Raw genomic sequence first — 57,671 nt, forward strand, 5'->3', positions numbered from 1 at the left:
GCGGCCACCCACCGATCACCCGACTCGCCTGCTGACAACGTGCCGGGTCACGACAGCTAGCGTTCCGGCGTCACGCCGGCAGGACGATCCGGCCCAGTTCGGCCGGGGCGGCGAGGAGGTCGTGGCGCGGCAGGACGCGCACCGTGTAGCCGAGGACGCCGGCGTGGGGCAGGGCGACGACGACCTCGAAGCGGTGCGAGCCCTCGTGGCCCGGGCCGATCGGGGTCATCTCCTGCACGACGGGCTCCGAGAGCTCGTCGGCGTCGTCGGCGCGCCCGACCACCGCCTGCACCAGCACCTCCTCGGGCGCCAGGCCCCCGAGCACGACCTCGGCCCGCACGGTCATCGGCGCGCCGAGCACCGGGGTGTCCGCGCCGCCCGAGGCGTCGACCTCCGCGACGGCCACCGACGACCAGGCGGCGTCGAGGCGGGCGCGGTAGGTAGCGAGCTCCTTGGCGCCGGCGAAGCCGTTCTCGAGCACGCGCGCCGCCGACCGGGCCGCCGGGGCGTACCACTGCTCGACGTAGTCGGTCACCATGCGCGTGGCCTGCACCTTCGGCGACAGCGTCGCGAGCGTGTGCCGCACGAGCGAGGTCCAGCGGTCGGGCACGCCGTCGGCGCCGCGGTCGTAGAACAGGGGCGCGACCGTGGTGCCGAGCAGCTCGTAGAGCGCGTTCGCCTCGATGTCGTCGCGGCGCTCGGGGTCGTCGACGCCGTCGGCGGTCGGGATCGCCCAGCCGTTGCGGCCGTCGTAGAGCTCGTCCCACCAGCCGTCGCGCACCGACAGGTTGAGCCCGCCGTTGAGCGCCGACTTCATGCCCGACGTCCCGCAGGCCTCCAGCGGGCGCAGCGGGTTGTTCAGCCAGACGTCGCAGCCCCAGTAGAGGTAGCGCGCCATCGACATGTCGTAGTCGGGCAGGAACGCGATGCGGTGGCGGACCGCGGGGTCGTCGGCGAAGCGCACCATCTCCTGGATGAGGCCCTTGCCGGCCTCGTCGGCGGGGTGGGACTTGCCGGCGATCACCAGCTGCACCGGGCGCTCCGGGTCGAGCAGGATCGAGCGCAGCCGCTCCTGGTCGCGCAGCATCAGCGTCAGGCGCTTGTAGGTCGGCACGCGACGGGCGAAGCCGATGGTCAGCACGTCGGGGTCGAACACGCGCTCGGTCCAGGCGAGCTCCGGCGCCGAGGCGCCGCGCTGCAGCCACGACGCCCGCACCCGCCGGCGGACCTCCTCGACGAGCCGGCGGCGCAGGGTCCCGCGCATCTCCCAGAGCAGGGAGTCGGACACCCCGAACAGCTCCGGGCTCCCCGCGGCCTCGGCGCCGGCGGTGAGCCCGCCGATCTCGCGGGCGGTCCAGGTCGGACCGTGGACGCCGTTGGTCACCGAGCCGATCGGCACCTCCGGGGCGTCGAACCCGCCCCACAGGCTCTGGAACATCCCGCGCGAGACCTCGCCGTGCAGCTGCGAGACGCCGTTGGAGCGCTGGGCGAGCCGCAGGCCCATGTGGGCCATGTTGAACATGTCGGCCCCGTGCTCGCCCTCCCGCCCCTCACGGCCCAGCGCGAGCACCCGGGCGGGCTCGATGCCGGGCAGCATGTCGGCCGTGAAGTAGTGCTCGACGAGGCCCACCGGGAAGCGGTCGATGCCCGCGGGCACCGGGGTGTGGGTGGTGAACACGGTGCCGGCGCGCACGGTGGCGAGCGCCTGGTCGAAGTCGAGCCCGGCGTCGTCGACGAGCTCGCGGATGCGCTCGAGGCCCAGGAAGCCGGCGTGGCCCTCGTTGGTGTGGAACACCTCGGGCGCCGGGTGCCCGGTCGAGCGGCAGAACGCCCGGACCGCGCGCACCCCGCCGATCCCCACGAGGATCTCCTGGCGGATGCGGTGCTCGGCGTCGCCGCCGTAGAGGCGGTCGGTGACCTGGCGCAGGTCGGGGTCGTTGTCCTCGATGTCGGCGTCGAGCAGCAGCAGCGGCACCCGCCCGACCGAGGCCACCCACACCCGCGCCCGGAGCGTGCGGCCCCCGGGCATCGCGACGCCGACGAGCACCGGAGCGCCCGACGCATCGGGCCCATCCCCCGTCGCTCCGCTCGCCTCGGTGAGCAGGTGCAGCGGCAGGCCCTGCGGGTCCAGCGCCGGGTAGTGCTCCTGCTGCCAGCCGTCGAGCGAGAGCGACTGCCGGAAGTATCCGGATCGATACAGAAGGCCGACGGCGACCAGGGGGACCCCGAGATCGCTCGCGGCCTTGAGGTGGTCGCCGGCGAGGATGCCGAGCCCGCCCGAGTAGTTCGGCAGCACCTCGCTGACGCCGAACTCCATCGAGAAGTAGCCGATCGCCGCCGGGTTGCCGTCGGCGCGCGACTGGTACCAGCGCGGCTCGGCGAGGTAGCTGCGGAGATCCTCGGCGCGCTCCTGCACGCGGCCGACGAACGCGGCGTCCTCGGCGAGCTCGGCCAGCCGCTGCGGGCGCACCTCGCCGAGCAGCCGGACGGGGTCGCCCCCGGTGGAACGCCAGGCCGTCTCGTCGACCGTGGCGAACAGATCCTGGGTGGGCCCGTGCCACGTCCAGCGCAGGTTCGTGGCCAGCTCCTGCAGGGGCGCGAGAGCGGCCGGGAGCTGGGCGCGGACGGAGAAGCGACGCAGAGCCTTCACGTGCCGGGAGCCTACGGCTCGACCCCCGACGCGCCGTGCGGCGCCCACCTCCCCTGCATCGATCCCATGACTACGCTGCGTCGCGTGAGCGCGCTGGGGAGATGGTGGCGGTCCGGACGACGGTCGAAGGAGGCCGCGAGGGAGGCGGAAGGTCCCCTCGAGCAGCCGACGGAGCCGCCGCGCGACACGACCGGCGGGCAGCCCGCGGTCGGTTCCGACGGGGCCAGCGCGCCGCCGTTCGAGGAGAGCTACGGCGGGTACGACGGGCGCCGCGACCCCCACCGGCAGGTGCCCCCCGGCGAGGTCGTCACGGGACCGTCCTCCGGGTCGTGGCGCCGGCGGCGGCAGGGCTGGGGGTCGGCCGACGACGTCGAGGTCGGTCCCCCGCCGCCCCCGGACGCCCGCCCCCACGGACCGACGACCGGGCCCTTCCCCGTGCCCGGCCGCGCCACCGGCCCGGCGTCCGGTCCCTTCCCCGCCCCCGGTCCGTTCCCCGCCTCCGGTCCGTTCCCCGCGTCCGGGCCGGTCGCCCCCACCGGCCCGTACGCCTCGCCCGACCCGGCCCACCACCCGGCGTCCGGCCCCTTCCCCGCCGACACCCCCTCGCACGGGTTCCGCGCCGTCGGCTCCGACGCGCCCGACCTCGACGGGCGGCGCCGGCAGCCGGCACCGAGCCTGCCGCCGTGGCGCCGGCCCGCCACCCCGCCGTGGGGCATCGCCACCGGCCGCCCCTCGGCCTCCCCCTCGCCGACCTCCCGTCCTCCGTCCGCATCGACTCCGCCCGTTGCGGGTAGCGGACCGGACATGACTTCGTCGTCGGACCGCGGAACCGAGCAGACCTCCGGGCCCGCGGCCTCCCCGACCTCGCCGGACGAGGCGTCGGCGCCGTCGGCCTCACCGGTGCCGCCGGCGGCCGACGAGGCGTCGACGCCGCCGGCCCCGTCCTCCTCGGCGGCGTCATCCCCGGAGCCCTTCTCCCGGGCCGAGGACCTCGACGCCACCCCGGCCTCCGACCCGTCGTGGTTCACGCCGCGGACGCCGTACGCGCCGTTCGCCGAGGACGCGGCCGAGGACACGGCGGGTGCGGACGGCAGCACCTCTCCCGCCGACGAGCCGGCTGACGAGCCCGCCGACCGGGCGGACGACCGGGCGGACGACCCGGTCACCACCGCGATCCCACCCACCCGCGCTCCGAGTACCACGGGCGCTGCCGCCGGCGACACGCCGCCGGCGGACGCCGACCGTGCCGCCACCGACGGTGGCGCGACCGACCGTGGCGCGACCGACCGTGGCGCGACCGACCGTGGTGCGACCGACCGTGGCGACAGCTGGCGGGCCGCCGCCGCGGGCGCGGCCGGGCTCGGCCTCGCCGGCGCGGCGGCCGGCGCCGCCGGTGTGTTCGGCCGCTCGGGCGACGACGCCGGCACCTCGACCTCGGCTCACGACGCGTCGAGCAGCACCCCGACCAGCACCCCGACCAGCACCCCGACCAGCACCCCGCGCTCGAGCACCCCGTGGGCGCCGCCGCCCGCGCGCCCGTCGTCGTCCTCGACGCCGCCCACGCCCCCGGCGCCCTCGACCTCCGGCGCCGACGCCCCCGATCGGTCCACCCCGCGACCCGTGTCCTCGGGACACGGGTCGAGCGCGCCGACCGGCACCCCGGCCATCGACGACGATCCGCTCGGCATCGGCCCGCTGCCCGCCGACGAGGACACCCACGTCCACCGCAGCCTCGCCCCCGACGCCCCGCGCGACGAGATCCCCAGCACCACCGGCTCGTCCGATGACCTGACCACCGTCACCGCCGTCGGCGGCGCCGTGGCCGCCGCCGGTGCCGCCGGAGCCCTCGGCGCCGCCGCGAGCACCAGCGAGGACACCCGCGCCGGCGACGCCCCGGGCGACGTGACGGACCCCGACCCGACCGGTGCGGACGTCCCGGCCGAGGAGCCGGCGGGCGCGCCGTCGATCGACCCGGTCGCGGAGGCACCCGACACCACCGCGACGGCGCCGGCCACGGAGTCCGAGCCGCAGCCCGAGCCGCACCCCGAGCCGCAGCCCGAGCTAGCCGTCCCCGGCCCCCAGGCCACGACGCCCGGCATCCCCGCCGACGCCGTCGACCGTCACGCGCTCGCGCAGGGCCGGATCGGGATCGACGAGGTGACCCCGGAGGTCTCCGGCGGGCGGTTCCCGTCGAAGGCGGTGGTCGGCGAGGTCGTGCCCGTCGCCGCCACGGTCTGGCGCGAGGGCCACGACGCGGTGGCCGCGACGGTCGTGTGGCAGCGCTGCTCCGCGGCGAGCCACGGCCAGCACCCCGACGCGGAGATCCCCTGCGGGGACGAGGCGCCGCGCAGCACGCGGATGACGCCGACCGGCCCGCTGACCGACCGCTTCGCCGGCCAGGTCGTGCCCGACGCCGAGGGCCTGTGGAGCTTCCGGGTCGACGCCTGGAGCGACCCGTGGGCGACGTGGCGGCACGCCGTGGACGTCAAGACCCGCGCCGGTCAGGGCGCCGCGGAGCTCGCCAACGACCTCGAGTCGGGCGCGCGGCTGCTCGAGCGGGGCGCCGAGGGCATCCAGCAGCGCCTGCGCGACGCCCCGCGCCTCGCCGACGACGACCCGGTCGGCGAGCGCACGGGCGGGATCGCGATGCCGCCGGCGCTGGAGCTCGCGCACACGCTGACGCGGGCCGCGGAGATCCTGCGCGACACCGGCAAGGACCTCCCCGGGCGCCTCGGTCTCGCCCTGTCGGAGCCGGTGCACCGGACGATGACCGAGCACCCGGTCCGCGAGCTCGTCACCCAGGGCGAGACCCACCACGTCCAGGTCGAGCGCTCGCTCGCCCTGGCCGGCTCCTGGTACGAGTTCTTCCCGCGTTCGACCGGCGGGTGGGACGCCGACGGCCGCCCGGTACACGGCACCTTCGCCACCGCGACCCGCGAGCTCGACCGCGCCGCCGCGATGGGCTTCGACGTCGCGTACCTGCCGCCGATCCACCCCGTGGGCACGGTCAACCGCAAGGGGCCGAACAACACCCTGACCCCGGAGTTCGACGACGTCGGCTCCCCGTGGGCGATCGGGTCGGCCGCGGGCGGGCACGACGCGATCGACCCGAACCTCGGCACGATCGAGGACTTCGACGCCTTCGTCGCGCACGCGCACGACCTGGGCCTCGAGGTGGCCCTCGACCTCGCGCTGCAGTGCGCGCCGGACCACCCGTGGGCCACCGAGCACCCGGAGTGGTTCACGATCCAGCCCGACGGGACGATCGCGTACGCGGAGAACCCGCCGAAGAAGTACCAGGACATCTACCCGGTCAACTTCGACAACGACCCCGACGGCATCTACGCCGAGGTCCTGCGGATCGTCCTGTACTGGATGGAGCACGGGGTCCGCGTCTTCCGGGTCGACAACCCGCACACCAAGCCGCCGGACTTCTGGAACTGGCTCATCGCCGAGGTGCACCGCCGCGACCCGGGAGTGGTGTTCCTCGCCGAGGCGTTCACCCGCCCGGCCCGGCTCTTCGGGCTGGCGAAGGCCGGGTTCAGCCAGTCCTACACGTACTTCACGTGGCGCACCGGGCGCGACGAGCTGCGCGAGTTCTTCGAGATGCACCGCGACCGGCTCGACGAATGCCGGCCGAACTGCTTCGTCAACACCCCGGACATCCTCCACGAGTCGCTGCAGGTCGGCGGCCCGGGCATGTTCGCGCTGCGGGCGGCGCTGGCGGCCACCCTCTCGCCGAGCTGGGGCGTCTACTCGGGCTTCGAGCTCTTCGAGCACCAGCCGGTCCGGCCCGGCAGCGAGGAGTACCTGGACTCCGAGAAGTACCAGCTGCGTCCCCGCGACTTCGCCGGCGCGCTGGCCGAGGGCCGCAGCCTCGAGCCGTGGATCACGCGGCTCAACCAGCTGCGCCGCGACCACCCGGCCCTGCGCCAGCTGCGGACGCTGCGGTTCCACGAGACCGACAACGACGCGCTGCTCGCCTACTCGAAGACCGACCCGCAGACCGGCGACACCGTGCTCTGCGTCGTCACGCTCAACCCGTTCGGGGTCGAGGAGGGCAACGTCCACCTCGACATGCCGGCGCTGGGCCTGGAGTGGCACGACCGCTTCGGGGCGTTCGACGAGGTCAGCGGGCAGACCTTCGAGTGGGGCGAGACGAACTACGTGCGCATCGAGCCGTGGCGCGACGTCTGCCACATCATCTCGGTGCTGCGGCGGTAGGCGACCGATCGTGACCCTGTGCGCCTCCTGAGAGTCGGGCGCATCGGGCACGATCGGGGGCTCTCGGGCGTTGGACCGTCCGAGAGCCCTGGGAGGTCACCGTGAGAATCCTCGTCGCCCTGGCGGTCTACCTGGCCGTCGAGATCACCGTGCTGGTGCTGGTCGGCCAGGCGATCGGGTTCTGGGGCCTGCTCGGGGTGCTGGTGCTCTCGGCCGTCGTCGGCGCCTGGGCGATCCGCCGCGAGGGTCGCCGATCGATGTCGACGCTGGTCGACGCGGCGCGCACCGGCCGTCCCGCCGAGGCCGAGGTCGCCGACGGCATGTACGTCGCCCTCGCCGGTGTCCTGCTGGTCGTTCCCGGCCTGCTGTCCACGCTCGCCGCGCTCGTCCTGCTCGTCCCGCCGGTGCGCGGGGCCCTCGCGCGCCGCGCCGCCGACCGGGCCGTGCGCGCCGGCAGCGCGCGCGTCGGCCCGTCGGTCACCGTCGTCGGGGCGGGCGGGCCCGGCCCCTGGGGCGCGCGCCCGGAGCCGGCCGGACCCGGGCGCCTGGGCACCGGCTCGTTCCGCGGCACGGTCATCGAGGGCGAGGTCCTCGACGACGGCCGGGACCGTCGCGACGCCACCTGACCGATGCCCTCCCGGCGCACAGCGCTCCGCCCCCCGACCACTAGCGTGACGCCTGATGAACGAGGGAGTCAGCGCGAGCATCACCGCCGCGCCGCGCGATGAGGGCCACGTCCGCGACGTCACCGAGGACCACGGGGCCTCGGCCGTCGAGGAACCCAGCGCCGACGACTTCCGACATGCGCGCACGCTCCCGGTCGACGACGAGTGGTACAAGCGCGCCGTCTTCTACGAGGTGCTGGTCCGCGCGTTCGCCGACTCCAACCGCGACGGGTTCGGCGACCTCTCCGGGCTCACCGACAAGCTCGACTACCTCGCGTGGCTCGGCGTCGACTGCGTGTGGCTCCCGCCGTTCTACGACTCCCCGCTGCGCGACGGCGGCTACGACATCCGCGACTACCGCAAGGTGCTGCCCGAGTTCGGGACGGTCGCCGACTTCGTCGAACTCCTCGACCAGGCGCACGCCCGCGGGATCCGCGTGATCACCGACCTGGTCATGAACCACACCTCGGACCAGCACCACTGGTTCCAGGAGTCGCGCCGTGACCCCGAGGGGCCCTACGGCGACTTCTACGTCTGGTCCGACGACGACACCCGCTACTCCGACGCGCGGATCATCTTCGTCGACACCGAGTCGTCCAACTGGACCTACGACTCGGTGCGCGGGCAGTTCTACTGGCACCGCTTCTTCTCCCACCAGCCGGACCTCAACTTCGACAACCCGGCCGTGTGCGAGGCGATGATCGACGCGCTGCGGTTCTGGCTCGACCTCGGGATCGACGGTTTCCGCCTGGACGCGGTGCCCTACCTCTACGAGCGCGACGGCACGAACGGCGAGAACCTCCCCGAGACCCACGCGTTCCTCAAGCGCTGCCGCAAGGTCGTCGACGACGAGTACCCAGGCCGCGTGCTGCTCGCCGAGGCCAACCAGTGGCCCGCCGACGTCGTCGAGTACTTCGGCGACGCCGAGGTCGGCGGCGACGAGTGCCACATGGCGTTCCACTTCCCGTTGATGCCGCGCATCTTCATGGCGGTGCGGCGCGAGTCGCGGTTCCCGATCTCGGAGATCCTCGCGCAGACGCCGGAGATCCCGCACAACGCGCAGTGGGGCATCTTCCTGCGCAACCACGACGAGCTGACGCTCGAGATGGTCACCGACGACGAGCGCGACTACATGTACGCGGAGTACGCCAAGGACCCGCGCATGAAGGCCAACATCGGCATCCGCCGGCGGCTGGCCCCGCTGCTCGAGAACGACCGCAACCAGCTCGAGCTGTTCACCGCCCTGCTGCTCTCGCTGCCCGGCAGCCCCGTCCTCTACTACGGCGACGAGATCGGGATGGGCGACAACATCTGGCTGGGCGACCGCGACGGCGTGCGCAGCCCGATGCAGTGGACGCCCGACCGCAACGCCGGCTTCTCCACCTGCGATCCGGGCCGGCTCAACCTGCCGATCATCATGGACCCGGTCTACGGCTACCAGGCGGTGAACGTCGAGGCGCAGTCGAACTCGACGGCGAGCCTGCTGCACTGGAACCGCCGGATGATCGACATCCGCAAGCAGCACCCCGCCTTCGGGCTCGGGAACTTCCACGAGCTCGGCGGGTCGAACCCCAGCGTGCTCGCCTACGTGCGCGAGCACGTGGACGCCGGCGGCCACCGCGACCTCGTGCTCTGCGTGAACAACATGTCGCGCTTCCCCCAGCCGGTGGAGCTCGACCTCATCGCGTGGAGGGACTGCGTGCCCACGGAGCTCACGGGGGGTGTGCCGTTCCCGGCGATCGGGGAACTGCCGTACCTGTTGACCCTGCCAGGACACGGCTTCTACTGGTTCGCCATCCACGAGGCCGAGGAGCGCTGATGCCCGCCACGAGCTCGCCCGATGACCCCCTCGCCGGTCTGCACGACGCCCTGCTCGCCTGGCTGCCGTCGCAGCGGTGGTTCCCGGCCAAAGGACGCGAGATCGCGGGCCTGCGGACGGTGGGCCACGCCGTGGTCTCCGCCCCCGGCGAGTCGCCGACGGTCGAGCACGCGGTGATCGGCGTGTCGTTCGCCGACGCCTCGGGCGGCAGTGCCGAGGAGCGCTACCAGCTCGTGCTGGGCGTCCAGGCGAGCCCGCCCGCGGACGTCGAGTACGCCGTGATCGGGCGCCGGGACGGGGACGTCGTCTACGACGGCCTCGCCGACGGGCGGATCAGCCGCCTGTTCCTGTCGCTGATCACCGAGAACGCGACGCGCGGACCGCTGCGGTTCGTCGCCGAGCCCGACACCGAGGCGCCGATCGTGGGGCCCGGGCGGCCGCTGATCGGCGAGCAGTCCAACAGCTCGGTGATCTACGGCGAGCGCGCCATCATGAAGCTCTTCCGGCGCGCGACCGCCGGGCTCAACCCCGACCTCGAGCTGCACCGGGCGCTGCGCCGCCAGGGCAGCCGCGAGGTGGCCCCGCTGCTCGGCGCGATCGAGGGCGAGCTGGACGGCGAGCCCATGACGGTCGCCATGCTGCAGGGCTACGCGTCGAACTCCGCCGACGGCTGGTCGATGGCCGCCGCCAGCGTGCGCGACCTGCTGGCCGAGGCCGACCTGCGCGCCGACGAGGTCGGCGGCGACTTCGCGGGCGAGGCCCACCGCATCGGCAAGACCGTCGCGGCCGTGCACCTCGAGCTGGCCGCCGCGCTGGGCACCCAGCCCCTCGACGCCCGCGGGGCGTCGGAGATCGAGGCGTGGATGCTCGAGCGCCTCGACCGCGCCGCGGCCGCCGTGCCCGGTGTCGCCGAGCAGCGCGACGCCATCGCGGACGTCCTGCGCGGGGTGACCGCCGCCGAGCCGTCGACCCTGCAGCGCATCCACGGCGACCTGCACCTGGGCCAGGAGCTGCGCACGCCCACCGGCTGGCTCGTCATCGACTTCGAGGGCGAGCCGTCGAAGCCCCTCGCCGACCGGGTCCGCCCCGACTCCCCGATGCGCGACGTCGCCGCGATGCTGCGCTCCTTCGACTACGCGGCGTTCCACCAGCTCTCCGAGTGGGAACAGTCCGCGGACGACCCCGATCCGCAGCTCGAGCGCCGGGCACAGGAGTGGGCCGACCGCAACCGGTCGGCGTTCTGCGACGGCTACGCGGAGGTCTCCGGGACCGACCCCCGGGACGTCCCCGAGCTGCTGCGGGCCTACGAGCTGGACAAGGCGGTGTACGAGGTGCTGTACGAGACCCGTAACCGGCCGGGATGGGTGTCCATCCCGTTGCGGTCGATGCGTCGGCTGCTCACGCCCGCCGGGCGGGGCGAGCGATGACCCGCGCCCGCCCGCTGACCCCCACCCCCTCCGACCTCGACGTCCACCTGCTCATGGAGGGCTCGCACCGCGACCCGCACGGGGTGCTCGGCCCGCACCGCGACCCCGAGTCGCCCGGCACGGTGATCGTGCGCGCGCTGCGCCCCGGCGCGGACGCCGTCGACGTCGTCGTCGACGAGGGCCCGACCGCCGGGCGCTACCCGCTCGCCGAGGTCCACGCGGCCGGTGTCTTCGCCGCCGGCGTGCCCGGCCCGCTGCCCCGCTACCGGCTCGCGACGCGGCGCACCGACGAGGCCACCGGCGAGACCGTCGAGACGATCGCCGACGACCCGTACCGCTTCTCGCCGGTGCTGGGCCCGGTCGACCTGCACCTCATCGGCGAGGGCCGCCACGAGCGGCTGTGGGACGCCCTCGGCGCCCACTTCCGCCGCTGGCCGACGCCGGCCGGGCCGGTCGAGGGCACCTCGTTCGCGGTGTGGGCGCCCCACGCCCGCGGCGTGCGGGTGTGCGGCGACTGGGACGGTTGGGACGGCACGACGACGCCGATGCGCGCGCTCGGCTCCGGGGTCTGGGAGCTGTTCGTCCCGGGCATCGGCGACGGCGCCCGCTACGGGTTCCGCATCCTGTCCCCCGACGGGCACTGGCTCGACAAGGCCGACCCGATGGCCTTCGCCGCCGACCTGCCGCCGACGCCGGCCTCGGTCGTGACCACCTCGACCCACGAGTGGACCGACCAGGACTGGATGACCCAGCGGGCCGCGTCGACCCCGCACAGCGAGCCGATGAGCGTCTACGAGCTGCACCTGGGCTCCTGGCGCCAGGGGCTGGGCTACCGCGAGCTGGCCGACCAGCTCGCCGACTACCTCACCGACACCGGCTTCACCCACGTCGAGCTGCTGCCGGTGGCCGAGCACCCGTTCGGCGGCTCGTGGGGCTACCAGGTCAGCTCGTACTACGCGCCGACCTCGCGCTTCGGCTCCCCCGACGACTTCCGCTACTTCGTCGACCGCCTGCACCGCGCGGGCATCGGCGTCATCGTCGACTGGGTGCCCGCGCACTTCCCCAAGGACGAGTGGGCGCTGGCCCGGTTCGACGGCACGCCCTGCTACGAGCACGGCGACCCGCGCCGCGGCGAGCAGCTCGACTGGGGCACGCTCGTGTTCGACTTCGGGCGCTCGCAGGTGCGCAACTTCCTCGTCGCCAACGCGCTGTACTGGCTCGACGAGTTCCACATCGACGGCCTGCGCGTCGACGCCGTGGCCTCGATGCTCTACCTCGACTACTCGCGGCCCGACGGCGGCTGGACCCCCAACCGCTACGGCGGCCGCGAGAACCTCGAGGCGGTGTCGTTCCTCCAGGAGGTCAACGCCACCGTCTACAAGAGCCACCCGAGCGTCGTCACGATCGCCGAGGAGTCGACGGCGTGGCCCGGCGTCACCCGGCCCACCCACCTGGGCGGCCTCGGTTTCGGCTTCAAGTGGAACATGGGCTGGATGCACGACACGCTCGACTACATCGGGCGCGACCCCGTGCACCGCAGCTTCCACCACAACCAGATGACGTTCTCGATGACGTACGCGTACAGCGAGAACTACGTGCTGCCGCTGTCGCACGACGAGGTCGTGCACGGCAAGGGCTCGCTGTGGACGCGCCAGCCCGGTGACGACGACCGCAAGGCCGCGGGCGTGCGGGCGCTGTTCGGCTACATGTGGGCGCACCCGGGCAAGCAGCTGGTCTTCATGGGCGGCGAGTTCGGCCAGGTGCGCGAGTGGTCCGAGGAGCGCTCGCTGGACTGGGAGCTGCTCGACGACCCGCGCCACGGCGGGCTGCGCCGGCTGGTCGGCGACCTCAACGCCGCCTACCGGTCGCTGCGCCCGATGTACGAGCTCGACACCGACCCGGCCGGCTTCTCGTGGATCGACGCCAACGACGCGTCGGGCAACGTGCTGTCGTTCGTGCGCCACGACCGCGACGGCAACGCGGTGGCGTGCGTCGTCAACTTCTCCGGGTCCGACCACCCGAACTACCGGGTCGGGCTGCCGCGGACGGGACGGTGGCGCGAGGTCATCAACACCGACGCCGAGATCTACGGCGGGCGCGGGGTCGGCAACTACGGGGCGGTGATCGCGTCGTCGACGAGCTGGCACGGGCGCCCCGCCTCGGCCGAGGTGACGCTGCCGGCGAACGGCGTCCTCTGGCTCGCGCCGGGGTGACGGGCCGAGTTGCCCCGAACCCCACTCACGGCACACGCGCCCCGGGCATGATGGCCCGCGTGCGGGGGTCGCTGCGGGCGCTGGTCGTGACGTGCGCGGTGCTGGCCGTGCTGGCCGGCTCGGCGTGCGCGTTCCCCGTCGACGGCCGCGCGGTCGCGGGTCCGGAGGTCAGCGCGGGCGTCGACCCGTCCTTCATCGGCGGCACGAACGGCGGCGAGGAGGACCGCCTCGCCGCGGCGACCCTGCGCGACCTCGAGGGCTACTGGGGCCGGGAGCTCCCGGCGCTCTCCGGCGGCGAACCGTTCCGCCCGCTCGCGGGCTACTTCTCGGTCGACCCGAGCGGCCGGGCCGGGGCACCGGCCGTGCCGTGCCTGCAGAACCCGCAGGAGATCCAGGGCACGGCGTTCTACTGCCCGCGCTCGGACATCATCGCCTGGGACCGCGGCGAGCTCCTGCCGCAGCTGCGCCGCGACTTCGGTGACTCGGCGGTCGTCGTCGTGCTCTCCCACGAGTTCGGGCACGCCGTGCAGGGCCGCCTCGACCGCACGGGCGCGCTCGCGGGCGCCCCGACGATCCTGCTCGAGGCCCAGGCCGACTGCTACGCCGGCGTGTTCCTGCGCCAGGTGCGCGACGGTGGGCTGCCCGACCTGCGCACCGGCGCGGCGGGCATCGACGGGGCGATGGGCGCGCTGATCGGGTTCCGCGACCCCGTGGGCACCTCGCCGCGCAATGCCCAGGCGCACGGCAACGCGTTCGACCGGGTGTCGTCGTTCCAGGACGGCTTCGACGGCGACCCGGCGGTGTGTGCGGCGATCGGGCGCGACCGGGTGTTCACCCAGCAGTCGTTCCGGTCGCCGGACGACGAGAGCTCCGGGGGCAACCTCGGGCTCCAGCCGCTGATCGAGGCGATGGTGCCCGACCTCGACCGCTGGTTCGGCGGCCAGGTCCGCGCCCGCGGCGGGCAGTGGACCACCCCGGCCACCGAGCGCGACCAGGCGGAGTGCCCGGACGCCGACGGGCCGGTCCAGGGCCCGGTGGCGTGGTGCGACACGCCGTCCGCGGTGCACATCGACACCGCGGGCACCCTGCCCGCCGACCACGCCCGCATCGGCGACTACGCCACCGGCACCCTGCTGGCCTCGCGCTTCGGCACGGCGGCGCTCGCCGCGCTGGGCCGCCCGACCACGGGCGCCGAGGGCGGGCGCGCCGCGCTCTGCCTCGCCGGGGCCTACAGCGCCGCGGTGGGCACCGGCGAGAGCGGCTTCGCCCTGTCCCCCGGCGACCTCGACGAGTCGGTCACCCTGCTCCTGCGCGAGGACACCGCCTCGCGCGGCACCGACGGCGTCGCCGCCGCGGGCACGGGCTACGAACGCATCCGCGTGTTCCGCGCCGGCGTCACCGGCGGCCCGGACGCCTGCCTGCGCGGGGTCTGAGCGCCCTCCCCGACCCGCGAAGATGAGGCGAACGCCCCATGCCCGCGGCGCCGACCCGTTCCTAGCCTTCCGGGACGGACCCGATCGGGCCCGTGGACGCGAGGAGGCGGCCATGGCGAAGGTCTCGAAGGACAGCGCGACGACGGTGCAGGACATCGGCATCGGTGAGGTGCACGAGGAGGTCGTCGACGGGTACGAGGTCAGCTTCCTGGACCTGCGCGAGGCCGCCGACATGGCGCCGCTGCTCGCCGGGCTGCCCGACGACCGCTGCCCCTGTCCGCACTGGGGCTACGTGACCGCGGGCGAGCTGACCTTCACGTACGCCGACCGAGTCGAGGTCTGCCGCGCCGGCGACGCCTTCCACGCCCCGCCCGGCCACACGCCCCGGGCCACGGCGGGCACGTCGTGGATCATGTTCAGCCCCGCCGACGAGGTGGCGCGGGTCAACGAGACGATCCAGCGCAACATGGCGGCCCTGCAGGAGGCGTGAGCCCGCCCCTCACGGGACGGGCTCCTCGTCGGCGAGGAGCCCGTGCTTCGTCGCGAAGAGGCCCGCGGCGGCGCGGGTCGACGTGCCGATCTTCGTGTAGATGTGCTCGACGTGGTTGCCCACCGTCTTGGTGGAGATCGTCAGGGACGACGCGATGTCGCGATTGGTCAGGCCCCTCGCGAGGAGGCGCAGGACCTCCGCCTCCCGGTGCGTCAGCCCGGCCGGGCCCTCGCGGCGGGTCGAGGCGCTGTGCCCCGCGGCCCGCAGCACGGCCTCGACCGTCACGGCGTCGCGCCGCCCCCGGGCGACGTCCGCGCGCAGCTCGGCCGCGGCCGCCTCGCGCGACAGCGCCTCCCGGTGGGGACGGGGCTCCCGCATGGCGCGGTAGGCGTCGGCCGCCCCGAGCAGACGTGCCGCGCGCGGGATCGCCTCGCCGCTCAAGCCGCGCGGGTGGCCGGAGCCGTCGAGCCGCTCGCGGTGCGCGACGGCGATCGCGCCGAGGCACGCGAGCGGTCGGGGCCTGCGGAGCATCCTCTCGGTCACGTAGGGCACCAGGCGCACCCGCTCCTGCTCCCCCGCGCCGAGGGGCCCGGGCTTGTCGAGGATCGCGTTCGAGATCGCCAGGCGACCGAAGTCGTGGACGAGCCCCGCCCGGCGCACCGTGCGCAGCTCGTCCACCGCCAGCCCGAGGTGCGTCCCCGCGCCGGCCACGAGGTCCGCGACGGCGCGCGAGTGCCCCAGCGTGTACGGCGACTTGAGGTCCACGAAGTCCGCGATGGCCAGGAGGGCCGCGTCGAAGCGCTCCCCGGACAGGACGATCGTGGGCGGCGGTTCGGCGGCGATGACGGCGTCCCACGTGTCGGCCGCATCGAGGTCCGCGACGAGCCGGTCGACGTCGGCGGCGACCGCCCCGGCGATCGTGGGGTCGAACTGCCGTCCGCTCTGCCGCCGGACGAGGGCCAGCACGGCCCGCACACCGCCGACCCGGTGGGCGACCTCGGTGAACTCGGCGACGGCGACGACCCGCGCGGCGACGGGGACCTCTTCGCCCGCCCGCCGACCGGGCCAGCCCCGGCCGTCCCACTGCTCGTAGGCGGCGACGAGCGCCTCGCCCGTCCCGGGGGGCAGCCCGAGCTCGTCGGCCAGGGCCCTCGCCAGGGCCGCGTGCTGGGCGATCATGTCGTCGACGTCCTTGTGGCCCGAGACGGCGAACTCCAGCCCCACGCGCAGCCGCTGCAGGATCGTGTCGCTGCCCGAGCCCAACCGACGCAGCCCGGCCGCCGTGGCCCGGACACCGTGCAGGCCGTGGGTGTACTTGTCGGCCTTGAGCGCGATGTCGTCGCCGAACCACTTGGCCTGCTCGTGGGCGTCCGAGTGGCACCCGACGTTCACCAGCAGCGCGGTGTAGTAGACGGCGACGCGCGCGTCCTCGTCGAGGTCGAGACGCTCCGCGAGCCGCAGCGCGATGAGGCACTGCCGCAGGACGTGCTCCAACGGCTGGTCGAACCCGAGGTCGATGCCCAGGGACAACGCACCGAGGATCTCCGCCAGCCGGACCTCCCCGGCCTGCTCGTCGTCGCCCATCGGCCGCTCCTCGCCACGGCGGGTCTCGCCGGCGCGGCACCAGGCCGCACGTCGAGCATCCTCGCTCGGCGCCGGGACGTCACGGGTGCGGGATGGGCGGGTTGGGTCAGTACAGCGCGCGGGCCAGGGCGCGGCGGGCCGTGGTGACGCGCTCGTCCTCGGTGCCGAAGAGCTCGAACAGCTCGACGAGGTGGGTGCGCGCGCGGTCGCGCTCGTCGCCGCTCGTCCGGGCCACCGTCTGCACGAGCCGGTCGAACGCCCCGGTGACGTCCTGCGCGGCGATCTGGGCGTCGGCGGCCGCGATCTGGGCGTCGACGTCGTCGGGCGCGGCGTCGGCGCGGGCGATCGCCGACGGGTCGGCGGACTCCGCCCGCTCCAGGAACTTGACCTGCGCGAGCGCGGCCTGCGCCTCGGCGTTGTTCGGCTCGCTCGCGAGGATCTGCTCGTAGGCGGCGGCCGCGCCGGCGTAGTCGCCCTGCTCGAGGGCCTCCTCGGCGGCGACGAAGCGCGGGTCCTCGGGCTCCTCCACGGGCTCCGCGCCGGGCTCCGCGCCGGCGCGGGCCTCGGCCTCGGCGATCCCGGGCATCTGCTCGCGCAGGGCGTCGAGCAGCTGGCCGATCCACTCGCGCAGCTGCGGCTCGGGCTGGGCGCCCTGGAAGGACGTGACGGGCTGGCCGCCCGCGACCACGACCACCATCGGGATCGACTGCACCTGGAACGCCTGGGAGATGCGCGGGTTGGCGTCGACGTCGATCTTCGCGAGGACCCACGCGCCGCGGCCCTCGGCGGCGAGCTTCTCGAGCACCGGGGACAGCTGCTTGCACGGCTGGCACCACTCGGCCCAGAGGTCGACGACCACCGGCACGGTCATCGAGCGCTCGATGACGTCGGCCTGGAAGCCGGCCTCGGTGACGTCGATGACGGTGACCGGTGCGCCTCCGGGGGCGGCGCCGCCGGCGGGCGGGCCGGCCGGGGCCGCCGCGCCGCCCTGCGCCCCCGCGGGGGGCCGGGCCTCGGCCCGCGCCTTCAGGCCGGACAGGTCGACGGCTCCGGCCATCGCGGACGAGAGTGCAGCGGCCTGCGCCGCCTGGCGGGAATCGGGACGTGCCACGCCGTCAAGTCTGCCACCTGGGCGTGATCCGTGACCTAGGGGCGCAGCCGCTCCTCGACCCGCGCGACCTTCGCCTGCATCTGGCCGGTGTGACCGGGGCGGATGTCGGCCTTGAGCACCAGCGAGACCCGCGAGCCGTAGCGCCCGGCCGCCTCGGTCGCGCGGCGCACGACGTCCATGACCTCGTCCCACTCGCCCTCGATCGAGGTGAACATCGACGACGTCTCGTGCGGCAGCCCGGACTCCCGCACCACCCGGACCGCGGCCGCGACGGCCTCGGAGACCGATCCGTCCTCCGCCGGGGCTCCCTCGACGCCGACACCGGACGGGGACACGCTGAACGCCACGATCACGAGCCCCAGCGTGCCACGCGGCTTTGTTAGATTCGCCCGTGTCATGACCGCTTCCACGCCGCTGCCGTTCGACCCGATCGCGCGGGCCGCGGCGCTGTGGAACGAGCGGATCGGCGAGCCCCGGGCGATGGCCGCCGTCACGAGCATCATGCGCGTCCAGCAGATCCTCCAGCAGGCCGTGGACGCCGCGCTGCGCCCGCACGGGCTGACGTTCGCGCGCTACGAGGCGCTGGTGCTGCTGCGGTTCGCGCGGTCGGGATCGCTGCCGATGCGGATCATGGGCGAGCGGCTCCAGCTGCACCCGACGTCGATCACCAATATCGTCGACCGGCTCCAGGCCTCGCACCTCGTGGCCCGCCGCCCGCACCCCACCGACGGCCGCACGACGCTCGTGGAGATCACCGGGGCCGGCCGGGAGCTGTGCGCGGCGGCGACGGCGTCGGTGACGGCGATCGACTTCGGGCTCGTGGGGCTCGACGACGACGAGACGCAGGCGCTCACCGACCTCCTCGCCCGCGTGCGTCACGCCGCCGGCGACTTCGCCTGAGCCAGGAGGCTCCCGCCCGCGAGGTGACGGACCTCGTCGACGAGGTCGAGCCCCTCGAACCGGTGCGCGAGCAGGACGACGGTCCGGCCGCGACCTGATGGTCGAGCTCCCCGATCGGCGTGCTCCCCTCGTTGCTGCGTCTCCGATGCCGCGTCGAGGAGGTCGGCGACCAGCGCCTCGGCGGTCGCCGGGTCGAGCCCCTCGGTGGGCTCGTCGAGCACGAGGACCGCGGGGTCGACGAGCAGCGCGCGGGCGGCGGCCAGGCGGCGGCGCTCGCCCCCGGACACCGCGCCGGCGCCGAGCCAGGTGTCGAGACCGTCGGGGAGCCCGGCGAACCACGCCCCGAGCCGCACGCGCCGGAGCACGGCGAGCAGCGGCCGCGTCGTCGGCCCCCGGCGCGGCGAAGCGGAGGTTCTCGCGCAGCGTCGTGGCGAAGACGTGGTCGTGCTCGCCGACGAGGGCGACGGTGCGGCGCCAGACGTCGCCGGGCACGCTCGCGGCGTCGGCCCCGCCGAGGGTCACCGTGCCGCCGCGGGGGTCGAGCAGCCGCAGCAGCACCGCGGCCAGCGTCGACTTCCCCGAGCCCGACGCCCCGGTGATGCCGAGGCGCCGGCCGGCGGGCAGGTCGAGGTCGAGCCCGCGCAGGGCGGGCTCGGGGCCCCAGCCGGCGGTGACGTCACGCAGGCACAGGTCGCGCCCGGTGGGCGCCCGCGGGTCCTCGGGCTCACGGGCGGGCGGGGTCGGCGCGCCGAGGGCGTGCAGGCGGGCGCGGGCCCGCCGGCCCCGGACCACCGCGGCGGCGGCCGCCGGGAGGGCGAGGACGGTCTCGCCGAGCGCGAGCGGCGCGAGCACGGCGACGGCGGCGAGCTCGGGTGACGTCGCCAGCGGGGCGGCCAGCGCGGCGGCCACCGACGCGGCGCCCAGCCCGAGCTGCGCCAGCGCGGCCGCGACGGCACCGCCCGCGGTCTCGCGGCGCCGGGCGCGGGCGAGCGCGGCGGCGGTCGCCCGCGGGCGTGCCCGCAGCGCCTCGGGGCCGCGGGCGGCGAGCTCGTCGCGGGCGGCGTGGGTCTCGACGACGGCGGCGCGCAGGTCGTCGACGCCCCGCTCCACGGCGGGCGCGGTGCGGCGGGCGGCGACGGCGGCGAGGAGCGGCGCGCCGAGCGCCGCCACGGCGAGCCCGGGGAGCAGGGCCGCGGCGAGCGGCGGGCTCGCGAGCGCCGCGACGCCGAGCATGACCGGCAGCGCGAGCCCCGCGACGGCGAGCGGCAGCACCCCGCGGACGAGGCCGTCGAGGCGGACGTCGACGTCGTCGGTCACCCGGGCGAGCAGGTGCCCCCGACGCCCGGCCACCGCCCCCGGCACGCGCTCGGCGAGCGCCGCGACCACCCGCCGGCGCCACCGGACGATGCGCGCGAGCCCGTCGGCGTGCGCGGTGACCCGCTCGAGGTGGCGCAGCACCGGGCGCGCGATCGCGAACCCGCGCACGGCCACCACGGCGATCGACAGCGTGAGGATCGGCGGCTGCGCGGCGGCACGCGCGATGAGCCACGCCGCCGACGCGGTGAGCGCGACGCCGGCCACCGCCGCGCCGGTCCCGAGCACGACGGCGCTCGCGAGCCCGCGCCGGGGCGCTGGTGTCGCAGCGAGGGCGTCCCTCGCTGCCTGGGACGCAGCGAGGGCGTCCCTCGCGCCGCCACCCGCACCCGGCGCGCCGCCACCCGCACCCGGCGCGCTCAGGTCCACGACGCGGTCGGCGGCCTCGCGCAGGGCCGGGCGGTGGGCGACGGCGAGGACCAGCGCGCCCCGGCCCGCGAGCGCGCGGAGCTCCGCGACGACGACACGCTCCGTCTCGGGATCCAGGTGCGCCGTGGGCTCGTCGAGCAGGACGACGGCGCTCGCCGGATCGGTGTCCGCGTCGCCCAGCACGCTCGCGAGCGCGAGGCGGCGCCGCTGCCCCGAGGACAGCGAGCGACCGGCCTCGGCGAGCGGCAGCGCCGGGTCGAGGTCGAGTCCCAGGCGCCGCAGGCGCTCCGGCGGGGCGGCGCCCAGCGCCTCGCCCACGGTCGCGGCGTGCGGGAGCTGGGGGTGCTGGCCGAGCACCAGGAGCCGCCCCCGCACCTCGACCGAGCCGGTCGCCGAGGAGGCGTCGTCGAGCGTCCCGGCGAGCGCCCGCAGCAGCGTGGTCTTGCCCGCCCCGGACGGCCCGGCGACGACCACCAGCTCGCCGCCGCGCGCGTCGAGCGCCGGCACCGACGGCGTCGCCTCCCGGCGTCCGGGGTGCCACACGGCCAGGTCGCGCACCCGGACCCGCGCGGAGCCCGACGAGGCCGCCCGCGCCGGCGACGAGCCGACCGCACCGGACACCAGCGCGTCCCGCTCGTCCAGCACGGCGGTGGCGCGGGCGGTGTCGTGGAACCGCGCCCCGGCCTCGCGCAGCGGACGGTGCGCCTCGCCGGCGAGCAGGATCGCCACGAGCGCCGGGTACAGCGCCATCGCGCCCTCGACGAGCCGCACCCCGGCGCCCACCGCGACCAGGCCGACCGACAGCGTCCCCAGGAGCTCCAGGGCGGTCGACGACAGGAACACCACCCGCAGCACCCGCGTCGAGGCCACCCGGTGCTGCTCGCCGAACTCCTCGACCGACGCGACCGCCCGGTGCGCGCGACCGAACAGCCGCAGCGTGGCGAGGCCCGCGACCGTGTCGAGGAAGTGCCCGGCCAGCCGCTCCCCCGCCGCCCACTCCCGCCGCGCCCGCGCTCGCGCCGCCCACCCGAGCAGCACCGCGAACACCGGCACGAGCGGCAGCGTCACGCCCACGACCAGGGCGGACGCCGGGTCGGCGAGCGCCAGCACCACCAGCACGGCGGGCGGCAGGACCACCGCGAGCACGAGCGCCGGCAGGGTCGCGGTGAACCAGCCGCGCAGGGCGTCGACACCGTGCGAGGCCAGCGGCACCACGGCCGGGGCGTCGTCGTGCCCGAGGCGGTCGAGCAGCCGGGCGCGCTCGCCCTCGACGACCCGCTCCCCGGTGCGCGCGGCCACGAGCGGCGCGAGCCACGCCAGCCCGGCCCGCACGACGACCACGGCGGCCAGCACCGCGATCGCCGCGTGCGGCACGCCGCCGGGCCCCACGACCAGCGCCGTCACCACGCTCGTCGCGGCCAGCGCCGCGGCCACGGTGCCGGCCGCCTGCAGGACGCCGATCACGACCAGCGCGCTCACGCCAGCCCGGGCGCCGCGCGCCAGAGCCACCAGACGGCGGTCCATCACGTCGCCACCCGCTCGCTGGCCACGCGCCGGCGGAACACCCAGTAGGAGTACCCCTGGTACGCGACCACCCCGGGCAGCACGATCACCGCGGCGACCGTGATCAGCTGCAGCGCGCCGGGGCTCGCGGCGGCCGACGCGACGGTCAGCGAGAAGGCCGGGTCCAGGGTGCTCGGCAGCACGACCGGCAGGTGCGCCGCGAGGACCCCGACGACGCCGAGCGCCACCGCCACCGACGCCGCGGCGAACGACAGCACCTCGCGCCGCAGCGCGACGAGCAGCGCCACCACGGCCACCGCGACCAGCCCGAGCGGCGCCACCGGCGCGACGAGCGCCGCGACCGGCGCGAGCACCGCGAGGGCCGTCGTCCGCGCGCGGGCGCGCAGCGGGCCCGTCGTGCGCAGGCCGAGGAACGTGGCGCCCTGCAGCAGCGCCGCGCCGACGCCGAGCGCCGCCCCGAGCAGCGCGGGCCCCGACACCAGCGGCGCCAGCGACCGGCCGAGACCGGCGCCGGCGACCTCGCCGTCGGCGCCCAGCGCCAGACCCGACGCGAGGACCCCGAGCACCGCGCCCCACAGCCCCGCCACCAGCAGCGAGGACGCCGCGAGCACGCCGTCGCACCACCGTCGCCAGCGCTCGGTGCCGCCCTTGCCGCGGAACTCCAGCGCGACCCCGCGGGCGGCCAGCACGAGCAGGATCAGCACGAACGGCAGGTAGAGCCCGCTCATCAGGGCGGCGTACCAGTCGGGGAAGGCCGCGAACGTCACCCCGACCGCGGCCACGAGCCACACCTCGTTGCCGTCCCACACCGGGCCGATCGTCGTGACGCCGGCGCCGCGCTCGTGGTCGTCGCGCCCGAGCGCGGAGGCGAGCACGCCGACACCGAAGTCGAACCCCTCCAGCACGAAGAACAGCACCCAGCAGGTGACCGCGAGGGCGAACCACAGGGTCGGGAGGTCCATGACGGCTCCTCTAGTAGCTGGGGACGAGGGGACGGTCCGGCTCGGTGTCCTCGGGCACGGGCACGGGCTCCGGGTCGTCGCCCGCGGTGCGCGCGACGCGCAGCACCAGCCGCACCCACACCACGGCCAGCACGCCGTAGACCAGCGCGAACCCGGCGAGCGAGGCCGCGAGCTCGATCGGCGTCAGCCCGGGCGACACCCCGTCGGCCGTGCGGAAGAGCCCGAAGACGAGCCAGGGCTGGCGGGCGGTCTCGGTGAACAGCCAGCCGGCCGTCGCCGCCAGCGCCGGCAGCACGGGGACGGTCCAGAGCAGGCGAAGCAGCCAGCGGTCCACGAGGTGCGCAGTGTCCGGCGAGCGGTCACGCCGCGTCCGCCACAACACCCAGGCCGCCACCATCGTCGCCAGCACGCCGAAGCCGATCATGAAGCGGAAGCTCCAGTAGGCCATCGGCACGACCGGCACGTAGTCGCCGGGTCCGAACTGCGCGGTGTACTGCGCCTGCAGGTCGTCGATGCCCTGCACGGTCGCGGTCGGGTCGCCGGTGGCGAGGAACGACAGCAGCCACGGCACGTCGAGCGAGAGGAACGGCTCCTTCTCCCCCGGCACACCCACGGCGAACAGCGAGAACGGGGCGCCGGCCTGCGTCGCGTACAGCGCCTCGGCGGCCGCCATCTTCATCGGCTGGACCTCGGTCATGACCTTGCCGAGCAGGTCGCCGGTCAGCGCCACCGCCGCGCCGGCCGCGAACGTCGTCCAGGCCCCCACCCGCGTGAACAGCCGCCACCGGCCGTCCGGGTCGCCGCGGCGCAGGCGGTGCACGCCGATCGCGAGCACGAGCGCGCCGCCCCCGGCGAAGGCGCCGGCGATGGTGTGCGGGAAGGCGGCGAGGACGACCTGGTTGGTCAGCAGGTCGGCGAAGCTGCCCAGCCGCGCGCGGCCGGTCTCGGGGTCGAGCGTGTAGGCGACCGGGTTCTGCATGAACGCGTTGGCCGCGAGGATCACGTAGGCGGAGATCAGGGTGCCGATCGCCACGATCCAGATGGTGGCGAGGTGCAGCGCGGGCCGCAGCCGGTCGGCACCGAACCACCACAGCCCCAGGAACGTGGCCTCGAGGAAGAACGCGAGCATCCCCTCGATCGCGAGCGTCGGGCCGAAGACGTCGCCGTAGAACCGCGCGAAGGCCGACCAGGACAGCCCGAACTGGAACTCCTGGACGAGTCCCGTGACGATGCCGACCGCGAACGTGATCATGAGCAGCTTGCCCGCGACCAGCGTCAACCGCTGCCAGCGCACGTCCCCGGTGCTGCCGTCCGCCGCCGGCGCAGCAGCTCCGCCGCGCTTCGTGCTGCGGTAGCTGAGGGTCTGCAGCAGCGCGGTGAGCGTCGCGAGCGAGATCGACAGCGGGACGAACAGGTAGTGGTAGACGGTCACGACCGCGAACTGCAGTCGGGACAGCTCCAGCGCGGTCACGACGACCTCCTCGCCTACGACGCAGCGTCGTATCTACGACCAAGCGTAGTACGACGGTTTGCGTTGGCAAGGGGATCGACGGCTAGGATGCGTGACGTGGCCCTGGGAGAGCTCGAGCGCGCGGTGATGGCGCAGCTGTGGGCCGCTCCGGCGCCCCTGACCGTCCGTGAGGTGCACGACCGGCTCGATCGCGAGCTGGCGTACACCACGGTGATGACCGTCCTCGGCCGCCTGGCCAAGAAGGGCGTGGTGCGCCAGGAGCGGGACGGGAAGGCCTACCGCTACACCGCGGCGTCCACGCGCGAGCAGCTGGCGGCGTCCCTCATGCTCGACGCGCTCGGCGACGTGGGCGAGGACCGCACCGCCGCGCTCGTGGCGTTCGTCGACCAGGTCGGCCCCGAGGAGGCGGCCGCCCTGCGCGCCGCCCTGCAGGCCGCGCCCCCGCGGCCGTCGGCCATGCCGGAGGTGCCCCAGCCGCGCACGGACGGTGAGCAGTCCGGGCCCGAGTCGTGATCTCGGGCCGGGTCTGATGGTCCGGCTCCGCTGCGCCTCGTGTCCGCCGCCGCCAGACTGATCCCATGGCGTCGGTGTGGCTGGCCGCGCTGGCCCTCGTGCTGGCGGGCCCCGTCCCCTCCATGCTCGCCCGCGCCCGGTGGCCGCAGCGCGTGCCGCGGGCGGCGATCGTGCTCTGGCAGGCGATCGCCGTCGCCGCCGTGCTCGCCGCGGTCGGCAGCGCCCTCGCCGCGCCCGAGGAGCTGCTGCGCGCCCTGGCGCCCGACCAGCGCCACGGCACGCCGACGGTGGTCGCGGTGGCGATCGCCGCGGTGCTCGCCGGCCTCATCGTGCTGCGGCTGTTCGGCGTGCTCCTGCTGCTCGCGGTGCGGACCCGGCGACGGCGGGCGCGCCACCGCGACATGGTCGACCTGCTCGACCGCGCCGAGCGCAGCGCGCTGATCGGCGGCTCGGGCACCGAGTCGGTGCTCCGGGTGCTCGACGGCGCCGTCCCCTTCGCCTACTGCGTGCCGGGGCGCGCGCCGCGGGTGGTGGTCACCGAGGCGGCCCTGGACACCCTCGACGCCGACGAGCTGCGCGCCGTCCTCGCGCACGAGCAGGCCCACCTCGACGCCCGCCACGACCTCGTCCGCGAGGGCTTCGTCGCCCTGCACCAGGCGTTCCCGGTGCTCGCCCGCAGCCGCCAGGCCCGCGACGCGGTCGGGATGCTCCTGGAGATGCTCGCCGACGACGCCGCCCGCGCCCGCTGCTCCGACACGGCGATGGCCGGCGCGCTCGAGGCGTTCGACGTCACCGGGGACAGCGAGGTCGGCGCGCGCCTGGCCCGCGTGCGCTCCCGGACCTGCGGCAGCCGCACCCTGGCGACCGGCACCTACCTCGCGGCGGCCGCGGTCGTCGTCGTGCCGACCGTCGCCGTCGTCATCCCCTGGCTCGCCGTCGCGCTGCCCGCCGCGGGCGTCCTGCGCTGAGCGCGGGCGCGGCGAGGGACGCCCTCGCTGCCCGCCACCCGCGTGGCCGGGGGGTCAGCCCCGCACCGAGGACACGATCTCGTCGGCGGCGGCGTAGGGGTCCAGCTCCCCCGCGACGACGCGCTCGGCCAGCTCGCCCAGGGCGGCGGCGCCGGCGAGGTCCCGGATGCGCGCCCGCAGGTCGGCCAGCGCGATCGCCTCGATCTCGGCGCGCGCCCGCTGCCGCGGGCCGTCGCCGAGGCGGCCGTGGTCGGCCATCCAGGCGCGGTGGTCGTCGAGGGCGCCGACGAGGTCCTCGATCCCCTGCCCCGACGAGGCCACCGTCCGCACGACCGGCGGGCGCCACGCCGGCCCCGCGAGCTCCCGGTCCCGATGGGCCGGCTCCCCCATCGGCGTGCTCCCCTGACTGCTCCGCGTCCCGTGGCCGAGCGACACCATGTGACGCAGCTCGCGCACCGTGGCGTCGGCGCCGTCGCGGTCGGCCTTGTTGACGACGAACACGTCCCCGACCTCGAGGATGCCGGCCTTCGCCGCCTGGACGCCGTCACCCATCCCGGGGGCCAGGAGGACCACCGTCGTGTCAGCCAGGGCGACGACCTCGACCTCCGACTGGCCCACCCCCACCGTCTCGACGAGCACCACGTCGCAGCCGGCGGCGTCCAGGACCCGCAGCGCCTGCGGCGTGGCGGCCGCGAGCCCGCCGAGGTGCCCGCGCGTGGCCATCGATCGGATGAACACGCCCGGGTCGGTCGCGTGCTCGCCCATCCGCACACGGTCGCCCAGCAGCGCGCCGCCGGAGAACGGCGAGCTGGGGTCGACGGCGAGCACGCCGACGCGCCTGCCGTCCGCGCGCAGCGCGCCGACCAGCGCCGACGTCGTCGTCGACTTCCCGACCCCGGGCGCGCCGGTGAGCCCCACGACCCGGGCGTGGCCGGTGTGGGGAGCCAGCGCCGCGGCGAGCTCGCGCAGGCGCGGGCTCCCGTCCTCCACCAGGGAGATCAGCCGCGCCACGGCACGCGGCGTCCCCTCCCGCGCGGCCGCGACCAGCTGCTCCAGATCCACGGCCCCGCACGCTACCCACCGCGGGCGCAACCGCCCTCCCGGCACAGCTTGGGAAACCAAGCGTGCGCTGCGTCACGGGGCCAACACTTCGATTCAGATGGTTACCCTGCCCGCCATGGCATCCGACGGAGCATCCGGCGACCTGGCCGCCAGCGGGATCACCACGATCGACCACGTGGGGATCGCCGTGCCCGACCTCGACGCCGCGATCGCCTGGTACGCCGAGAACCTCGGCCTGGTGGCCGCCCACCAGGAGACCAACGAGGAGCAGGGCGTCCGCGAGGCGATGCTGCACGCCCCCGGGGACGACGCCGGCCCGGCCGTGCAGCTGCTCGCGCCGCTGTCGGAGTCGTCGACGATCGCCAAGTTCATCGACCGCAACGGCCCCGGCCTGCAGCAGGTCGCCTACCGGGTGACCGATGTCGAGGCCAGCATGGAGGCGCTGCGCGCCAAGGGCCTGCGACTGCTCTACGACGCCCCGCGACGCGGCACCGCCGGCTCGCGGGTCAACTTCGTGCACCCCAAGGACGCCGGAGGGGTGCTCGTCGAGCTCGTCGAACCCGCCGAGACCCACTAGGGACACCGACCCGCTCACACCCCGGTCCCCAGGACTGTTACCGGCCGGTAGCCTCGCGCCACCGCCCACCAAGACGGAGGCAAGAACGTGCAGGACATCCGCGACGCCATCCTCGCCGACGACACCGCCGCCCTCGCCGGCCTCGCCGTTCCCGAGTCGTACCGGGGCATCACCGTCCACGCCGACGAGGCCGACATGTTCGAGGGGATGGCCTCGCGCGAGAAGGACCCGCGCAAGTCGCTGCACCTCGACGACGTCCCCACCCCCGAGGTGGCACCCGGCGAGGCGCTGGTGGCCGTGATGGCCAGCGCCATCAACTACAACACCGTGTGGACCTCGATCTTCGAGCCGGTGTCGACGTTCAGCTTCCTCAAGCGCTACGGGAGGACGTCGCCGCTGGCCAAGCGCCACGACCTGCCCTACCACGTGGTCGGCTCCGACCTCGCCGGCGTCGTGCTCAAGACCGGCGAGGGCGTGCACACCTGGAAGCCCGGCGACAAGGTCGTCGCGCACTGCCTCTCGGTCGAGCTCGAGGCCCCCGACGGCCACGACGACACGATGATGGACCCCGAGCAGCGCATCTGGGGCTTCGAGACCAACTTCGGCGGGCTCGCTGAGCTGGCGCTGGTGAAGACCAACCAGCTCATGCCCAAGCCCGACCACCTCACCTGGGAGGAGGCCGCCTCCCCGGGCCTGGTCAACTCGACCGCCTACCGCCAGCTGGTCAGCGCGAACGGCGCCAACATGACCCAGGGCGACGTCGTGCTCATCTGGGGCGCCTCGGGCGGCCTGGGCTCCTACGCCACCCAGTTCGCGCTCAACGGCGGTGCGACGCCGGTCTGCGTGGTCTCGAACCCCGAGAAGGCCGCGATCTGCCGCAAGATGGGTGCCGAGCTGATCATCGACCGCTCGGAGGAGGGCTACAAGTTCTGGTCCGACCCCGAGACCCAGGACCCTCGCGAGTGGAAGCGCTTCGGCCAGAGGATCCGTGAGCTGACCGGCGGCGACGACCCCGACATCGTCTTCGAGCACCCGGGCCGCGAGACCTTCGGCGCGAGCGTCTACGTCGCCAAGCGCGGCGGCACGATCGTCACCTGCGCGTCGACCAGCGGTTTCATGCACCAGTACGACAACCGCTACCTGTGGATGAACCTCAAGCGGATCATCGGCTCGCACTTCGCGAACTACAAGGAGGCCTACCTGGCGAACCGCCTGGTGGCCCAGGGCGCGATCCACCCGACCGTCTCGCGCGTCTACCCGCTGCACGAGACCGGCGAGGCGGCCAACGACGTGCACCACAACAGCCACCAGGGCAAGGTCGGCGTGCTCGGCCTCGCGCCCGAGGAGGGCCTCGGCGTCACGAACACCGAGAAGCGTGAGCAGCACCTCGAGAGCATCAACCGCTTCCGGGGCGTCTGATCGGCACCGGTGAGCTGCGCGGACGGGTGAGCGAATCACACTCACCCGTCCGTGGAGCACCCTCCGTCACGCCGGTACCGTGACCCGCATGCCGTCCGACGAGCACGAGCTGTTGCCGCTGGGGACCGGCTTCGACGTCGTGCGCCGTGGGTACGACCGCGGTCAGGTCGAGGAGCACCTCGACCGCGTCGAGGCCGACCTGCGCATCCTCACCGCCGACCGTGACGCGGCGGTCGCCCAGGCGACCGAGCTCGCGCGGGCGCTCGACCACCACCGTGCGCATGTCGAGGACCTGCGCGCGCAGGTCGACCGGCTCTCGGCCCCGCCGGACACCATGGAGGGCCTCTCCGAGCGCCTGCAGCGGATGCTGCGCCTCGCGCAGGACGAGACCCGGTCCATGCGCGACGAGGCCGCCGACGCCTCCCGGCGCATCCGCGAGGAGGCCGACGAGTACGCGCGCCGCACGATGAACGGCGCCGACGAGCACGCGCGCAAGACCGCCGCGGAGGCCGAGCAGCGGGCCCGCCGCACGGTCGAGGAGGCCGACGAGCAGGGCCGCGGCATGCTCGAGGAGACCCGCCGCCAGGCCCGCGAGATCCACGAGCGCGCGGAGGCCGAGGCCGAGCAGGCCCGCCACCGCCACGACGAGGGCCTCGCCGACAACGAGCGCCGGCGCCACGCGATGGAGGAGGAGCACCGCTCGCTCATGGAGGGCGCCCGCGCCGAGGCCGCCCGCGTGCGCCAGGAGGCCGAGCACGAGCGCGACCGCCTCGAGACCGAGGGCCGGGCGTCGCGCGAGCAGGTCGAGCACGACTTCGCGGTCGCGATGGCCGCCCGCCGCCGCGAGGCGATGCGCCAGCTCGAGGCCGACGAGAAGGCGTCGCGGGAGCGGGCCGACAAGTACGTGCAGGAGGCGTCCGAGGAGGCCCGGCGCCGGCTGCGCGAGGCCGACGCCGAGGTCGCCGACATGCGGCGCCTGCGCGACCGGGTCGGCCAGCAGCTGGCGTCCCTGCGCCAGGCGCTGGGGGCCCTGCCCACCGTCGACTCGTTCCCCGACGAGGCCCCGGGCGACGGCCGCCCGGTGCTGCCCGACCCGCCGCACGCCAACGGCACCGGCCACGAGGCGGGCGGGACGGACCTCGGCGGCGCCTCCGCGCCCGAGCAGCGCAGCGCGGCACCCTCGTCGCGCTAGGAGCGGCTGGGGAGCCGGTCACGAGCGCCGGTCACGAGCGCCGTGCGCGGCGCCAGCAGCCGGTGTGCCAGTGCCGGCGCTCGTTGTCCGCCTCGGACTCGCGCGCGGTCTCCCACGCCACCACGTGCGGCGTGCCCGGCGGGATGTCCTGGTGGCAGCCCGGGCAGACGTAGGTCTTCGTCGCCGCGGAGCCGCTGATCGAGCGCACCGTCCAGCCGTCCTCGTCGCGCACCCACCCGCCCCGCAGCGGAGGGGGCTCCGGGGCGGGGCGGGCGGGGCGCGGAGGCCGTCGGGGCCGGCGGGCCACTCCTACTTCTTCTGGTAGTCCCGGAAGCCCTGGCCGGTCTTGCGGCCGAGACGCCCGGCGGTGACCAGGTGCTCGAGCAGCGGCGCGGGCGCGAACCCGGGGACGCGGAACTCCATGTACAGCGAGCGCTCGATCGCCAGCGACACGTCCAGGCCCACCACGTCGAGCAGCGCGAACGGCCCCATCGGCAGTCCGCAGCCGTTCTTCATGGCCGAGTCGATGTCGTCGGCCCCGGCGTAGTTGGCCTCGAGCATCGCCACGGCATCGTTGAGGTACGGGAAGAGCAGGGCGTTGACGATGAACCCGGCGCGGTCGCCGCAGAGCACCGGGTGCTTGCCGATCTTCGCGGTGACGGCCCGCACGGTCGCCGTGACGTCCGGGGCGGTGGTGATCGGGCTGACGATCTCCACCAGCTTCATCACCGACGCCGGGTTGAAGAAGTGCATGCCGATCACGTCGTCGGGGCGCTGCGTGGCGGCCGCGCACTCGACGACCGGCAGCGACGACGTCGTGGTCGCGAGGATCGCGCCGGGCTTGACGACGTCGTCGAGCGCACCGAACACGGCCTGCTTGACCTCGAGGTCCTCGGCGACCGCCTCGACGACGAGGTCGCAGTCGGCGAGGTCGTCGAACGTCGTGGTCGGGCGGACGCGGGCGAGGGTCTCGTCGCGGGCGCCCTCGGAGAGCTTGCCCTTGACCACGGCCTTCTCCAGCGACTTGCGGATCCCGGCGACGACGCCCTCGCCCTTGGCCTCGGTGCGCGCGCGGACGACGACGTCGTAGCCGGCCTTCGCGAAGACCTCGGCGATGCCGGTGGCCATCGTGCCCGTGCCGACGACGCCGACGGTCGCGACCGGGCGCTGGTCGGCGGCCTCCTCGCCCGGGGGCGGCGGGGTCAGGTTGTCGGCGACGATCTCGGGCGAGCCGGGGGCGGCGTAGGTGTAGAAGCCGCGCCCGGACTTCCGGCCCAGCAGCCCGGCGGTGATCATCTGCTTGAGGATCGGGGCCGGGGCGTGGCGCTGGTTGCGCGACTGCCGGTACATCGTGTCGAGGATCTCGTAGGCCGTGTCGAGGCCGATGAGGTCCATGAGGGCCAGCGGGCCCATCGGGTAGCCGCAGCCGTAGCGCATGGCCGCGTCGAGGTCCTCGCGCCCGGCGTAGTGGGACTCGAACATCCCGACGGCCTGGTTGAGGTAGGTGAAGAGCAGGTTGTTGGCGATGAAGCCGGCGCGGTCGCCGCACACTACCGGGCTCTTGCCCAGCGCCACGGCGAGGCCGGTGACGTCGGAGAGCACCTCGGGGTCGGTGACGACCGTGCGCACGACCTCGACCAGCGCCTGCACCGGTGCCGGGTTGAAGAAGTGCATGCCGACCACCTGGTGCGGGCGCTCGGTGCGCACCGACAGCTCGGTGATCGACAGCGACGAGGTGTTCGACGCGAAGATCGTCTCCGGGCCGCAGACCTTGCTCAGCGCCGCGAAGACCTCGGCCTTGAGCTCGAGGCGCTCGGGCACGGCCTCGACCACGAGGTCGACGTCGGCGAGGTCGTCGAGGGTGGTGGTGACCCGCACCCGGCCGAGCAGGGCCTCGCGGTCGTCGGCGGCCAGCTTCGAGCGGTCGACGGCCCGCTGGGTCGACGCCTCGAGGGTCTCCCGGCCGTGGGTCGCCGACGCCTCGTCGACCTCCACCGCGACGACCTCGATGCCGCCGCGGGCGAACACCTCGACGATCCCGGCCCCCATGGTGCCGAGACCGACCACTCCGACCCGGGCGAATTCGCGCGCCACGCCGTCACCTTCCTGCCGCCGACCAGTGCCAGGTACTGCTGTCCGGGGAAGGCTCCCACCTGCCCCGGGGCGCGATCCTGCCATGGTCGGCGATGTCTCACCCGGGTCCGACGGACGGGTTCGTACCAGCGGGTAACTTGACCGTTCCGGTAGGTCCGGGCACCCGACGGGCCAGGAGCAGGGCCCCGACCAGCGCCGCGAGCACGAATGCGCCCGCCGCGACCGCGAACCCGGCGGCGATCCCGGCCGGGGCGGCGGTGCGGCCGGGTGCGTCGGCGTCCGCCGAGATCACCACCGCGCCGATCACCGCGATGCCCAGCGTGCCGCCGAGCTGGCGCACGGTCTGGACCACGCCGGAGGCCTGGGTGCGCTCGGTGTCCGCGACCCGGGAGAGCGCGTCGGTGTTCGTCGGCGACAGGGTGAGCCCGAGACCGACGCCGACCAGGGCCATCCCGGGGGTCTGGATGGCGTAGTGCAGGCCCGGCAGCGCGAGCATCCACGCGACGGTGCCCACCGCGCACAGCACGAGCCCGGTGAGCACCGGGCCCCGCACGCCGGCCCGGTCGAACCAGCGACCGCCGATCTGCGCGGCGAGGGTCAGCGGCAGGATCAGCGGCAGCACCGCGAGCCCGGCCTGCATCGGCCCGAAGGCGAGCAGCTCCTGCAGGTAGATCGAGCTGTAGAGCACGAGCCCGAGCAGCCCGAACTGCACGAACCCCGTGACCACGGCGGCGCCTGTGAAGCCCCGGTCGGCGAACAGCCGCACGTGGATCAGCGGGTCGGGGGCGCGGAGCTGCCGCACCACGAACCAGCCCGTGGCCGCGAGGCCCACGGCGAGCAGGGCCAGCACCGGCGCCGACGCACCGTCGGCCCCCGCGCCCTGGATCGCGACCGTGGTCAGCGCCAGGCCCGCCACCACGAGCAGGACGTCGAGCGGGCGGACCCTGGTGCCGGGCACGCGCCGGGCGGGGACCGGGGCGATCGCCACGAGCACGAGCGTCGCGATGCCGACCGGGACGTTGAGGAAGAACACCGCGCGCCAGGACACGTACTCGGTGAGCAGGCCGCCGATGAGCGGCCCGAGCGCCACGAACACCTGGCTGATGCCGGCGTAGAGCGCCATGGCCCGGCCCCGCTCGCCGGGCCCGAACGCCGCGATGACGATCGCGCCCGACACCGGCACCATGAGCGCCGCGCCGGCGCCCTGCAGGGTGCGGCAGGCGATGATCGTCGCCTCGCCCAGCGGGCCCGCCGGCGCTAGCCCGCAGCCCACGGACGCCAGGAAGAACAGGGTCACCCCGGACCGGAACGCCCGCCGCGGCCCGAGCAGGTCCGCGGCCTTGCCGCCGAGTGCCACCAGGGCGGCGAGGGCCAGCACGTAGGCGTTGACCACCCACTGCTGGGCGGCCGGGTCGAGCGAGAGCTCGCGGCCCATCGTCGGCAGCGCGACCGACACCACGGTCTGGTCGAGCATGATCATCGACAGCGAGCCGGTCATGGCGACCAGCACGAGCCAGCGGCGCGGATCCCCCGGTATCCCGGCGACACGCTGTCGGAGATCTTCGGTCACCCGGGTGAGCCTGGCCTACCGGCGACCGCTCACCAAGACACCGGACGCGTGATCGAGTGGCTCAGCGACGCCGGCCGTAGAGGACGCTCACGAGCCCCGCGAGGACCTTCACGACCCAGCCCGGGCGGTCGAACGTCATGACGTTGACGCTGCGGAAGCGGCGCTCCGAGATGGCGAGGGGCCGTGTGAACTCGCGCAGCCCGTCGACGCCGTGGATGCGCCCGAAGCCGGAGTCGCCGACCCCGCCGAACGGCAGCGACGGGATGCCGGCGAAGGCGATGACGCCGTTGACCGACACCATGCCGGCGCGCAGCCGGCGGGCGACCTCGTGCCCGCGCTGCCGGGCGAACACCGAGGCGCCGAGGCCGTAGCGCGAGGCGTTGGCCCGCTCGACGGCCTCGTCGATGTCCCGCACCCGGTTGACGACCACCGTCGGGCCGAAGGTCTCGTCGGTGACGGCGCTGGAGTCCTCGGGCACGTCGGCGAGCACGACGGGGTCGACGTAGGGCGCGCGCACCGACCCGCGGCCGCCGACGACCGCGCGGGCGCCGCGGGTGAGCGCGTCGTCGATCTGGCCGGAGATGACGCCGAGCTGGGAGGGCATGGTGATGGGCCCGTACGGCGAGTCCGGCGCCCCGCCGGGCGTCAGGGTGGCGGCCCGGCGGGCGACCCGGTCGAGCAGGTCCTCGGCCACCGTGTCCACGACGTAGACGCGCTCGACGCCGACGCAGGTCTGGCCGGCGTTCGACATCGCGCCCCAGACCACGGCCGCGGCGGCGTCGTCGAGGTCCGCGTCGGCATCGACGAGCAGGGCGTCCTTGCCGCCGCACTCGACGAGCACCGGGGTCAGCGACTCGGCGCAGGTGGCCATGACCTTCTTCGCCGTGGCCGTCGAGCCGGTGAACGCGACCTTGTCCACGCCCGCGCGGCACAGGGCCGCGCCGGTCTCGCCCTCGCCGGTGACCAGCTGGAACACCGCGTCGGCGTTGTGATCGGGGCCGACCGCCTCGGCGAAGGAGTCGACCAGCCACCGCCCGACGCCCGGGGTGAGCTCGCTGGGCTTGAAGACCACCGTGTTGCCCGCGGCGAGCGCGTACGCGATGGAGCCCATCGGCGTGAACACCGGGTAGTTCCAGGGTCCGAGCACCCCGACGACCCCGACCGCCGCGTACTCGACGGTGGCCTTGTGGTTGATCATCAGCAGGCCGGCGGCGGCGTTGCGCGGCCCGAGCACCTTCTTCGCGTGCGTGGCCGCCCAGTGCAGGTGGTCGAGCGCGAGGATGCCCTCGATGCGCGCGTCGTCGAGCGGCTTGCCCGTCTCGCGGCTGACCACCGCGGCGAGCTCCTCGCGGCGCCGGTCGATCAGCTGACGCCAGGCCGCGAGCTTGTGCGACCGCCCGTCGAACCCGAGGTCGGTCCACCACCGCGTGGCCGGCCGCGCCCGCGCGACCGTCGCCTCGACCTGCTCGGGCGTCTGCCGCGGGTAGGACGCGATCACCTCGCCGGAGCGGGGATCGAGGGAGTCGAAGGTGTCCTGGTGAGGGCGCCGGTCGTCCGCGGGCACCGTCCCCGCGTCGCGGGTGCTCGTCATGGGGCGAATCTACGCACCAGTAGCGGTCAGACGCGACTGTTCGTTCGTGTGGCACCGGGCTCAGGACGGGACGGCATCAGGACACGGCGGCCCGGATGCGGTCGGCGGTCGCGTCGAGGCTCGCCCGTCCCGGCCGCGTCCACGCCGCCAGCAGCCGCAGCCCGTCGCCGCGCCGGCGCGGGATGACGTGCAGGTGCACGTGCCACACGGTCTGCCAGGCGACCGCGCCGTCGGCGAGCAGCAGGTTCACGCCGTCGGCGAGCCCGGCGGCGCGCAGGCCCGCGGCCACGCGCCGCGCCAGCGCCCACATCGCGGCGCCGTCGGCGTCGGTGGTGTCGGCGAGGTGCGCCGCGTGCGCCCGCGGCACGACGAGCACGTGGCCCGGGGTGACCGGTCGGAGGTCGAGGAACGCGACCGCCCCGTCGGAGGACGCGACCACGCTCGCCTCGCCGCGCCCGTCGACGATGCGGCAGAACACGCACTCGCCGTCGACCTCGGCGGGCAGGTGCTCGCGCACCCGGCCCCGCCCCGGGCGCCGCGCGAGGGCGCGCGCCAGCCGACCGCCCACGGTGCTCAGAACAGCCGGAACTCGTCGACCTCGGCGCCGCGCAGGGCGTCGTAGTCGAGCGTCACGCAGCGGATACCGCGGTCGGTGGCGAGCGTGCGCGCCTGCGGCTTGATCTGCTGCGCGGCGAACACCCCGCCGACCGGCGCGAGCAGCGGGTCGCGGTTGAGCAGCTCGAGGTAGCGGGTCAGCTGCTCGACGCCGTCGATCTCCCCGCGCCGCTTGATCTCCACGGCGACCGACGCCCCGCCGGCGTCGCGGCAGAGCAGGTCCACCGGGCCGATCGCCGTCGGGTACTCGCGGCGCACCAGCGTCCAGCCCTCCCCCAGCGTCGCCACGTGCGCGGCCAGCAGCTCCTGCAGGTGGGCCTCGACGCCGTCCTTGACCAGGCCGGGGTCGACGCCCAGCTCGTGGCTGGAGTCGTGCTGGATCTCCTCGAGGGTGATCGTCAGCGTCTCGTCGGCCTTGTTCCGGACGGTCCACACGCCAGGTGACTCGGTGAGCCAGCACGGCGGGCTCATCCAGTTCAGCGGCTTGTAGGCCCGGTCGTCGGCGTGGACGCTGACCGACCCGTCCGCCTTGACCAGCAGCAGGCGCAGCGCGCTCGGCAGGTGCGCGGTCAGGCGGCCGTCGTAGTCGACCGTGCAGCGGGCGATGACGAGGCGCACGGGCCCACCGTAGGAGACGAAGCGGAGCGGAGCTCGACCGGTCAGCACGGGGAGACGGGTGCCGTGGATCATCTGGCGGTGTGGACGCCCCGGTGACGACGAGCAGCCGCGAGATCTACGCGAACCCCTGGATGACCCTGCGGGAGGACACCTTCCGCCGGGCCGACGGGTCCGGCGGCGTGTACGGCGTGGTCGACAAGCCCGACTACGCGCTGGTCGTGGCGCTCGAGGGTGACCGTCTCGCCATGGTCGAGCAGTACCGCTACCCGCTCCGGCTGCGGCGCTGGGAGTTCCCGCAGGGCACCGCGCCCGACCGCGCGGAGATGCCGGCGCAGGAGCTCGCCGCCCGCGAGCTGCGCGAGGAGACGGGCCTGACCGCCGCGACCTGGACCTACCTGGGCCTGCTCGACGTCGCCCCCGGCCTGTCCTCCCAGCGCGGCCGGGCCTTCCTCGCTACCGACCTCGCCGCCGGCGCGCCCGAGCGCGAGGCGAGCGAGGCCGACATGCGCTTCGCCTGGCTGACGCGCGCGGAGTTCGAGGACCGCGCGCGCCGCGGCGAGATCACGGACGCCCAGACCCTCGCCGCCTACACGCTCCTGCTGCTCCGCTCGTCGTAACCGGGCGTGACACCCCCGGCGCGCGGGCAGAGTGGGGGCATGGCGTTGGTGCGGCTCGGGCCGCTGTCGGTGCCCACACCCGGCGAGGTGCTCGACACGAGCCGCGCGGTCGTGGGCTGGGTCGGCGAGGTCGTGGACGTGGGCGCGCGCCTGCCCGGGCGCGTGGAGTCCCTGCTCGACGAGGTGACGCGCCTGGTCGGCGTCCTCGGACAGCTCGCCGAGCGCGTCGACGGGCTCGTCGACCGCGCGGACACCATCGTCGTCCGCGTCGACGGCGTCATGGAGCGCGTCGACGGGGTGCTGGGCGAGGCCCGCCGGATCACCGACGGGGCGAACGAGGTGGTCGGGTCCGCGCGCAGCATCACCAGCGGAGCCGAGGAGGTCGTCGGCAGCGCCCGGAAGATCACAGAAGGGGCCGACGAGGTGGTCGGGTCGGCGCGGCTCATCACGTCCGGCGCCGACGAGGTGGTCACCTCGGCGCGGGCGATCACGAGCGGTGCCGAGGAGGTCGTGGGGTCCGCCCGGTCGATCACGTCCGGCGCGAGCGAGGTCGTCGAGTCGGCGCGCTCGATCACCTCCGGTGCCGACGAGGTGGTCGGGTCCGCCCGCCAGATCACTTCGGGCGCGAGCGAGGTCGTCGAGTCCGCGCGCTCCATCACCAGCGGCGCCGAGGGCGTCGTCGGCAGCGCCCGGGAGATCACCGAGGGCGCGCGCGGGATCGTCGACGGCGCCGGCGCGACGAGCCGGTCGGCCCAGGAGCTGCTCGACGTCTACCGCCCGATGCTCGAGCGCGCCGCCCCGCTGGCCGGCAAGTTCGTCGACGAGCTCAGCCAGGAGGAGGTCGACGCGGCGATCAAGCTGGTGGACGAGCTGCCGCAGTTCACCGAGCACATGGTCACCGACATCATGCCGATCCTCGCGACCCTCGACCGCGTCGGACCGGACCTGCACGAGCTGCTCGACGTCACCAAGGACCTGCGCCGCGCGATCGACGGCATCCCGGGCTTCTCGTTCCTCAAGCGCCGGGGCGCCGCGAAGGACGACGAGGCCGGCGAGGAGACCGAGGAGGAGCTCACCGCGGCCCGTCAGGACTGATCAGCACGGCCTGCGTCTGCGTCGTCCGCGCGACGAGGCGCCCGCGGTCGTCGGTGAGGTCGGTCTGCACGACGATCTGGGTGCGCCCGGAGTGCACCGGACGCGCGGTCGCCCGCACGTCGGAGCCCGACACCGCGCGCAGCAGGTGCGTGCCCGACTGCGTGGTCGCCGTCCGGGCGCCCTGGGGCAGGCCGAGGTAGGCGCACACCGCGCCGGTGGTGTCGGCGAGCGTCATCAGCGCGCCGCCGTGCAGCAGCCCGGCGAGCGTCGTGTTCGCGTCGGACCACGGCAGCACGGCCACGGTCTCGGCGGCGCTCGCGGTCTCGAGCCGGATGCGCAGGCCGGCGGCGAAGGGCATGGCGGCGATGAGCTCGTCGGGGGTCACGGGGACAGCGTCGGGCCCCACGCCGGTGATCGTCCATGACCTACGAGGTCATCGACCCGCCTACCGCGCCCCGGTCAGGCTCCCCCTCACCACGACCTCACCACGACCGAGGAGGACCCCATGGCCACCGACAGCATCGACCGCTACCTCGCCGCCTGGAACGCGACCGACCCGTCGGCGCGCCGCGACGCGATCGCCGCCGCGTTCACCCCGGACGCGCGCTACGTCGACCCGCTCGCCGACGTCCACGGCCACGACGGCGTCGACGCGCTGATCGCCGGCGCGCAGGAGCAGTTCGCGGGCCTGGTGTTCTCGCGCGGCGACGTGCTCGACGCCCATCACGACGTCGTCCGCTTCACCTGGCACCTCGGGCCCGCGGGCGCCGAGCCCGTCGTCGTCGGGTTCGACGTCGCCGAGATCGCCCAGGACGGGCGCCTGCGCACCGTCCACGGCTTCCTCGACAAGGTCCCCGGCTAGTCAGGCCCCCGCGACGGGTGCCGGCGAGGGCGAGTCGAGACCGTTCGCCTCGCGGACGACGTCGACGAACTCGCCCATGATCCCGGTCAGCGAGTAGGTCTTCGGCGTGACGATGCGCTGGACACCGAGGCGCTGGAGCTGCTCGGCGTCGGCGGGCGGGATGATCCCGCCGACGACCACCGGGATGTCGTCGGCATCCGCGCGGGCCAGCCCGTCGAGCACCGCGGGCACGACCTCGAGGTGCGAGCCGGACAGCACCGACAGGCCGACGACGTGCACGCCCTCCTGCACGGCGGCCGCGACGATCTCGGCCGGCGTCAGGCGGATGCCCTGGTAGATGACCTCGAAGCCGGCGTCGCGGGCGCGCACGGCGATCTGCTCGGCGCCGTTGGAGTGCCCGTCGAGGCCCGGCTTGCCGACGAGCATGCGCAGCGACGCGGTGCCCATCTCCTCGGCCGTCTGCTTGACGCGGGCCCGCACGGCGGCGAGCTCCGCAGGGGCCTCGCCGGCACCCGAGGTCGCGCCTGACGCTCCGGCCACGCCGGTCGGGGCGCGGTAGGACCCGAACACCTCGCGCAGCGCGCCCGCCCACTCCCCCGTCGTGACGCCCGCGCGGGCGCACTCGAGCGTGGCCTCCATGAGATTCTCGTCGCCGCGGGCGGCCTCCTGCAGCCGCGTCATCGCGGCGTCGGCGCGCGCCTGGTCGCGCGAGGAGCGCCAGTCCGCCACCGCGCGGGCGGCCTCCTCCTCGACCGACTTCTCCACCGTGAAGATCGCCTCGGCGCCCTCGGCCTGCAGCGGGCTGGGCTCGGTGGAGGTGAACTTGTTGACGCCGACGACGACGTCCTCGCCCGACTCCATCCGCTGGCGGCGCGCCGCGAGCGACGACACCAGCTGCGACTTCATGTAGCCCGAGTCGACGGCCGGCACCGCGCCGCCCATCTCGGCGACCTTGGCCATCTCCGCGCGGGCGCCCTCGACGATCGCCGCGGTCTTGGCCTCCATGACGTGCGAGCCGGCGAAGACGTCGTCGTGGTCGAGCAGGTCGGTCTCGTAGGCCAGCACCTGCTGCATGCGCAGCGCCCACTGCTGGTCCCAGGGGCGCGGCAGGCCCAACGCCTCGTTCCACGCCGGCAGCTGCACCGCGCGGGCCCGGGCGTCGCGCGACAGCGTCACGGCGAGCATCTCCAGCACGATGCGCTGGACGTTGTTCTCCGGCTGCGCCTCGGTGAGCCCGAGCGAGTTGACCTGCACGCCGTAGCGGAAGCGGCGCATCTTCTCGTCCTCGACGCCGTAGCGCTCGCGGCACAGCTCGTCCCAGAGCTGCGAGAACGCGCGGAGCTTCGCGATCTCCTCGATGAAGTGCAGCCCGGCGTTGACGAAGAACGAGATGCGCCCGACGACCTGGGCGAACTTCTCGGGCGGCACCTGGCCCGAGTCGCGCACCGCGTCGAGCACCGCGATCGCCGTCGAGAGCGTGTAGGCGACCTCCTGCGTCGGCGTCGCCCCGGCCTCCTGCAGGTGGTAGCTGCAGATGTTGATCGGGTTCCACTTCGGGACGTTGAGGTACGTCCACGCGATCATGTCGGTGATCAGCCGGACGCTCGGCGCCGGCGGGAACGCGTACGTCCCGCGGGACAGGTACTCCTTGACGATGTCGTTCTGCGTGGTGCCCGCGAGCTTCTCGCGGTCGGCGCCGTGCTCGTCGGCGACGGTGACGTAGAGCGCCAGCATGTACATCGCCGTCGCGTTGATCGTCATCGACGTGTTGGCGTCGTTGAGCGGGATGCCGTCGAACAGCGCCCGCATGTCGCCGAGGTGCGACACCGGCACACCGACCTTGCCGACCTCGCCCTTGGCGAGCTCGTGGTCGGGGTCGTAGCCGGTCTGCGTGGGCAGGTCGAAGGCCACCGAGAGCCCGGTCTGGCCCTTCTCCAGGTTGCGCCGGTAGAGCTCGTTCGACGCGCGTGCCGACGAGTGGCCGGCGTAGGTCCGCATGACCCAGGGCCGGTCGCGGGCGTCGTCGCTGGGGTAGGGCACGTCAGGTACCTCCGCTGCACTTCGTCACCTGGCGGATGACCCGCTGATGTTACCGACGGGTCTCGGCCACGGAATCGCACGAAGGATGCCGTGGGACACAGGATCGGTCAGGATGGGACCGAGCGCGGACGAGGGAGACATGCCATGGTCGGGTCGATCGGGGAGATCGTGCTGGCGATCGCCATGGTCGTCCTGCTCGCCGGCATCCTGCGCTGGACCTTCGGCCGCGGTCCGCAGGGCGCGGTGCCCGACGAGACCGGCGACCTGGGCCTGCTCGAGACCGTCGCCGTCGTGCCGACGCGCGAGGCCGCCGACGTGCTGGTGGCGAAGCTCGCGCGCGAGAAGGTGCGGGTGACGCTCAGCCACGGCGTCGAGGGCTGGCGCCTGCTCGCGTTCCCGAGCGACGCCGACGACGCCCGCGTGGTCCTCCGCGCCATGTGAGCGATCTTCGGGGCTATAGCCCCGAAGTTCGCTCACGTACTCAGCGCTGGGGCGGCGCGACGATCCGGTGGATGCCGCCGCCGAGGGCGGCGAGGTTCTCGACGAACAGCGGGTAGCCGCGGTCGATGTGCGCGACGTCCCAGACCTCGGTCTCGCCGTCGGCGCACAGCCCGGCGAGCACCAGGCCCGCGCCCGCGCGGATGTCCGAGGCCCACACCGGCGCCGACGAGAGCCGGCGCACGCCGCGGACCACGGCGTGGTGGCCGTCGGTGCGCGCGTCGGCCCCGAGCCGGACCATCTCCTCGACGAACCGGAAGCGCCCCTCGAAGACGTTCTCGGTGATCATCGAGGTGCCCTCGGAGATCGCCGACAGCGCGATCGCCATGGGCTGCAGGTCGGTGGCGAAGCCGGGGTAGGGCAGCGTCACCCAGTCGACGGAGCGCGGGCGCCCGTCCATGACCACCCGGAAGCCGCCGTCGAGCGCGGAGACCTGCGCGCCGGCCTGCCCGAGCCGGTCGAGCACGAGGTCGAGGTGGTGGGGGTCGACGCCGCGCACGGTGACGTCGCCGCCGGCCATCGCCGTGGCGAAGCCCCAGGTCGCGCCGACGATCCGGTCGCCGATGACCCGGTGCGTCGTGGGCGTGAGCGGCCCGCCGCCGTGGACGGTGAGCGTCGAGGTGCCGCCGCCCTCGATCTTGGCGCCCATCTGCTGGAGCATCGTGACGAGGTCGACGATCTCCGGCTCGCGCGCGGCGTTGTCGATCACCGTGGTGCCCTCGGCGAACACGGCGGCCATGAGGATGTTCTCGGTGGCCCCGACGCTGGGGAAGTCGAGCCAGATCTGGGCGCCGCGCAGGGTCTCGGCGCCGGCGACGACGCAGCCGTGCGAGATCTCGCTCGACGCCCCGAGCAGGCGCAGGCCCGCCTGGTGCATGTCGAGCGGGCGCGAGCCGATGGCGTCACCGCCGGGCAGCGGCACCACCGCGCGCCGGCAGCGCGCCACCAGCGGGCCCAGCACGCACACCGAGGCCCGCAGCCGCGACACCGAGCGGTAGTCCGCCTCCGGGGTCAGCTCGGCCGGGACGTCGATGGTCACCGTGTCGCCCGCGACGGCCACCGCGCACCCCAGGCTGCGCAGCACGTCGGCCATCAGCGGGACGTCGAGGATCTCCGGACAGTTGGTGATGACCGTCCGGCCCTCGGCGAGCAGCGCGGCCGCCATCAGCTTGAGCACGCTGTTCTTGGCGCCGACGACGTCGACCGCCCCGGAGAGGGGCCCGGAGCCGTGCACCACGAAGTGCTCGTTCATCGCGCCGGAACGCTACCCGCCCGCCACGGACCGGCCGTCGCCAGCACCCTCGACGGCGCCGTCGGCCGCCATCCGGTCCGGTCGGCGGGGCACCACCATGGGCGTCCCGGTCTCCGGGTCGGGCAGGACACGGCAGGCCAGGCCGTAGACGTCGGTGACGAGCTCCTCGGTGAGGACGTCCTGCGGCGACCCGGTGGCGGCGACCACCCCGCCCTGGCGCGTGCCACCACGGCCGCCAACCCGGCGTTCGCCGGCAGGGCGGCGGACGTCGGCGCGTTCTACGGCGGCCAGTGGGGTGCCTACGTCCCCGGGGACTCGCGCGTGACGTCATGAACGAGCTCGGCTTCCGCACCCCGCCGCAGATCGAGGCGCTCGCGCCCCGGGCGGCCGGCTCGTTCTACGTGTCGCTCTCGGGCGAGCAGGTCGGCCTGCTGTCCTCCGACCTCACCGTCGTCTTCCCGATCAACGCGAGCGCCGACGCGATCCGCACCGACCCGGTGCTCTCGCGGACCCCGGCCGCGACGTCCGGCCACCTCGTCGTCCTCGACGACAAGACCACCAGCGACGCGTTCTCGTCCGGCTCGGTGCCCGGCACCGCGGCCGCGCTCGACCGCGCCGCGCCGCTGTTCGCGCGGGCGCTGCAGCGCTGATCACGGCGACCACGGGGTCGGTCGGCGTCCCTAGACTGACCCCGTGGCCGTTCACCTGACCCGGATCTACACGCGCACCGGCGACGACGGGACCACCGGTCTCTCGGACTTCTCGCGCGTGCCCAAGACCGACCCGCGGCTGTCGGCCTACGCCGACTCCGAGGAGGCCAACGCCGCGATCGGCGTGGCGCTCTCGGTGGGCGCGCCGCCCGAGGCGATCGTCGCGCCGCTGCAGCAGATCCAGAACGACCTGTTCGACGTGGGCGCCGACCTGGCCACCCCGATCGTCGAGAACCCCGAGTACCCGCCGCTGCGCGTCACCGGGCGCCAGATCGAGCGGCTCGAGGGCTGGTGCGACGAGTTCAACGAGGACCTGCCCAAGCTGAACTCGTTCATCCTGCCCGGCGGCACCCCGGCGGCGGCGTACCTCAACGTCGCGCGCACCGTCACCCGTCGCGCCGAGCGCAGCACCTGGGCGGTGATCGCGGCCGACCCCGAGCGCACCAGCACGCTGCCGGCGCACTACCTCAACCGGCTCTCGGACCTGCTGTTCATCCTCGGGCGGGTCGCCAACCCCGGCGGCGACGTCCTGTGGGTGCCGGGCGGGCCCGAGGAGCAGCGCTGACGTGTTCGACGAGCGCTCCGCGCGGGGCCTCGCTCCCGCGGTGCGGGCGCCCGGTCGTCGCCGGGCCCGGATCGGGCCCGCGGCGGTGTTCCCGGCGTCTCAGCCGAACGCCTTCCCCTCGCCGCGGTAGGTCGGGACGGTGCGCACGAGCTCCCCGTCGCGGACGAGGTGGTACTCGGTGACGTGCTCGGCGAGCTCGCCGGCCTTGGCGTGGCGCATCCACACCCGCTCGCCGAGCGCCGGGACGCGGCGGCCCCGGACGGGCGTCTGCACCTCCCCCGCGCCCTCGGTGCCGGTGAGGACGAGGTCGCCGGGGCCGAACGGCGTGGGCAGGCGGGACGCGGCGGCCGGGCCCGAGGCCACCCAGCCGCCGCCGGCCAGGGTGGCGTGGCGGGCGTCGGGTCGGCGCACCACGGGCAGCGCGTAGGCGACCGCGGGCCGCGGGTGCATGCGGGTGTAGCCGTCGAAGAGCGTCGAGCCGATCAGCGCCGAGCCGGCGGCGATCTCGGTGACCGAGGGGTCGGCCCGCGTCGTCTCCACGCTGCCGCTGCCCCCGCCGTTGACGAACTCCAGGTCGGCGACCTCGCGGACGGCGCGCACCACCGCACCCCGGCGGGCGGCCAGCTCGCGCGCCGAGCGCGCCTGCATCCAGCGCACCGCGGCGTCGCGCGGGCGGGGACTCGTCGCGTCGGGCACGCCCGCGATCTGGCCCTCGTAGGCCATGAGCCCGACCAGGCGGAACCCGGGGCGCGCCGTGATCGCGCGCGCGAGACGGCGGGCGTCGTCCGGGGTGCGCACCGGCGAGCGGCGGGCCCCGACGTGCAGGCCGGGCAGCGGACGCCAGGCCGCGTCGAGGTCGAGGCAGACGCGCAGCGCCGGGTGGTGCGCGCCGACGGCGTCGTCGACCAGGTCGAGGTGCTCGACGGCGTCGACCATCAGCGTCACCACGGCGCGGGCGCGCTCGTCGGCGGCGAGCCGGCGCAGCGCCGCGCGGTCGACCGTGGGGTAGCCGACGAGGACGTCGTCGCCGGTCCCGAGCTCGGCGTGCCAGAGCGCCTCGCGCAGCGAGTAGCCCATCAGCCGCCCGGCGCCCGCCCGCTCGATGAGCGCGCGGCACCGCACGGACTTGGTGGCGAGGCGGATCGGGAGCCCGGCCGCGCGCACCAGCAGGTCGTCGCGGTTGGCGTCGAAGGCGTCGAGGTCGACGACCGCGAACGGCGGGTCGAGGTCGGCGGTCGCGCGATCCCAGTCGCTGATCACCGGCCCACTCTGGCACCTGCGCGGAGGCTACGGTGCCGCCATGGCTCGCGGTGTGTGGCGCAACTGGGCCGGCACGGTCGCCGCGACGCCCGCCCGCGTCCACCACCCGCGCTCCGTCGACGACGTCGTCGCCGCCGTGCACGCGGCGCGCGGCTCCCACCTGCGGCCCCGCGGCAGCGGCCACTCGTTCACGCCGCTCGCGGCCACCGGCGGGCACGCGCTCGACCTGCGCGGATGGACCGGGATCGAGGCCCTCGACACCACCACCGGCCGGGTCCGCGTCCGCTCCGGGACGACGCTGCGGGCGCTCAACGCCGCGCTGGACGCGCACGGGCTCGCCCTGGAGAACCTCGGCGACATCGACGTGCAGACGATCTCGGGTGCCGTCGCGACGGGGACGCACGGCACCGGCGCCCGCCTCGGCGGCCTCGCCACCCAGGTCGTCGCGCTCGACCTCGTGCTCGCCGACGGCACGGCCGTCGCGTGCTCGGCCGGCGAGGAGCTCTTCGAGGCCGCGCGGGTCGGGCTCGGCGCGCTGGGTGTCGTCACCCACGTGACCCTGCAGTGCGTGCCGGCCTTCGCCCTGCGGGCCAGCGAGCGCCCGGAGCCGCTGGAGGACGTGCTCGGGAACCTCGACGGGCTCTTCGACGAGGCCGACCACGTCGAGTTCTACTGGTTCCCCTACGGCGCGCAGGCCCTGGTGAAGCGCAACCACCGGGTGCCCGTCGCCGAGGCCCTCGCTCCCCTGCACCCGGTGCGTCGGTTCGTCGAGTACGACCTCGTCGAGAACGCCGCCTTCGGCACCCTGTGCCGGATCGGGCGCGCGCTCCCCCGCACCGCGGTCCCGCTGGGCCGCCTCGCCTCCGGTGTGCTGTCGGCGCGCGAGTACGGGGACCGCTCGCACCGCGTGTTCGCCACCACGCGCCGGGTGCGGTTCGTCGAGTCGGAGTGGGCAGTGCCCCGCAGCCGGCTCGCCGGGGTGCTCGACGAGCTGCGCGCGCTGGTCCCGCGCCTCGAGCACCCCGTGCTCTTCCCCGTCGAGGTCCGCGTCGCCGCCGCCGACGACGTCTGGCTCTCCACCGCGCACGGCCGCGACACCGCCTACGTCGCGATCCACCAGTACGTCGGCGCGCCCCGCGCGGAGTACTTCGCGGCGTTCGGCGCGATCGCCGCGGCGGCCGGCGGGCGCCCGCACTGGGGCAAGGAGCACCACCTCGACGCCGCCGCCCTCGCGCCACGCTACCCGCGCTTCGACGACGTCCGCCGCGTGCGCCGCGACGTCGACCCCGCGGGCCTGTTCACGAACGAGCACCTCGACCGGGTGCTCGGGCCGGGCTGACCAGGGTCCGACTAGCGGTCGAGGCGGATCGCGTCGGCCATCCCGACGACGACCTCGCGGTCGCCCTGGTAGGGCTCGCGGCCGTGGGCGGTGCGGATGTTGTCGACGACCATGACGTCGCCCGCCTGCCACGGCTCGCTCACCGTGTGCGCGGCGTACACGTTGTTGATCAGGTTGACCACGTCCTCGCCGATCGGCTCGCCGTTGCCGAAGCGCGTGGTGAACGGCAGCCCGTCGGGCCCGTAGGACTCCACGAGGTACTCGCGGATGTCGGGGTCGAGCGTCCACTCGTTGAGGAACGCGATCTGGTTGAACCAGCAGGGCCGTCCGTCGACCGGGTGGCGCACGACGGCGCGGCGGCGCTGGCGGGTGCTCAGCGCGTCGCCGTTCCAGCTGAACTCGATGCCCTGGCTGCGGCAGTAGTGCTCGACGGCGCCGCGGTCGGTGGTGCCGAAGGCCTCCGCCCACGACGCGCCGATCTCGTCGTTGTAGTTGCGGACCAGCATCCAGCCCTCGTGGTCGAGCCGCTGCACCAGCGCCGGGGGCAGCGCCTGGAGGACGGCCCCGGCGTCGCCGACCGGGGTGGCGCCACCGGCGGCGGCCGGGGTGAGGCAGGCGAAGAACATGAAGGCCGGCGGGTCGGGCAGGTAGCTCAGCTCGTTGTGCAGGCACATCTGCTGGGTGGCCGGCCACGGGGTGGCGGAGTACAGACCGTTCCCGAGCGCCGTGCGGGCCGCGAAGGCCTCCCGCTCGGCCAGGAGGCCGACGGCCGCGAGACGCCCGAACACGGCGGCCGTCTGCGCGTGGTCGCGCACGCCGAGTCCCCGGATGAGCACCGAGCCGTGGCGGGCGACGATCTGGCGCACGTCGTTGCGGTGGTAGGCCGCCCAGCCGACCGGGTCGGGGCCGGGGCTCACCCACAGGATCGGGGGGTGGCCGGGCCGGAGGTCGAGGTTGCCGGCGGCGGGCTGCTGCATCGTGGACGACATCTGGTGGCTCCGAATCGGGATCGGGTAGGCGGATCGGGAATCAGGCGCTGGACGCCGGCGGGGCGGGCAGCTTGTCGGGCAGGATGTGGCGGCCGGTCAGGCGCGCCATGGCGCCGTAGTGCTCCTCGCGCCAGAGCGGGGCGTAGACGGTCTCGAGGTACCGCTCGCCGGAGTCGGGCGCCAGGGTCACGGCGGTCAGGCCGGGCCTGCCGTGCTCGGACAGCCAGGAGGCCGCGCCCGCGACGACGGTGCCGGTGGACCCGCCGAAGAGGAACCCGCGCATCGCGAGGCGCTGGCACATCCGCAGGGTCTCGGTCTCGGGGACCACGACGACGTCGTCGACCATCGAGCGGTCGAGCGCGGGCGGCGTCATGCCCATCCCCAGGCCCGGGATGCGGCGGGTGCCGGCCTCGCCGCCGAAGCTCACCGAGCCCTCGACGTCGACCGCGACGATCTTGACGTCCGGGCGGTGCTGCTTGAACCAGCGGGCGGTGCCCATCAGCGTCCCGCAGGTGCCCGCACCGACGAACACGATGTTGACGTGGGGGAAGGTGTGGGCGATCGCCGGGCCGGTCTGGGCGTAGTGGGCGCCGGCGTTGGCGGGGTTCTCGTACTGGTTGAGCCAGACGGCGTCGGGGTTCTTCGCGCAGATCGAGGCGAGGTGCTCGAGGCGGGCGCCCAGCAGGCCGGTCTGTGGGTGCGGCACGTCGACCACGTGGACCTCGCCGCCGAAGGCCTCGATGAGCCGGCGGGTCTGGATGTTGCAGCGGTCGTCGGTGACGCAGATGAAGCGGTAGCCGTGGTTCGCGCACACCATCGCCAGGGCGACGCCGAGGTTGCCCGACGACGACTCGACGACGATCGACCAGGGGTTGAGCAGGCCCTGGGCCTGGGCCGCCCCGATCATCGAGGCCGCCGCCTTGAGTTTCACGGAGCCCGCGAAGTTCATGCCCTCGACCTTGAGGAACAGGTTGTGCTCGACGATCGCCCTCAGGTCGATGAAGAGGTCGTCGGTGTTGTACTGCTGCGGGGCGGAGATGATGGTCATGGCGACCTCCTCGGTTTCGCTGTCGTCGTCTCGGTGGGACTCCGAGAATCCACGGCCGCGCCCCGCGCCGACATCGCCGCCGCGCCAGCCTTCCCGGCCCGGGGGGTCAGGGTCTTGTCACCTCGGGGTGAGGGGGTGCGTGAGATCGCGTCGTGGTCCACCGCCGGGCCTCCCGTCAGCCCGTCGCGGGGGTGAGGAGCACCGCGACGTACACGGCCGCCGCGACGGCCAGGGCCGTCACGAGGACCACCAGGGCGATCCACAGCGCCTTGCGGCCCGTGCTCCCTCCGGTGTCCGGCGCCGGTGGCGCCGCCGGCGCCGGGTCGGTGAGCGCGCTCGTCGACGCCCGGTCGGCGGTGCGACCCGGCTCCTCCGTGGGCGGGCGCGGGTGGCGGACCGGCGCGAGGGACGGCGAGCTCTCGTAGGCCCGCATCCCCGCCGGTGGCGCGCCCGCCCCGGCACCCCGGCCCCGGTCGCCGGCTCCGCCCGACCCACCCGTCACGGGCCGGACCCCGGTCCCCCGCGCCGGCGGCCCGGGCGGCCGGCCCGGGCGCATCGCCTGCCCCGACGTGCGGGACGGTCCCCCGGCTCCACCGGGAGCGCCGGGAGCACCGGGGCCACCGGGAGCGCCGGGGCCACCGGGGCCCCGGGTCCGTGGACCGTGCGCACCGCCCGTCGACGTCGACCGCGCCCCGGGACGCAGGGCCGCCGTGGTGTCGGCGTCGCCCGGGGTGCCGGAGGTGGCGGTCGCGGTCCGGGCAGCCGCGGGGGGCACGGCCGTCGTGGGCGCGTCCACCGGTGAGGCGGCGTCCGACCGCTCGGTCCCGCCCCGCCGGGACGCGACGGGTGGCCCGGGGTCGAGCGCGGGGCGCTCCCACTGCGCGGTCGTCGGCGTCGAGGGCACCTTCGCCCCGGTCCCCGCGTCGAGGGCCGCCCGGGCCGCGGCGGCGAGGGCCCCCGCGCTCGCGGGCCGCTGCTCGGGGTCCTTGGCCAGGCCCGCGGCGACCACGGCGTCGAAGGCCTCGTCCAGGCCGGGGACCGAGCGCGAGGGCGCGGGCGGGGTCGAGTACAGGTGCGCGGTCATCAGCTCGGTGAAGTCGTCGAGCGGGAACGGCCGGCTCCCGGTCAGGCACTCGAACAGGAGGCACGCCAGCGCGTAGACGTCGATCCGGTGGTCGCCCCCGCCGGAGAACCGCTCGGGCGCCATGTAGTCGAGGCTCCCGATGAGGACGCGGGTCCCGGTGAGGGGCGCGCTGTCGTCGCCCCCCAGCGAGCGGGTGATCCCGAAGTCGACCAGGTAGGCGAACTCGTTGGCGCCGACCGCGTCGTCGACGAGGACGTTCGACGGCTTCACGTCGCGGTGGACCAGGCCCGCGTGGTGGGCGGCGTCCAGCGCGGAGGCGACCTGCTCGACGATCGCCACCGCGCGCGCGGGCGGGAGCCGGCCCTCGGTCACGAGGATGCGCTCGAGGTCGGCGCCCCCGACCAGGCGCATGTCGAGGAAGAGCTGCCCGTCGATCTCGCCGTACGAGTGGATCGGGATGACGTGCGGGCTGCTCAGCCGCGCGACCAGGCGGGCCTCGCGGCGGAAGCGCCGCTGGTACTCCTCGTCGCGCGCCCCCTCGACGGTGAGGCGCTTGAGCGCGACGACCCGGTCGTGCTCGGTGTCGTGCGCCTCGAAGACCTCACCCATCCCGCCGCGGCCGACCACGCGGAGTAACTCATATGGCCCGAACCGTTCGGCCATCCCGGACACCCCCCTCCGACCGGTCGACGCTGTTGACACTATGTCGCACGAGCCCTCGAACGTGATACACCGAACGGCGTACTCTCACTCGAATGTGACCGTTCGTGACCGTCGCCGGCAGGACGGCGGCAGCGCGGACCCCGTCCGAGGAGGCGACGCATGACCAGCGACGGGGGCCGCCCGACGAGCTTCCTCGAGGTGTGGCGACCCGGGGGCGTCGAGGTGGTCCTGCTCGCCGGCCCGTCGATGACCGTCGGACGCGACGAGGGCAACGGGATCGTGCTCGACCACGACGGCCAGGTCTCCTCGCTGCACGCCGTGCTGCAGTCCTACGGGTCGGGCTGGGCGATCCGCGATCTCGGCAGCACCAACGGGACCGTCGTGGCCGGTGAGCGCCTCCTCGCCGAGCGCGCCCTGCGTCACGGCGACGCGATCCAGGTCGGCACGACCCGGATGGTGTTCCGCGGCGCCGCGAGCCGCGCCGCGCCCACGACGGCCCCGCGGAAGGCGCCGGAGCTCACGCGCCGTGAGCGCGACGTCCTCGTCGCCCTGTGCCGGCCGTTGTTCTCGGGGGCCGTGTTCACCGAGCCCGCCACCGCGCGCGCCATCGCCGCGGAGCTCGTCGTCTCCGAGGCCGCGGTCAAGCAGCACCTCCTGCGCCTCTACGACAAGTTCGAGCTGGAGCCGACGAGCACCCGGCGCCGCGTCGAGCTCGCCAACGCGGCGCTGCAGCGGGGTGCGGTCACCCCCGCCGAGCTCACCTGACCGACGGTCCTTCCGGGTCGAGCTCCCCTATCGGCGTGCTCCCCTCATTGCTGCGTCTCCCGCCCACCTCAGCCGTACCGCTTGAGCTCGTGGAAGAAGTCGTCGACCACGTGCAGGCCCCCGGTCTTCCGGACGTGGTCGTAGACGTCCTTGCCCAGGGCGAGGTCGAGGATGCCGAGGCCGAACGGCGAGAACACCACGGTCCGGTCGGTCGGCAGCGTGATCCGGTCGGAGAGGACGTCGCCCAGCGTCCCGTGCACGTGGTCGCGGTTGCCGGTCTGCTGCTCGACCAGGTGCACCGAGGTGTTCGCCCGCAGGCAGTGGTCGACGTCGTCGACGATGTTCGTCGACGCCTCGATCACCTCCGGCGACAGGTCGCGCAGCGAGACGTGCAGCACCAGCGGGTGGTGGTCGAACCACGCGGGGTCGTGCACGTGCGGGGTCCCTGCGACCGTGGCGAACACGACCAGGTCGCTGGCGCGGATCAGCGACTCCGCGTCGTCGTGGACGGTGATCGTCCCGGTGCCCTCCTGCGTCTCGAGGTAGCCGCGGAACCCCTCGGCGCTCTCGGTCTTGAGGTCGAACACGCCGGTCTCGTCGAAGGTCCACCCCGTCGCCGCGAGGTAGGTGTGCAGGTAGCGGGCGATGAGCCCGACACCGAAGAACCCGACGCGGCGGGGCCGCTCCCGGCCCCGGGTCAGCCGGTCGGCGGCCAGCGCCGCCGATGCCGAGGTCCGGCTCGCGTTGATGATCGACGCCTCGAGGCAGGCGAAGGGGTAGCCCGTGTCGTGGTCGTTGAGGATCAGCACGGCCGAGGCGCGCGGCACCCCCGCCGCCACGTTGTCCGGGAAGCTCGAGACCCACTTGATCCCGTCGACGTTCACGTCCCCGCCGACCGACGCGGGCAGCGCGATGATCCGCGACGTCGGCCGGTCGGCGAAGGTGAGGAAGTACGACGGCGGGTTGTGGGTCCGGCCGGCGTCGTGGAGGCGGTAGGTCTCCTCCATGAGGGCGACGACATCGCGCTCCCGGCCCCGCAACGCCTCCCCCACCTGGGCGCCGGGGATCACCGCGAACGGCGGCACCGTCACGGGGTTCGCGCTCATGGGTCGCTCCTTCGCGGTGGTCACGACGAGGGGGTGAGGTCGGAGGGGCGGAAGCGGACGGTCGGCTCCTCGTCCACCGCGGCCGGAGCGGCGGCCGGGGCGGGGGCCGGGGCGGCAGCAGGGGCGGCAGCAGGGGCGGCGGGAGCGGGCGCCGGGGCGTCCGCCACCTGCCCGTCGATGAGCGCGGCGAGGTCGGCGAGCACGGGGTGGCCGACGATGTCGGGCAGGCTCACGACCTTCTTCAGACCCACGGCCATCTTCACCGCGAGCAGCGAGGAGCCGCCGCGGTCGAAGAAGTGCGTGTCCCGCCCGATCGCCGAGACGTCGACGCCCAGCAGGGGCGCCCAGACGGCCGCGACGCGTTCCTCGGTCGGGGTGAGCGGGGCGGCGTCGGCGTCGCCGGCGGAGGTCTCGGGCTCGTCGAGGGCGAGGGCCAGCGCCGTCAGCGCCTTGCGGTCGATCTTGCCGTTCGGGGTGAGCGGCAGGACCTCCTGGTGGTGCAGCACCGGCGGGACCATGTACACGGGCAGCGAGGCACCGAGGGTCGAGCGCAGCACCTCGGTCTCCACCGGCGCGGCGGCGCCGTAGAAGCCGACCAGCTGCTTGCCGCGTCCCGGCCGCTCGGCGACGACGACCGCGGCGTCGCGGACGCCGGGCGCCCGCAGCAGCGTGTTCTCGACCTCGCCGATCTCGATGCGGAACCCCGAGATCTTCACCTGGTGGTCGCGGCGCCCGAGGAAGTCGAGCTTCCCGCTGGGCAGCCACCGGCCGTGGTCGCCGCTGCGGTAGAGCCGCTCGCCGGGGCGCAGCGGGTCGGGCACGAACGCCGTCGCCGTGCGCTCGGGGTCGTTGACGTACCCGCGCCCGACGCACACGCCGGAGAACACGATCTCCCCCGGCGCGCCGAGCGGCACCGGGTGGAGGGCCTCGTCGACGACGTAGACGCGGACGTTGGGGACGGCGGGCCCGAGCGGCACCCGCTCGCCGGCGGGCACCTCGGTGAGGATCTCGTGGTTGGTGTCGTCGCAGGTCTCGGTGAGCCCGTAGGCGTTGACCATCGCCACGTCCGGGCGCACGGCGAACCAGCGCGCGACCAGCTCCTTCTTGACGGCCTCGCCGGTGACCGCGATGCGCCGCAGCGCGGGCAGCACCTCGGCGGCCGGGAGGTCCTGCTGCTCGAGGTAGGAGACCACGACGTCGAGGTAGGACGGCACGAGCTGGGCGACCTCGACCCGCCGGCGGGCCAGCAGGTCCACGAACGAGGGCACGTCGAGGATCGTCGCCTGCTCGACGATCACCGTGGTCGCGCCCACGAGCCAGGGCGCCACGAGCTGCCACAGCGAGATGTCGAAGCACTGCGGCGCGGTCTCGGTGACCACCGTGCCCTCGGTGACGCCGAGATCCTCGATCTTGGCGTAGAGGTGGTTGACCATCCCGGCGTGCTCGCACATGGCGCCCTTCGGCTCGCCGGTGGAGCCGGAGGTGAAGTACAGGTAGGCGAGCCGGTCGCCCGCGACGTCGACCCGCGGGACCGCGTCACCGTGCTCCTCGGCGACGGCGTCGTCGACGAGCAGGCGCTCGGGGGCGGCCGCGCCGAGGCCGGCCAGCGCCTCGTCGAGCGTGGTGGTGCTGCCGCGCTCGCCGAGCACGAGGCGCGCGTCGGCGCGGGTGAGCACCGTGGCGATGCGGTCGGCGGGGAAGTGGGGCTCCAGCGGCAGGTACGCGGCGCCCGCCTTGAGGATGCCGAGCACCGACGCGGCCCAGTCGAGGGTCCGCTCGGCGACCACGGCGACGATCCCCTCGTGCGGCAGGTCGCGGGCCAGGATCGCCCGCGCGACGCGGTCGGTGACCTCGTCGAGCTCGCGGTAGGTCCACGACCGCTCGCCGTGCACCACGGCGACGCGGTCCGGGTCGGCGGCCACGCGCTCGCGGATGATCTCGTGCGCGGGCTTGGCGGGGCGCTCGCGCACCGGGCCCGCGAGGCCGTCGACGAGGAACGCCAGCTCCTCGGGGCCGACCAGTCCCGCCGCGTCCGGCGCCGCGTCCGGGTCCGCGCAGAGCTGCCCGAGGGCGGTGAGGTGGTACCCCGCGATCCGCTCGGCGGCCGCGGCGTCCAGGTCCGCGGGTCGGTGCACGACCCGCAGCCGGTCGTGGGCCGGGCGGTCGATCCGGAACACGGTGCCGTCCTCGAGCGGCGGCTCGGCGACCGCCTCGGGGCCGAGGGCCAGGACGGTCTCCGGCCAGAGCCCGGCGAGGTCGCGGCGCGCCCGGGCCAGGGCGGCGTCCTCGCTGCGGTCGGTCCCCGCCAGGACGGTCAGGTTCCCGCCCGCGGCCGTGACCAGGGCTCGCCACGAGGGGGCCCCGGTGTCGAGGCGACAGGGCAGCGTCCGGCCCGCGACCTCGACCCCGGCGAGGACGTCGGGCTCCGCGGTGAGCGCCGTGAGGACCCGGGCGTGCGCCGCGAGCAGCAGCGCGTCGGGGACGACGCCGAGGCGACCTGCCTGCGCGGACACCGCGGCGGCGAGCTCGGCGGGGATCGCGACCGTGGTCGTGACCGGCCCGCCGTCGGTCGTGCCGGCGGAGGCGTCCACCGAGCTCCACCGCGGCACGGCGGTGGCGCCGCTCGCGAGGACCGCGCGCCACCGGGTGTCGTCGGGGACTGCGCACGTGGGCTGGGTCATGGGTCCGTCCTCGGGGTCGGGTCAGTCGATGCCGCGGGCGGGGTTGCCGCCCCAGATCTCCCCGGGCGGCACCTCCTCGCCCTTCATGAGGAAGGTGTCGGGCGCCAGGATCGCGCCGTCACCGATCGTCGTGCCGTAGTGGATGAAGGAGGAGACACCGAGCGTGACCCGGTCCCCGATGACGACGTTGTCGGACTTGAACCCGCCGTCCTCCTGGGAGTGGCACTGGATGACGCACCCCTCGCCGAGGGTGGCGTCGTCGCCGATGGTGGTGAAGCCCTTCTCGGTGAGGTTGGCGCCGTCGTCGAACAGCCGGGCGCCGACGTGCACCCCGAGCAGGCGCCAAACCAGCGGCTTGAACGGCGTCCCGTTGAACAGCTGCACCCAGTGGGGGGCGGGCACCTTCCAGTACCGCTCGTGGCGCCAGAAGACCGGGTCGTAGATGGAGGCGCCGTCGGGCCGCAGGGCCTTGAGCGGCGAGACGCAGCGCTGCACCAGCGAGAACCAGGCGACGAGCGCGACGATGCCCACCAGCTCGACGAGGACCACCTCGCCGGGGCCCGCCTCGATCGGCAGCGACGCGACCGCCGCCACCACCACGAGCGACAGGTAGAAGAAGAGCCACCGCACGAGCAGGTGCAGCAGCATCGAGACCGCGTTGTTGCGGTTCTTGCGCCGCAGCGACGCGGCCAGCTCCTGCGGGTCGGCGACATCGAGGGCGCTGTCACGCGCCACCGTCCGCGGGATCTCGAAGCTCGGTGAGCCGAGCAGACCGACGCCCTGGCGCACCGGTCCGTGCAGCGGGATCTGCACCTTCGTCGCCAGCAGGCAGTCGTCGCCCGTGCGGCCCTGCGGCGGGTAGACGATCCGGTTGCCGAGGAAGTTGTTCGCCCCGATCGCCGTCCGCGAGACGCGGAAGGACGTCGCGGAGTACTCGGCGTTCATCACCGACAGGCCGTCGGCGACGACGGTGCCGCGCCCCACGCTGGTGAGGAACGGGTTCTCGTGCTGGACGGCCATCCCGAAGTTCGAGCCGGTCTGCTGCAGGGGACGGAGCCGGTAGCCGACGAGCACGAGGTAGTGCGCGATCGCGGAGCTGTCCCCGAACAGCTCGACGAACGGCCGGACGTTGGTGAGGGTCCCGATCGTGCGGTGCAGCCAGTAGCGGACGCCGTAGAGCGGGTAGACGACGTCCGGGCGGACCCCCGCCGCGAGCAGCCGCGGCACCGTCGTCGTCACCACCAGCCCGAGCACCAGCCCGGCGGCGTAGAGGATGCCCGACAGCGCCAGCAGCTCGAGGTGGAAGACCCCCGTGACGAGGGCCCCGGGAGCGGGGTCGAACAGGGCGGCGAACTGCGGCACCAGCGAGTGCAGCACGCCGGCCGCCACCAGGGCGGCGGGCGAGGCCACGGCGAGGACGAACACGAGGAGCACCGTCGAGTACAGCGCCCGCCGCGAGCGGCTGCCGGGAGCGGGCGGCACCGCGGGCAGCGGGCCGTCGGCGCGGCGGCCGGGCGAGCCGTGCCAGACCTCGCCCGTGGGGATCGCCTGGCCGGCGTGCAGGGACGAGCTGTGGGCCAGCGACGCGCCGTCGCCGACGGCGGACCGCACGTCGAGCACGGTCGCCTCGCCGACGAAGGCACCCGCGCCGATGCTGACCCCGCCGATCTCGATGCGGCCGTCGTACGCGCGGTAGCACGCGATGACGGCCTCCTTCCGGACCAGGCTGCCGTCGCCGATGCTGAACAGGTCGGTGCACACGGGCACCTGGCTCGAGAGGTAGACGACGTCGCGCCCGACCTTCGCCCCCAGCGCCCGCAGGTAGAGCGTGAACGCCGGGGTGCCGGTGAACAGCACCATCGGGCTGGTGCGGACCAGCGTCTTGACCACCCAGAACCGCAGGTAGGCGGGGCTCCACACGCGGAACGACCCCGGCTTCCAGCGCCCGATGAGCACCCACTTCGCGACGACGGGCAGGACGCTCAGGGTGACGAACCCGACGACACCGGCGACGAGGGCACCGAGGTAGCCCTCGACGAGCCCCGTCGCCGTCGTGATCGCCCCGAAGCCCCACGTGAGGATCACCGCGGCGAGATAGCTGTAGGCCAGGACGCCGACGAGCTGGGCGATGCCGCACAGGACGAACGCGGCCGTGCCCGCGCGCGGACCGGTCGGCACCTCGGCCTCGGTCACCGGGGGGCCCGCGGGCTCGGCCGGTCGGTCGGGGCCGCCGCCGAGACCCGCGGCCAGGCTCGCGAGCGTGGGGTACTTGTAGACGTCGGGCATCCCCACCGACGGGACGTCGGGCCGCTTGCGGGTGCGGGCGCAGAAGCGGGCCATGAGCAGGGAGTCGGCGCCCAGGTCGTCGAAGAAGTTCGCCTGGGGCGGCACGTCGGGCCGCTCGAGGACCTCGGCGAGCAGGGCGCCGAGCCCGGAGGTCGTGCGCGCGGCGCCGGCGGAGTCGACCGGCTTCGCGGCCGGCGCAAGGGCCACGGCGAGCTTCGCGAGCGTCGGGTGCTGGTAGATGTCCTGCATCGCCGCCGACGGCAGCTCGGGGTGCTTGCGGATCTTCGCGCAGAAGCGGGCCATCAGGAGGGAGTCCGCGCCGAGGTCGTCGAAGAAGTTCCCGTCCCTGGGCACCTCGGGGCGTCCCAGGATCTCG

46 protein-coding genes and 1 pseudogene (1 of these 47 running past the window's edge) are annotated in these 57,671 nt (G+C 74.8%); 21 read left to right on the forward strand and 26 right to left on the reverse strand.

Annotation, left to right across the window (positions count from 1 at the left end; translation table 11 throughout):
- Window positions 1-70: 70 nt before the first annotated feature.
- Window positions 71-2,650, reverse strand: a complete 2,580-nt coding sequence (glgP, locus tag PHK61_RS27280; protein ID WP_274284175.1) for an alpha-glucan family phosphorylase — start codon at window positions 2,648-2,650, stop codon at window positions 71-73.
- 2,097 nt (window positions 2,651-4,747) lie between these two features.
- Between glgP and PHK61_RS27285 the strand changes: the two genes are divergently transcribed.
- The 7 genes from PHK61_RS27285 (at window position 4,748) to PHK61_RS27315 (ending at window position 14,921) form a co-directional block, all read left to right on the forward strand.
- Complete coding sequence (locus tag PHK61_RS27285; RefSeq protein ID WP_274284220.1) at window positions 4,748-6,874, forward strand: maltotransferase domain-containing protein; 2,127 nt, start codon at window positions 4,748-4,750, stop codon at window positions 6,872-6,874.
- A 101-nt stretch (window positions 6,875-6,975) separates the two neighbouring features.
- Entirely contained in the window at window positions 6,976-7,500 is a 525-nt protein-coding gene (locus tag PHK61_RS27290; RefSeq protein ID WP_274284176.1) for an FxsA family protein, read from the forward strand.
- Window positions 7,501-7,555: 55 nt separating this feature from the next.
- Window positions 7,556-9,358, forward strand: a complete 1,803-nt coding sequence (gene treS / locus PHK61_RS27295; protein WP_274284177.1) for a maltose alpha-D-glucosyltransferase — start codon at window positions 7,556-7,558, stop codon at window positions 9,356-9,358.
- Window positions 9,358-10,785, forward strand: a complete 1,428-nt coding sequence (locus PHK61_RS27300) for a maltokinase N-terminal cap-like domain-containing protein (RefSeq protein WP_274284178.1) — start codon at window positions 9,358-9,360, stop codon at window positions 10,783-10,785. Before treS ends, PHK61_RS27300 begins: the two co-directional genes overlap by 1 nt.
- Window positions 10,782-12,998 carry a 1,4-alpha-glucan branching protein GlgB gene (glgB, locus tag PHK61_RS27305; protein WP_274284179.1) on the forward strand — a complete coding sequence of 739 codons (2,217 nt, stop codon included), beginning with the start codon at window positions 10,782-10,784 and terminating at the stop codon, window positions 12,996-12,998. Before PHK61_RS27300 ends, glgB begins: the two co-directional genes overlap by 4 nt.
- A 50-nt stretch (window positions 12,999-13,048) precedes the next feature.
- A complete protein-coding gene (locus tag PHK61_RS27310; protein WP_420791445.1) occupies window positions 13,049-14,431 on the forward strand; it encodes a neutral zinc metallopeptidase in 1,383 nt (460 codons plus the stop codon).
- A gap of 112 nt (window positions 14,432-14,543) precedes the next feature.
- Window positions 14,544-14,921: a cupin domain-containing protein gene (locus PHK61_RS27315; RefSeq protein WP_274284181.1), complete on the forward strand. Its 378-nt coding sequence runs from the start codon at window positions 14,544-14,546 to the stop codon at window positions 14,919-14,921.
- A 9-nt stretch (window positions 14,922-14,930) separates the two neighbouring features.
- Here the strand turns inward: PHK61_RS27315 and PHK61_RS27320 are convergent, their stop codons facing one another.
- From PHK61_RS27320 to PHK61_RS27330, 3 genes are all read right to left on the reverse strand, one after another.
- Window positions 14,931-16,505: an HD domain-containing phosphohydrolase gene (locus tag PHK61_RS27320; protein ID WP_274284182.1), complete on the reverse strand. Its 1,575-nt coding sequence runs from the start codon at window positions 16,503-16,505 to the stop codon at window positions 14,931-14,933.
- Window positions 16,506-16,611: 106 nt separating this feature from the next.
- On the reverse strand, window positions 16,612-17,562 hold the full coding sequence (locus PHK61_RS27325; protein ID WP_274284221.1) for a tetratricopeptide repeat protein: 951 nt from the start codon (window positions 17,560-17,562) through the stop codon (window positions 16,612-16,614).
- An 89-nt stretch (window positions 17,563-17,651) separates the two neighbouring features.
- A complete protein-coding gene (locus PHK61_RS27330) occupies window positions 17,652-17,969 on the reverse strand; it encodes a thiamine-binding protein (protein WP_274284183.1) in 318 nt (105 codons plus the stop codon).
- 43 nt (window positions 17,970-18,012) lie between these two features.
- Between PHK61_RS27330 and PHK61_RS27335 the strand changes: the two genes are divergently transcribed.
- Window positions 18,013-18,516: a MarR family winged helix-turn-helix transcriptional regulator gene (locus tag PHK61_RS27335; RefSeq protein WP_274284184.1), complete on the forward strand. Its 504-nt coding sequence runs from the start codon at window positions 18,013-18,015 to the stop codon at window positions 18,514-18,516.
- On the opposite strand, the gene PHK61_RS27340 is transcribed toward PHK61_RS27335, so the two are convergent.
- The 4 genes and pseudogenes from PHK61_RS27340 to PHK61_RS27360 all read right to left on the reverse strand — a co-directional run bounded on the left by PHK61_RS27340 (window position 18,492) and on the right by PHK61_RS27360 (window position 24,216).
- Complete coding sequence (locus PHK61_RS27340) at window positions 18,492-18,881, reverse strand: ATP-binding cassette domain-containing protein (RefSeq protein WP_274284185.1); 390 nt, start codon at window positions 18,879-18,881, stop codon at window positions 18,492-18,494. The genes PHK61_RS27335 and PHK61_RS27340 overlap by 25 nt on opposite strands.
- Window positions 18,882-18,945: 64 nt before the next feature.
- Window positions 18,946-21,783: pseudogene (locus tag PHK61_RS32170) on the reverse strand (ATP-binding cassette domain-containing protein); the annotation flags it as partial.
- Window positions 21,783-22,745, reverse strand: coding sequence for a cytochrome d ubiquinol oxidase subunit II (gene cydB / locus PHK61_RS27355; RefSeq protein ID WP_274284188.1), 963 nt, complete (start codon window positions 22,743-22,745; stop codon window positions 21,783-21,785). The gene cydB and the pseudogene PHK61_RS32170, both read right to left, overlap by 1 nt.
- A gap of 10 nt (window positions 22,746-22,755) precedes the next feature.
- Entirely contained in the window at window positions 22,756-24,216 is a 1,461-nt protein-coding gene (locus PHK61_RS27360; RefSeq protein ID WP_274284189.1) for a cytochrome ubiquinol oxidase subunit I, read from the reverse strand.
- Window positions 24,217-24,303: 87 nt separating this feature from the next.
- Here PHK61_RS27360 and PHK61_RS27365 point away from each other — a divergent pair, with 87 nt between their 5' ends.
- A complete protein-coding gene (locus PHK61_RS27365) occupies window positions 24,304-24,729 on the forward strand; it encodes a BlaI/MecI/CopY family transcriptional regulator (RefSeq protein WP_274284190.1) in 426 nt (141 codons plus the stop codon).
- A 65-nt stretch (window positions 24,730-24,794) separates the two neighbouring features.
- Entirely contained in the window at window positions 24,795-25,697 is a 903-nt protein-coding gene (locus tag PHK61_RS27370; protein WP_274284191.1) for a M56 family metallopeptidase, read from the forward strand.
- A gap of 54 nt (window positions 25,698-25,751) precedes the next feature.
- Here the strand turns inward: PHK61_RS27370 and meaB are convergent, their stop codons facing one another.
- Window positions 25,752-26,759 carry a methylmalonyl Co-A mutase-associated GTPase MeaB gene (gene meaB, locus PHK61_RS27375; RefSeq protein ID WP_274284192.1) on the reverse strand — a complete coding sequence of 336 codons (1,008 nt, stop codon included), beginning with the start codon at window positions 26,757-26,759 and terminating at the stop codon, window positions 25,752-25,754.
- Between the two features lie 115 nt (window positions 26,760-26,874).
- Here meaB and mce point away from each other — a divergent pair, with 115 nt between their 5' ends.
- The 3 genes from mce to PHK61_RS27390 all read left to right on the forward strand — a co-directional run bounded on the left by mce (window position 26,875) and on the right by PHK61_RS27390 (window position 29,947).
- The gene (gene mce, locus PHK61_RS27380; RefSeq protein WP_274284193.1) at window positions 26,875-27,336 is read left to right on the forward strand and encodes a methylmalonyl-CoA epimerase; all 462 of its coding nucleotides are present in this window, start codon (window positions 26,875-26,877) and stop codon (window positions 27,334-27,336) included.
- 87 nt (window positions 27,337-27,423) lie between these two features.
- Window positions 27,424-28,755 carry a crotonyl-CoA carboxylase/reductase gene (ccrA, locus tag PHK61_RS27385; RefSeq protein ID WP_274284194.1) on the forward strand — a complete coding sequence of 444 codons (1,332 nt, stop codon included), beginning with the start codon at window positions 27,424-27,426 and terminating at the stop codon, window positions 28,753-28,755.
- A gap of 88 nt (window positions 28,756-28,843) precedes the next feature.
- Window positions 28,844-29,947 (forward strand): DivIVA domain-containing protein, encoded by a 1,104-nt coding sequence (locus PHK61_RS27390; protein ID WP_274284195.1) that lies wholly within the window; start codon window positions 28,844-28,846, stop codon window positions 29,945-29,947.
- Window positions 29,948-29,978: 31 nt separating this feature from the next.
- Here the strand turns inward: PHK61_RS27390 and PHK61_RS27395 are convergent, their stop codons facing one another.
- The 6 genes from PHK61_RS27395 to nucS all read right to left on the reverse strand — a co-directional run bounded on the left by PHK61_RS27395 (window position 29,979) and on the right by nucS (window position 36,435).
- On the reverse strand, window positions 29,979-30,254 hold the full coding sequence (locus tag PHK61_RS27395; protein ID WP_274284196.1) for a hypothetical protein: 276 nt from the start codon (window positions 30,252-30,254) through the stop codon (window positions 29,979-29,981).
- A gap of 2 nt (window positions 30,255-30,256) precedes the next feature.
- Window positions 30,257-32,041: a 3-hydroxyacyl-CoA dehydrogenase family protein gene (locus PHK61_RS27400; protein ID WP_274284197.1), complete on the reverse strand. Its 1,785-nt coding sequence runs from the start codon at window positions 32,039-32,041 to the stop codon at window positions 30,257-30,259.
- A gap of 97 nt (window positions 32,042-32,138) precedes the next feature.
- Window positions 32,139-33,611, reverse strand: a complete 1,473-nt coding sequence (locus PHK61_RS27405; protein WP_274284198.1) for an MFS transporter — start codon at window positions 33,609-33,611, stop codon at window positions 32,139-32,141.
- A 61-nt stretch (window positions 33,612-33,672) separates the two neighbouring features.
- Window positions 33,673-35,202, reverse strand: coding sequence for an aldehyde dehydrogenase family protein (locus PHK61_RS27410; RefSeq protein ID WP_274284199.1), 1,530 nt, complete (start codon window positions 35,200-35,202; stop codon window positions 33,673-33,675).
- 76 nt (window positions 35,203-35,278) lie between these two features.
- Window positions 35,279-35,770, reverse strand: coding sequence for an HIT family protein (locus PHK61_RS27415; RefSeq protein ID WP_274284200.1), 492 nt, complete (start codon window positions 35,768-35,770; stop codon window positions 35,279-35,281).
- Window positions 35,771-35,775: 5 nt separating this feature from the next.
- The gene (gene nucS, locus PHK61_RS27420) at window positions 35,776-36,435 is read right to left on the reverse strand and encodes an endonuclease NucS (protein WP_274284201.1); all 660 of its coding nucleotides are present in this window, start codon (window positions 36,433-36,435) and stop codon (window positions 35,776-35,778) included.
- A gap of 131 nt (window positions 36,436-36,566) precedes the next feature.
- Here nucS and PHK61_RS27425 point away from each other — a divergent pair, with 131 nt between their 5' ends.
- Complete coding sequence (locus tag PHK61_RS27425; protein WP_274284222.1) at window positions 36,567-37,052, forward strand: NUDIX domain-containing protein; 486 nt, start codon at window positions 36,567-36,569, stop codon at window positions 37,050-37,052.
- A gap of 39 nt (window positions 37,053-37,091) precedes the next feature.
- Window positions 37,092-38,147 (forward strand): methyl-accepting chemotaxis protein, encoded by a 1,056-nt coding sequence (locus PHK61_RS27430; RefSeq protein WP_274284202.1) that lies wholly within the window; start codon window positions 37,092-37,094, stop codon window positions 38,145-38,147.
- Here the strand turns inward: PHK61_RS27430 and PHK61_RS27435 are convergent.
- Window positions 38,125-38,532: a PaaI family thioesterase gene (locus tag PHK61_RS27435; protein ID WP_274284203.1), complete on the reverse strand. Its 408-nt coding sequence runs from the start codon at window positions 38,530-38,532 to the stop codon at window positions 38,125-38,127. The two genes, PHK61_RS27430 and PHK61_RS27435, sit on opposite strands and share 23 nt — an antisense overlap.
- 120 nt (window positions 38,533-38,652) lie before the next feature.
- On the opposite strand from PHK61_RS27435, the gene PHK61_RS27440 reads away from it, so the two are divergent.
- Window positions 38,653-39,009 carry a nuclear transport factor 2 family protein gene (locus tag PHK61_RS27440; protein ID WP_274284204.1) on the forward strand — a complete coding sequence of 119 codons (357 nt, stop codon included), beginning with the start codon at window positions 38,653-38,655 and terminating at the stop codon, window positions 39,007-39,009.
- Here the strand turns inward: PHK61_RS27440 and PHK61_RS27445 are convergent, their stop codons facing one another.
- A complete protein-coding gene (locus PHK61_RS27445) occupies window positions 39,010-41,049 on the reverse strand; it encodes a protein meaA (protein WP_274284205.1) in 2,040 nt (679 codons plus the stop codon). It lies immediately after the preceding gene.
- A 144-nt stretch (window positions 41,050-41,193) separates the two neighbouring features.
- On the opposite strand from PHK61_RS27445, the gene PHK61_RS27450 reads away from it, so the two are divergent.
- On the forward strand, window positions 41,194-41,490 hold the full coding sequence (locus PHK61_RS27450) for a hypothetical protein (protein ID WP_274284206.1): 297 nt from the start codon (window positions 41,194-41,196) through the stop codon (window positions 41,488-41,490).
- A gap of 40 nt (window positions 41,491-41,530) precedes the next feature.
- Here PHK61_RS27450 and murA read toward each other — a convergent pair whose 3' ends face one another.
- Together murA and PHK61_RS27460 are read right to left on the reverse strand one after the other, a co-directional pair.
- Window positions 41,531-42,799 (reverse strand): UDP-N-acetylglucosamine 1-carboxyvinyltransferase, encoded by a 1,269-nt coding sequence (murA, locus tag PHK61_RS27455; protein ID WP_274284207.1) that lies wholly within the window; start codon window positions 42,797-42,799, stop codon window positions 41,531-41,533.
- 12 nt (window positions 42,800-42,811) lie between these two features.
- The gene (locus PHK61_RS27460) at window positions 42,812-43,006 is read right to left on the reverse strand and encodes a hypothetical protein (protein WP_274284208.1); all 195 of its coding nucleotides are present in this window, start codon (window positions 43,004-43,006) and stop codon (window positions 42,812-42,814) included.
- Between the two features lie 122 nt (window positions 43,007-43,128).
- Here PHK61_RS27460 and PHK61_RS27465 point away from each other — a divergent pair, with 122 nt between their 5' ends.
- Together PHK61_RS27465 and PHK61_RS27470 are read left to right on the forward strand one after the other, a co-directional pair.
- On the forward strand, window positions 43,129-43,449 hold the full coding sequence (locus tag PHK61_RS27465; RefSeq protein WP_274284209.1) for a TroA family protein: 321 nt from the start codon (window positions 43,129-43,131) through the stop codon (window positions 43,447-43,449).
- A gap of 43 nt (window positions 43,450-43,492) precedes the next feature.
- Window positions 43,493-44,074: a cob(I)yrinic acid a,c-diamide adenosyltransferase gene (locus PHK61_RS27470; protein WP_274284210.1), complete on the forward strand. Its 582-nt coding sequence runs from the start codon at window positions 43,493-43,495 to the stop codon at window positions 44,072-44,074.
- Between the two features lie 99 nt (window positions 44,075-44,173).
- Here the strand turns inward: PHK61_RS27470 and PHK61_RS27475 are convergent, their stop codons facing one another.
- A complete protein-coding gene (locus PHK61_RS27475) occupies window positions 44,174-45,334 on the reverse strand; it encodes an alanine racemase (RefSeq protein ID WP_274284211.1) in 1,161 nt (386 codons plus the stop codon).
- Window positions 45,335-45,374: 40 nt separating this feature from the next.
- Between PHK61_RS27475 and PHK61_RS27480 the strand changes: the two genes are divergently transcribed.
- The gene (locus PHK61_RS27480) at window positions 45,375-46,673 is read left to right on the forward strand and encodes a D-arabinono-1,4-lactone oxidase (protein WP_274284212.1); all 1,299 of its coding nucleotides are present in this window, start codon (window positions 45,375-45,377) and stop codon (window positions 46,671-46,673) included.
- Window positions 46,674-46,684: 11 nt separating this feature from the next.
- Here the strand turns inward: PHK61_RS27480 and PHK61_RS27485 are convergent, their stop codons facing one another.
- From PHK61_RS27485 to PHK61_RS27495, 3 genes are all read right to left on the reverse strand, one after another.
- Window positions 46,685-47,662, reverse strand: a complete 978-nt coding sequence (locus tag PHK61_RS27485; RefSeq protein WP_274284213.1) for a TauD/TfdA family dioxygenase — start codon at window positions 47,660-47,662, stop codon at window positions 46,685-46,687.
- Window positions 47,663-47,702: 40 nt separating this feature from the next.
- On the reverse strand, window positions 47,703-48,710 hold the full coding sequence (sbnA, locus tag PHK61_RS27490) for a 2,3-diaminopropionate biosynthesis protein SbnA (protein WP_274284214.1): 1,008 nt from the start codon (window positions 48,708-48,710) through the stop codon (window positions 47,703-47,705).
- Window positions 48,711-48,885: 175 nt separating this feature from the next.
- Entirely contained in the window at window positions 48,886-50,457 is a 1,572-nt protein-coding gene (locus PHK61_RS27495) for a serine/threonine-protein kinase (protein WP_274284215.1), read from the reverse strand.
- 159 nt (window positions 50,458-50,616) lie between these two features.
- On the opposite strand from PHK61_RS27495, the gene PHK61_RS27500 reads away from it, so the two are divergent.
- Window positions 50,617-51,222, forward strand: coding sequence for an FHA domain-containing protein (locus tag PHK61_RS27500; protein ID WP_274284216.1), 606 nt, complete (start codon window positions 50,617-50,619; stop codon window positions 51,220-51,222).
- A 68-nt stretch (window positions 51,223-51,290) separates the two neighbouring features.
- Here PHK61_RS27500 and sbnB read toward each other — a convergent pair whose 3' ends face one another.
- The 3 genes in view from sbnB to PHK61_RS27515 are tightly spaced (at most 21 nt apart) and all read right to left on the reverse strand, a layout consistent with a single transcriptional unit that may run on beyond the window.
- Window positions 51,291-52,328 carry a 2,3-diaminopropionate biosynthesis protein SbnB gene (gene sbnB / locus PHK61_RS27505; protein WP_274284217.1) on the reverse strand — a complete coding sequence of 346 codons (1,038 nt, stop codon included), beginning with the start codon at window positions 52,326-52,328 and terminating at the stop codon, window positions 51,291-51,293.
- Between the two features lie 20 nt (window positions 52,329-52,348).
- Window positions 52,349-55,009, reverse strand: a complete 2,661-nt coding sequence (locus PHK61_RS27510; RefSeq protein WP_274284218.1) for a non-ribosomal peptide synthetase — start codon at window positions 55,007-55,009, stop codon at window positions 52,349-52,351.
- Window positions 55,010-55,030: 21 nt separating this feature from the next.
- Window positions 55,031-57,671, reverse strand: partial view of a Pls/PosA family non-ribosomal peptide synthetase gene (locus PHK61_RS27515; RefSeq protein ID WP_274284219.1) — the 3' portion only. The gene runs 2,183 nt beyond the window's last position; only the last 2,641 of its 4,824 coding nucleotides appear in the window; the start codon falls outside the window, past its right edge; its stop codon occupies window positions 55,031-55,033.

Source organism: Actinomycetospora lutea (assembly GCF_028737205.1).
GTDB classification, from domain to species: Bacteria; Actinomycetota; Actinomycetes; order Mycobacteriales; family Pseudonocardiaceae; genus Actinomycetospora; species Actinomycetospora lutea.

Excerpts from the sequence above, each read along its gene's own strand:
- treS (WP_274284177.1), top strand. The coding sequence starts at position 7,556 with ATGAACGAGGGAGTCAGCGCGAGCATCACCGCCGCGCCGCGCGATGAG.
- PHK61_RS27320 (WP_274284182.1), bottom strand. The coding sequence starts at position 16,505 with ATGGGCGACGACGAGCAGGCCGGGGAGGTCCGGCTGGCGGAGATCCTC.
- PHK61_RS27300 (WP_274284178.1), top strand. The coding sequence starts at position 9,358 with ATGCCCGCCACGAGCTCGCCCGATGACCCCCTCGCCGGTCTGCACGAC.
- PHK61_RS27335 (WP_274284184.1), top strand. The coding sequence starts at position 18,013 with ATGACCGCTTCCACGCCGCTGCCGTTCGACCCGATCGCGCGGGCCGCG.
- cydB (WP_274284188.1), bottom strand. The coding sequence starts at position 22,745 with ATGGACCTCCCGACCCTGTGGTTCGCCCTCGCGGTCACCTGCTGGGTG.
- PHK61_RS27365 (WP_274284190.1), top strand. The coding sequence starts at position 24,304 with ATGCGTGACGTGGCCCTGGGAGAGCTCGAGCGCGCGGTGATGGCGCAG.
- PHK61_RS27310 (WP_420791445.1), top strand. The coding sequence starts at position 13,049 with ATGGCCCGCGTGCGGGGGTCGCTGCGGGCGCTGGTCGTGACGTGCGCG.
- PHK61_RS27510 (WP_274284218.1), bottom strand. The coding sequence starts at position 55,009 with ATGACCCAGCCCACGTGCGCAGTCCCCGACGACACCCGGTGGCGCGCG.
- PHK61_RS27485 (WP_274284213.1), bottom strand. The coding sequence starts at position 47,662 with ATGTCGTCCACGATGCAGCAGCCCGCCGCCGGCAACCTCGACCTCCGG.
- mce (WP_274284193.1), top strand. The coding sequence starts at position 26,875 with ATGGCATCCGACGGAGCATCCGGCGACCTGGCCGCCAGCGGGATCACC.
- PHK61_RS27450 (WP_274284206.1), top strand. The coding sequence starts at position 41,194 with ATGGTCGGGTCGATCGGGGAGATCGTGCTGGCGATCGCCATGGTCGTC.
- PHK61_RS27440 (WP_274284204.1), top strand. The coding sequence starts at position 38,653 with ATGGCCACCGACAGCATCGACCGCTACCTCGCCGCCTGGAACGCGACC.
- PHK61_RS27430 (WP_274284202.1), top strand. The coding sequence starts at position 37,092 with ATGGCGTTGGTGCGGCTCGGGCCGCTGTCGGTGCCCACACCCGGCGAG.
- PHK61_RS27425 (WP_274284222.1), top strand. The coding sequence starts at position 36,567 with ATGACCCTGCGGGAGGACACCTTCCGCCGGGCCGACGGGTCCGGCGGC.
- PHK61_RS27480 (WP_274284212.1), top strand. The coding sequence starts at position 45,375 with ATGGCTCGCGGTGTGTGGCGCAACTGGGCCGGCACGGTCGCCGCGACG.
- PHK61_RS27390 (WP_274284195.1), top strand. The coding sequence starts at position 28,844 with ATGCCGTCCGACGAGCACGAGCTGTTGCCGCTGGGGACCGGCTTCGAC.
- PHK61_RS27370 (WP_274284191.1), top strand. The coding sequence starts at position 24,795 with ATGGCGTCGGTGTGGCTGGCCGCGCTGGCCCTCGTGCTGGCGGGCCCC.
- murA (WP_274284207.1), bottom strand. The coding sequence starts at position 42,799 with ATGAACGAGCACTTCGTGGTGCACGGCTCCGGGCCCCTCTCCGGGGCG.
- PHK61_RS27500 (WP_274284216.1), top strand. The coding sequence starts at position 50,617 with ATGACCAGCGACGGGGGCCGCCCGACGAGCTTCCTCGAGGTGTGGCGA.
- sbnB (WP_274284217.1), bottom strand. The coding sequence starts at position 52,328 with ATGAGCGCGAACCCCGTGACGGTGCCGCCGTTCGCGGTGATCCCCGGC.
- PHK61_RS27495 (WP_274284215.1), bottom strand. The coding sequence starts at position 50,457 with ATGGCCGAACGGTTCGGGCCATATGAGTTACTCCGCGTGGTCGGCCGC.
- PHK61_RS27325 (WP_274284221.1), bottom strand. The coding sequence starts at position 17,562 with ATGGCCGGAGCCGTCGACCTGTCCGGCCTGAAGGCGCGGGCCGAGGCC.
- glgB (WP_274284179.1), top strand. The coding sequence starts at position 10,782 with ATGACCCGCGCCCGCCCGCTGACCCCCACCCCCTCCGACCTCGACGTC.
- PHK61_RS27410 (WP_274284199.1), bottom strand. The coding sequence starts at position 35,202 with ATGACGAGCACCCGCGACGCGGGGACGGTGCCCGCGGACGACCGGCGC.
- PHK61_RS27465 (WP_274284209.1), top strand. The coding sequence starts at position 43,129 with ATGAACGAGCTCGGCTTCCGCACCCCGCCGCAGATCGAGGCGCTCGCG.
- PHK61_RS27315 (WP_274284181.1), top strand. The coding sequence starts at position 14,544 with ATGGCGAAGGTCTCGAAGGACAGCGCGACGACGGTGCAGGACATCGGC.
- sbnA (WP_274284214.1), bottom strand. The coding sequence starts at position 48,710 with ATGACCATCATCTCCGCCCCGCAGCAGTACAACACCGACGACCTCTTC.